This is a genomic window from Halarchaeum nitratireducens (assembly GCF_017874695.1).
Taxonomy (GTDB): Archaea; Halobacteriota; Halobacteria; order Halobacteriales; family Halobacteriaceae; genus Halarchaeum; species Halarchaeum nitratireducens.
This window is the reverse complement of sequence record NZ_JAGIKY010000018.1, coordinates 1-43,570: the sequence shown is the minus strand read 5'-3', so window position 1 is coordinate 43,570 and position 43,570 is coordinate 1. Positions and strand designations below refer to the sequence as shown.

The following is a 43,570-nucleotide window of genomic DNA, read 5'->3' as shown; positions in this document are numbered from 1 at the left end:
TGTCGTGCACAGACTGGACTTCCTCATTCCTTCCGAAAGGTGCCTCGATAAGCCGCCGCTATCACGCGGTTTCTCGCTTAACTAAAGACGGATGGTCGACTGTGTCCCCCCTAAACGAAAAGCAGCGTGAGTTCCCTCGTCTATCGGAACGCAACCCGATGCGCACGCTACAGTCGCGCGGCGTGACCGGCCGGTTAACCGACAGCTTATTACACGCAATCGCGTCACACGGTAGCAGTCATCAACGCGGTTCAGTCGTGCGATTAACTCGGATTAGATGGGATTAACACCGGGAGCGCACGCGAAAGTCACTCGAATTCGGCGATAGCGTCTGGACAGTTCATACGAGTGGCGGGGAATGTGGAGGTACGATGAACACCGAACGAATCGCCTTACTCGCAGTCACGGTCGCACTCCTCGTCGGTGGCGTGGCGACAGTGTTCGCACCGTCCATCGTCTCCGGGCCGGGAAGCGCCCCGAGTCAGGCCGCGGCGACGACCACCATCGTCGACAGCGGTGGGCTCGCGCCGCTACTCGGAATCGCGCTCTGGGGCGTGACGCTCCTCTTCGGGGCGACCGCGCTCAGCTGGCTCGTCCTCACGACCGTCATGGGGGCGGGCTACGAGACGCCGCCCACCGAGTACGGCCTCGACGAGATCCAGGTTCGCATCCTGACCGTCGACGCCGCCGACGTCGTCCAGGACACCGTCGACTCCCTCCCGGAGGGGCTCGACGACGTGCACGTGATCGCGGAGTCGCCCATCGACGTCTCCGAGGCCAGCGTTCACGTCGTCCCGGAGGAGTTCTCCTGTCGTGCCGTCCGGAAGGGACGCGCTCAGGAGTGGGCGCGCCAGGCGCTGACCTGTGAGAGGGAGTTCGTGCTCTACCTCGACGAGGACAGCGTCGTTGAGTCATTCGAGGGGCTTCCGGACGCCGATATCGTCCAGCTCCGTGAGAAGCCGCGCCGCACGGGGTCGAATCTGAGCTATCTGGCGGACATCTACCGGATGGGCGTCCAGTTCGAGCAGCGCGCGTTCGCGCGACTCTCGATTCCCCTCTTCGCGTGGGGTGGCGGCATCGCGGTTCGAACGGAGGTCGAGGAGCAGACGACGTGGGATCGGGAGACGCTCGTCGAGGACACTGCGTTCGTCTGGGCGGCCTTCCAAGAGTTCGACGTGACATTCGCGCTCTCGGACGCGGTCTGCCGGAACGAAGCCCCGCCGTCGCTGTACGAGATCCTCCAGCAGCGCCGTCGCTGGGCGGCCGGGAACGTCCAGGCGTCGACGATGCTCCCCCGGCGGTACGAACTCCTCACTCGCGTGAGAAACTACGCGTGGGCGCTCTCGCCGATTGTCACCCTGCTCGTCGTCCCGCTGTCGCTGTTGAGCGTGACGATCGTCTATCCCGGCCTGTTCTTCGTGGCGTCGATGGGACTGGGGCTGTGTACGCTCGGCTGGTTCCTCCTCGGCGTCTTCTACTACGGAGACGACTACCGGTATTGGGTGCTCGCACTCCCGCTGGCGCCGGTTATCACCGTCATCCACTCGATGGGAACGGTCATGGGGATCCTCAAGCCGCCGGAGACGTTCCGAGTGACGACGAAGGTCGGGGGCAAGTAACTCCTAGAGGACGTCATAGAACCAGTCTCACACCGTCACAGTAGGTGGTCGAGTCGTTAACGGGAGACTCTCAGTTACGCGCCGACTTCGTGGCGGGCACGCGTTGCAAAGAGGATGAACACTACAGCACCGATGTACCACACAATTAGGGCGGCGGTCACCCCAGAGGGCACGTCGAGGTAGGCGATAAACGAGAGAAGCCCGAGGTTGACGCCCATGATACCGATGAATTCGCCGACCGTGTCCGTGCGCTCGTTGAACTTCGTGCGATACCGGAAGACAGCGACGGGATACGCCTGCGCGAAGTACGCGACGCCCGCATACGTCCCGCCAATACAGGCGGCAACGTACCAGTACGGGACGAGGAGCGCGTAGACGGCGGCAGCGGCAAGCACGCCGACACCGAGCGCGACGGGGAGACTACGATTCATACGTGTCGTCACTCATACTTGTTGATAGTCTTTCCGTGCGCACAGCTACTAAACGGGTGTTCCGGGAGAACACCCGCATAATTAAGTCACGCAACAATTCCACCTCCGAGATTGTACACGGCTAGCCGAGGAATTCCCAAGGAAGCTATTGAGCAAGGTGTTCTCCGGGAATCACCCGCTGGCGAGAGGAGTACCCTCGGGATAAATACATACTCAAGTCTTAGCCTACTATGATTGGATTCAAAACAGATGCTTTTTGACTAACCGTAGTAATGTTAACAGCATGCCATCACCGAGACGCGAGCTTCTTAGCGTCAAATTGGAACTGTGGCATCCAGGCTGTTGGTCTTCCGAGGTTATGGACGAGACAGGTGCCGGCGTTCTCGGATATGGGTGCGTGATGGACGGCCGGCGGGCTTACGAGCGGTGTACTATCTATGGAGATACGCCGGATCACGTGGACGAAGCCGTCCAGACCGCGAAGGAATCCACTCGGATAAGCCACGTTCGAGAAGTGCAACCAACACCAACAGAGAGCATCGCCCCAGAGTCAGCTATTGGAACGTTTTCACAGGACGTATTTATCGAGTATGAGTTTACTGAGGGCATCGGTCCGGCCTTCTTTTCCCGGGGGTTCGTACTCAATGGAACGTCCCAGATGGAAGGCGGACAGGAGACTTGGCCGCTCTTGGTCCAGATGGATCGCTGCAGCCTCGGCCGTCGAATGGACGAAATCCAGACGGAGTACGATGCGAAAATTACTATGGAGCACGTTACACCGGCTGACCAAGACCGATTCCAGTCCTCCTTCGAAGACCGGCTAAACGAACTTACACCACGTCAGCATCAAGCCTACGAGCTGGCACGGCAGAACGGATACTATGAGTGGCCGCGAGAAACGAGTGTTCAGGAGCTCGCTGACGATCTCGGTGTCTCGAAAACGACATTCCTCGAACATCTACGCTCGGCTGAGAACCATCTTCTTGACCCACCTGAAGCGCAAGACTCGGTCGGATAGACGGCTCACCCGAGTATAGTAGGGTGAAACTCTTCGTAGTTCTTCCGTTGTCTGCTACTACGGTCTGGAGCATTTCGCTCACTGAACTAACTAACAGACCGAGATCGTACTCATGACAGAAGATATCGGGAAGCAGTGGACTGAGTTGTATCAGAAGAACACGAACCAGGAAAAGCCCCCGATGCCGTCGGAACCACTTCCGTTTGTGGACGAGAGAGACCATGAACTATGCTAGAGTACAACGAGCCAGAGAGGACAGAGTTTAGTAAAACGGGATTGGTCGCAGGAGTCCGACAAAGCATCCCAATTGCGCTCGGTGTATTCACCTACGGTATCGTCTTCGGGATTCTCGCACGGCAGTCGTCACTTGGACCGCTCGAAACAGTGTTGATGAGCATCTCGGTCTTTGGCGCGTCTGCGCAGTTCGTCGTCCTCGACCTCTGGACGTCACCCCTCCCAGTCATCGCTATCGTAGTCACAACAGTCGCGGTAAATCTTCGCCTCCTTTTGATGGGTGCGTCGATTCAGCCATGGCTCAAACGGCTCACCCCCCGCAAAACCTACGGGATACTCTATTTCTTGAACGACGAGTCGTGGGGACTGACGATGCGTGCCCGGTCGAATGGCGAGAACGACGCCGCATTTCTTCTCGGAAGTGGCCTCATCGTATTCGCTGCATGGATCAGTGCAACTGCCCTCGGCGTCTCAATCGGCGGTCTCATCCAGAACCCTGCCAAATACGGCCTAGACATGGCGTTCATCGCTATCTACCTCACCCTCTTGGCCGGTGTGTGGAATGGACGCGAAGACGCCATTCCCGTCGGTATCGCAGCGTTGGCTGCGCTCGCTACGTCTGTCGTGATTGCGGGGAACTGGTATATCATCATCGGCGGACTAACAGGAAGCATCGCTGGCGTCGTCCGAGATGAATATGTCTAAGATACAGATGAGTACAGTCTCACTCGCCGCTATCGCCGGGATGGCAGTCGGAACGTATCTTACTCGGGTCGGCGGGTATTGGTTAGTAAGCCAGTTTGAGCTGACTCCCCGGTTCCAAGCGTGGTTGAGCTACGTTCCGGGTGCAATCTTCGTGTCGCTCATCGTGCCTAAACTTGCACACGGAGGCCCCGCCAAGTGGATTGCTGGCCTCGCTGCGCTCATCGTCGCGTGGCGTTCCGGAAACATCCTCTACTCAATGCTTGCGGGAATCGGAGTCGTACTACTCCTCCGCCATCTGCCAGTGGTCGCGTGACGGTGGCTTCCCCGACTCTGACATCGGATGCTCCGCGAACGTAACGTATAGTCTCCCGGTCGGTATCGGCGTGATCACGCCTACATTAACGCGACACGCCCAATATTTACGTATTCCTGTGTCTACATAGTATTATATGAGATTTCGGACATTGCCGTCGCCGTCGACAACAACCTGAAGGCCCAGATGGACGACCACCCGGACGGTTTAGGGGCCTACCACCCGATCTCGACGTATGGAGTGTCCGGACTGCGGCGGATCACAGATCTCCCGAGAGGTTGGCCCAGGGTGGTCGCCGTCAACACGGCTGGTCGACGTATTCGTCGATCTAGAGGAGGGCGACGGCATCACGCTCCACCGGCAGTGTTGGACGTGTGGGTGGCACGAAGACCGAGAGATTGCCGTGACGGAAATCGAGGCGGAACACGGCGACCCGGAAACGGTCGCCCACCAGCAACGACTCACCGAACTCGTCGACGAACTTGAAGCGATCGAGGATACCGAGACACTCAAAGCGATTCACCGAGACGTCCGCCACCGGCAATCGACGGACATCGCGGCGACAGATGCAGGAGACGGGGAATGACCGAAGCGAACACCACCTACCCGGTGGAAGACGCGACGGGGAATCCGGACGATCCGTCGTTCGAGGCGGTGTGGACGCTCCTGTGTGAGCGCGGGCAGCATCCCCGCGTCGACCATCCGGATGCGCATTTCGACGAGATCATGGCTGACGTCCTCGAGCGCTACGGCGAGGAGACTGTTCGCACGGTCACGCATCGTGTCCTCGTCGAGTTCCAGCCGTTTCGCACGGCAACCGCTGACCTGGGTGTTCGACCCGTCGACGGCGTCCGGATCGGAACGACAGCCGTCGCGACGCTCCGTGAGCTACGTCAGGAGTCGTAGGATGAGTGGTGCTCTGGTCGGTGCACGCCGATGCATCTCTCCTGACAGTGATCGTTGTTGTATTCAATCGGGGGCGGCATCCATACAGCGACCCTGAATCGTGTCGCGAGAGGGTGAAGGCATCCCAACTGGGGTCTCAGTCAGCGTTAGCCGGAGAGCGGTCGGACTCGCTCGTCCGAATGAGTGGATAGTCGATATGCATCTCAATCCGGTCAAACGGAACGATCGGCCGCATCGCCCCACCGGGGCCGCCCTCTTCGAGCTCAAGGATGCCGAGTACTTCGAGGTGCTTGAGGTCGGCGTGCACGTCGGAGACATCGCGCTCGACGAGCCCAGCGGCCTCACGCATGCTCTCGGGGTGGTGTTCAGCGATCGTCTGTGCGAGTTCCAGTCGAAGCGGTGTGAGACTATCGACCAAGTCGTCGTAGCTCCCGAACTGGAGGACCGCCCGGTCGTCGCCGTCCTCGAGGTCGCCAGCGTCCGCGTCCTCGACGAACGCGAGCACGTCCTCGCGAAACTGTTCTCTGTCGCCGACAGTGGCATGGAGTGTGGTCATGATACTGGCCACGTAGGGAGCGAGGGCGTCCCATCCTCCCAACGAATAGCCCCTAGCGCTGGCGGGAACTGCTGGAGTCGCTCATCAAGGACGGCGAGTGGGTGCGCATCGAGAAACATTGCGCTATACCTGCCTACTGGCTCATCTTCGTAATTGAGCTGGATGTGGCAGGGCCCAAGATCCGGGTGATCGGCGTCTTGGTGGAAGCCGAGCATTAGGTTCCGGTCCGGTTCGACCCAGTTGATGCGGTAGTATTCGTGGTCGACGCCGGTGGGGTACCAGAAGCGAATCTCCAGTCGTGCGGTCTCCGCATCGTAGGAGTTACCCAAGAACGCTGTCGGATCGACATCCGCGATGACGTACCGCGATCGGCGTCGAGACGGGCGATAACGCACGTCCTCACAACCCGCTTGATTCGTCAATCGGTCGTGAACATCTCGGTGGAGGGTCCGCTGTGTATAGCGGTCGCGACCGGCGAGGAAGATCATGCTGTATGAGAAGAGAATTAGCTCGTGGCGCGGTCGGCCACGTCAGTCATCTGTTCACGAGCGGCTTCGACGTCCGAGTAGAGTTCCAGTGCGTGCTTGATGAGGCGGCGGTCTTCCTCGTTCTCTTGCCAAAACGCGATGACGTCGCGGCGGTCGCGGAGCTCGGCACTTGTGAGGTCGCCGTCGGCGAGCGACTGTTCGAGCTCCTCCCACGTCTCGACACCGTAGGTCGCCTGCCACTCCTCGATTTCCTCGGTGATCGCGGCCAATTCGCTCCGTAGCTCCTCGCGCGTGTTTGCCTCGATGAGCGTGCGGATCTCCTCGAAGAGCAGTCGCGTGTAGTCCGGCTGGTAGCGCGTTGTCTCGCCGGCCTCAACGCGGCGCAGCTGGCCCTGGTCGACGAGCGCCTGTAGTTCCTCGTTAGTCGTGCTCCAGGCGGCGTCAGCCTGTTCACTGATCCAGTTGACCGACTGGGGCTCGTGGAGCGTCTCGGCGACCGCCCGAATGCGGTCGCGGGCACTCATCGACTCAGCCCACGGCTGGACACCGTCTCGCGAGGATTCAGACATACGTGGCACCTCTTGCAACAGCGTTCGCGCTGCACTCTCATATATGTTCGTGCCTTCGAGTATAGTCAAGACTCTTCGCAAAGGAGAGATCTGTTCACGCAGCTTCGAGGTCACGAGCGTCAAGTTCGCCAGCGAGATACTGCTCTCCCTGCCGAGTAATATCGTAGACACCGTTGCCGAGGTGGACGAGGAGACCGTATGTGACCAGCGTCTTGCAGCGGGCGTTGATGTGTTGGCGAGAAAACCGGACCTGATCGCTGTCAGTCATTTTCTTCGGGGTATCGGAGCCAGCTTCAGAAAGATGCTCCAGAATGCGGTCGTCGGCGCGAGACATCCAGTCGGCGTCGAAGCGCATAATCGCCTCTGGTTGCGCTGACGCCATCTCGAACGCGCTAAGTCAAGTGAAGTTACTTCTCGACAACAACTGTTCTGGGAGAAACCCCATGTCGAAAAACACCGATAGAAAAGCTAAGACGGATCAAGATGAACCTACTGACAGGGACAGGCAGACCGGTTCCACTCGGCGTGGTACCCTCAAGGCACTTGGCGCAGCTGCCGCTGGAAGCACACTGCTTGCCGACCTTGTAACCGGTGACGTCGCTGCACAATCAAGTACGAACTCAAACGGAACCAAGGCAGATTGTGAGTATTTCTCTAACTCACAGAGCATGGTCATCACCAAAGACAATGCGTTAACCATGTCTGAATACTCGGATAGGGTTAGAGAAGTTCGAGAGCAATATGGAGATTCGGCGGCGAACATGCTTCCCCACCCAAATGAGGATGGGTCAGTCTCCATTATGGCGACTACCCCCAACGGATTCAGGAAAAACAACGTTACTCTGGTGCATCCCTGGGAGCAGCATTATAAAGTCAAAAATGACGTAAACCAAACGGTCGCACAGACAGACCACTTTCTGAATCTCTACGATACCAATATGACGGATCCGAATGACCGAGAGGTTAAGTTCTATAGTATGCTATCCCTCTCAAAGGTAAACAGCTCAGCAGCATACCGCGCGCGTACGACGCATATGAGCAATTATCTCAATATCAAGGGTGGTCTCCGTGTTAACTCCGTCAACCCAACAGGGACACTAGATCTGTCCGGAAACACAGGCTACCAAATTGGGGTATCTGTCGGTCCCAAGGCAGTCGCAGGCTCAGCAAGCATCAGTACAACTGTTGGAGGTGGAGGAGGAGAGATCCATCCTGACGGAGATCGGCTTACTCACGGGGATAATGGAGAATTTGCTGTTGAATTTGGTGGGTCACGAGACGGAACAACATCGCTACCCGGTGCTGTCGATATCAGAGGAAGTGGCCATTCACACACCTGGTCAACCCATGTTGGGGGCACAACCTTAGACGTATAGGCCTAGTACTATGGTTCAGGAATTCGATTACTAACTATGGATGAGCAGATACCGCACACTGTTGGGAGATGGTTCGGGTACATTGCAACTATATGTACCCTAATCCTTGGAGCATATATGTTCGTTTTCGGTACGTTCGTCGAAGACGGATATGACTTCAAGATCGCTGCCGGCTACCAATATCTCCAAGGAAATAGCGCAGCAACTGGTGTCTTCATTGTTTCTATCGTGTCCGCTGTTATCGCCCTCGCAGTCGGGTACAGTGTTTGGACGGAGCGCCTCCCCCATCTCTGGGTTGAAACTTTTGCCTTAGCCGTTATAGCTGCACTAGGCTTCGGTAACGCGTTGTTCACCCTTGTTGCCGTCGTACCTCTGCTCCTGTCAGTCATTCTACTCACGGCTCACAGGTATCTCGATCTCTCTGACCCAACCTCAGCGGCAATCTGATCACCTCCTTCTTCTATTTGAGTGTTTGTCCCGGATGCATAAAGTATCAATATTAAACAATACTAGTGACGAGAACGTGTTTATCTACCACTGAAGGCACTCTCTAGTTCTGCACCTCCTCGGCTGGCGTTTTTCCACCGAGAGATTGATGCGGCCTCTGTCGGTTATAGTAGTGCATAAACTGTTCAAGCTATTCGCGGACGCTTGACCGACTGTCTACCCACGAATTCTGGAAACAGTCAATGCGCATTGTGAGAGTATGGAGCTACTTTTCGATGAGGTTACGGTTGGTATATCCATCCGACGGTTCACCCCTAATCGAGAAAGGGCAGTCCGATAGCCGAACTGATCGACGAGAAACACCGTGTCGAAGAGATCGTGTTTCTCGCGGAGACCATGCAGAAGCGTAATCGTCGGATCGGTGCCTTGCCGCCCAACAAGGCGATGCCGAAAATCAGCTTCGTGTCAAGATTGATCGCGGCGTACAATCAAGACCACTCGCGGTTGATCCTGATAGCGATTTCGTCAACCGCGACCCGCTTCGGTTGCGCCTCAGACGGGTCGTCAACGCTATCAGAGACTCAAGGTACCCACTGAATGATCACATGATGAGAACGTTCTACGCCGAATAGCCGAAGAATCTCTTTCATCTCCCTAAGTGAACAACTGGTCGCGTAGAGCCGGACGGTGAACGCTCCCAACCTCTTTCTAAATCACCGTCATAGACCTCCCTAATCAGGTATGCGAGTATCTGAGCTAATTACTCAACGGCTTGCTCGTTCCTCAAACTGGCTTAACTAGACAGTGGTTTGGAGAGGAAAATAGACAACGGGAGAATACGTAGCAGATCTATAGCCCATTCCCCCCAGTATAATGTTTCACTATTTATTCGGCCTAGCACTTGTGTTCCTCGGCGTCCTCAGAGTCGGAGCTATTCTTGCGTTTGTACTTACTCAGACGCTAACTATCATCGTTCTCTACGCTCTCATATACGCGGTTTTCACCTTCGCGTCTGACGTATACATCGTCACCGGCACAGGGTAGTTATTAAACGAAAACCAGCGAGTTGCAGGAGTTCTCGGTCTTCGGTAAGGTAGTCGTTATCTGAAATGAACGACGCTAGTGCCGCTTCAACTGTGGCTCTGTAGAATTATGCAATACAGGACCTCTTGATTGGTTATAGCAGTTTAGATCTGAAGCCACACTAATCAAGATATACAGACACGGTAGTATCCTTCCCAACCCACGCTCAGAACCCACAGTAAGAGGAGGGTGTCGGAGCGTTTGGGGTGCGGCGGCGCCGACGGTGTTCGTGGAGCGTCTCGCGTTCGCCGACGGTGACTTTGCGCGTTGGCATGGTGGTTCCCCTTGGGTGGCGTCCTACTCAAGCGACCAGTCCCACGACGTCGACGACCGTTCGTCGACTTCGCGCGCGAAGCGCTCGTAGAGTTCGAGCATCCCGGGGAAGTCGATGTATTCGACGTCGTCGCGGATGTGACGCTCGTGGCCCTTCGTGCGTTCGTGGGCGTTGTCGTAGCGGAGGATGGTGTCGCCTCCGACCTCGCCGAAGTGGAGGCTGTAGTCCCGTCTACTTGGGTATTCGTCGTGCTCGGTCTGCTGGGTGGTGATGGACACCACATCACCGTTTCTGACGTCGCGTCAATCTGCGACCGTGGTGTCGGACGCCATCCGTCACCCTATGGACCCCCCTCCCTAGTCAAAAGCCTATGGATAAAACCACATAGCCTAGAGGGCGCACATCGGTTAACCAACACTACACACTGGGGACGCCAAACGTTGGTCAATACTCGAGATCACTCTGGACGACGGGTTTGCCTCCCCCAGAGGGGTGAGGGGGTTGGTAGAACGGCTTCGATGAAGGTGTACAGACTGACGAGACAACGTCCAGATGCCCGGAGTACGGCGGCCGTGTCACGATGAGCATAATGAAGACGATCTGCGAGGACAGTACTTTGACATCCTCCCACCCTGAGGGAGTGGGATTCCTCCGGAGGGGATGTTGGCTATGCCGTACCCATGGAGACAAGTTTCCCGTCGCCGGTACTCCAGTTTGTGCGCTCCTCATTGGGACTGGCCCTCTCGGGAGAGCTTGGTAACTCCGACCAATTGTGGTCGTCCCACTTGAGGCGCACGGGCCGTGCCATCGACCCGACTTCCAGATTCGTGCCGGCCTGTCGTTCGAGGAACGTCCGCGAAGCGTCGAGGTCGGCATGGCCTTCGTAGCCACACGAACACCGGAACACATCGCCGTCTCGCTCTGTATCGTCTCGCTCACCGCATACAGGGCACTCCGCGGTCGTGTACGCTTCTGACTCGACTTCGACTGCAATGCCGTATTCCTTGGCCGTCGTCGCGAGACGGTCGATGAACGATCGATACGCCCAGAACTGGTGCGTCTTCTCGTTCACTCGCGCCGACCAGTGTACCGACAGCACGTCGGTGAGGTCGCCTACGTACACCGTCGCTACGCCCTCCTCGTACAACCGTTCGATTAAGTCGTGGACGAGCGCGTCTTGTGCGTGGTCGCGTCGCCGTGTTCGCTTGCGGTACAGGCGCTGAATCCGTTGGCTACTGTACCGTCCCTCGCGGAGTTTAGACTGCAAGCGGGCGATTTCCTCGGTGGTTTCGCGGAAGCGGGCGAACAGGTCACGACCTTCGTAGAGGCACTGCTGGCCGGTCGTGGTGGTACAGGCGACGAGGTTGTTCGCGCCGACGTCCAAGGCAGCTGATTCCTCGTGAATCCCGTCGAGAATCAGGCACGGTAACGGGTTGAATGGCCCTGAACGTGTCGTCCACCTCGTCGTAGTACAGTTCCAACCGGCCCTGTTCGCCCTCCCATTTGGGGTCGCCAGCGACTTCGAGGCGCAGGCGGTCGTGGTAGCCAAGTCCGTACTCGTCTTTGAGGTCTTAGCCGACAGGGATTTCGAGGCGACTCCGTTCGCCGGTTTCGAGGGTGTACTGGTCGTTCCGGATATACGTCCGCAATTCCCTGCCGTCGTCCTCGTTGCCCCAGTAGCCGGGTGGGGCGGTGTCCCCGCCGTCCTCTCGGGCAGCGAAGAACGATCGCCACGCTTCGCTGTTCTTGCGGATGACCTGTTGGGCGGTGGCGGAGCCGAGGACGCCGACGTACTGCTTGCGGTAGTCAGCGGTCTCCCACACCGACTCGCCGTCGAAGAAGTTCTGGCGACGTTAACGAGACCTACGGTTTCGTTCGCACACAAAATCGCTACGCGATTTTGGGACGTTCGTAGGTGAGTTCGTTCCACAGGCTGGCGGAGGTGTCCAACAGCTCACGGAGCAGTTGCTCGTCCTGCGTGGAGAACGGCCTGACCGCGAACGTATTGGTTCGCCTCACGACAACAGACATTTGTAGATCTACGTCTAAATGTCTTTTGGACACAGACGATGCGACCGAATATCGACATTTCGCACACGGTGAATGGGCGCGTGAAAGACTACGCTGAACGGGAAGGCAAGAGTCTCGAAGAAGCCTATCAGGAGATTATTGAGGCGGGTCTTGAGGCGGTAGAACATCCAGACAAGTCGTAGCGAGTGGACTGCTGGGCTGTATTGTCGTTTACACCCCACCTAAAGGGTGGACTTCCGCTCGGCACGTGTCAACCCACAACTATGGGGGAGATATTCCACTTTAAGGAAGATTTATTCCGTCTGCGTGCGTGAAATCGTGTATGAAGGAGCCACGTGACGAGTTGAAAGCCGACTCGGAGGAGCGGCGGGACGCTCCTGATTTCGACGCGCTCACCCCTCCCGAAGACGTGGTTCGTGGGGGGCGAACGCGAGACAACTTCTTCGACGCGATCCTGACGCTCGGGAGTCCGACGACCGTCGAGGAGGTTGCGGAGCGCGCCGGGCATGGCGTGGATGCCGCGCGTGAGTATCTCAAGTGGTTCGAGCGAATGGGTGTCGTTACGCGGGTGACGGAGTCGCCGGCGACGTACGAGCGCAACGAGGCATATCTCCAGTGGCGGCGCGTGCAGCGCCTCCAAGCGGAGTACTCGCAGGACGAACTGCTCGAATTCCTCCAGGCTGCGGCGGAACGCGACGACGCATACACAACCACGTTCGACGTTGAGGCACCCGAGGACGTCTCGATCGCGGCGTATGCACGCGAGCACGACGAACCCGTGGAAGACGTCTGGGAGGACGTCTCACGCTGGATGACGACGCAACGTCGGATTACGCTCCTCGAACGAGCGCTCACCGGCGCGGACGACGGTCTCGCTGGCCAGCAGTCCCCGGCATGAGCAGCGGTGACGAGACGCCCGACCTCGACGTGGGTGATGGCGCACCAGTCGACTTCGAACGGCTCTCGCTCATCGCCGAGCGTCTCGGCAACGACACTCGCTTCCTTCGAATTAAGGAGTCGCCGCCCACTCCACCAGACCGACTCGTCTGTGTGTTCGACCCTGCGCTCTATCCGGCGAGCGTCGAAGAAGCACGCCTCGACGTCGTCTGGTTCGAGAATGAGACGTTCTCGATCCACTACCACGAGAGCCATGCCGAGAGCGAGTTCGACTATCGCTGGGACCGGCATCCCTCGACACACAACGCGCTCGATCACATTCATCCAGGGCCGGACGCGCCGACGCCCGGGGAGGATGCGCACCATCCCACTGACTGGCGAGACGTCCTCTCAACGGTGTTGAACGAAATCGAGGACCGCCAGTGCGGCTTCTGGACCGACTAGCACCTCCACACTCACAGTTCGTTTTTCACCCCCAGATGGGTGAGGGGTCCAGTGAGACGGCGCATTCGATGGACGCCTCGTGATTCAGATGGCAACCAGAGACATCTACAAGAGCGGTTTCGACGAAGTCGTACAGACCGACGAGACCACGTCCGGATGCCCGGAGTGCGGGGGTCGAGTCGAGATGAACGCAGTGGAGACGGTCTGCGAGGAGTGTGGGCTCGTGATCGACGAACACGCGATCGACCACGGCGGCGAGCCCGTCTACGACGACGAAGACGAACGGACGGGCGCACCGCTCACGGCGTCGCGGCACGACCGGAGGCTCTCGACGACGATTGGACGGAAGACAGACGCAAAGGGAAACACACTCTCGACGGCGAAGCGTCGGCAGCTCGGTCGGCTTCGGCGTGAACAGCGCCGCGGGCGGTTCCGCTCGAAAGCGGAGCGTAACCTCGGACATGGTCTCGGCGAGGTCCAGCGAGTGGTGAGTGTGCTCGAGCTCTCGGAGACACATCGGGAGCGAGCATGTCGGCTGTTCCGGAGCGCGCAAAACGAAGGCCCGCTGCGCGGGCGGTCGATCGAGTCGATGGCGGCAGCGAGCGTCTACGCGGCCTGTCGCTGTACCGGTCACCTGCTCCCCCAAGGGGACATCGTCGACGCCGCCCGCGTCGAGAAGAGTCGCGTGATGAACGCCTACTCGGTCCTGAACGAGGAACTCGGGTTGCCGGCGCAGCCGATGCGGCCGCGGGCGTTCCTCGCGCGCTTCAGTTCCAACCTCGATTTGCCTGGACGAATCCGGCGTCGTGCTGAGAGTCCCGCAGAGCGCGCTCAAGAGCGTGGCGTCATTGGTGGGGTCACCACAGGATTCGCCGCCGCGTGCCTGTACGTCGCCGCAGGGGAAGCTGACTGGCCGCTCACCAAGTTGCAGGTCGCTGAAACTGCTGGCGTCTCGGCGAACACGGTTCGAACTCATCGGGACACTCTCAGTGAGATGGTGGACAACCGAAGCGCAATCCCGAGCGGTCGCTAGTCGAAGGCCTTAACGAGGTATTCGCCGCTCTGCGTGAGCCGGTAAATCTTCTTCCCGTCTTGCCGGTCTGCGATTTCGATCATACCTGCGTCTTCGAGTTCTCCGAGATGTGTGTAGATGTATCCGTGGCTCAAACCGAGTTCAGCGGCGAGCGCGTAGCCGTGGAGGGGTTCTTCGCGGAGTTCTCGGAGAATTCGGAGTTTCGTATCGCTGATGAGGCCACCCATTAGCACTGGGACTTCTGACCGGTCGGATGAAACGTATATAATAGAATATCCAGACCGGTCAGGGAAAACAGACAAGTCAAAAAGGCTATCAGAGTGTCGGGAGTAGCACTGCTATCGAACCAGTATCCGGCCCTCCTAACGGACACCTCACAGACAACTCACCAGCCACTACCCATGAATATCGAACCCGAATCGAGAGTACAGTTCGTCACCTACGATAAACAGCCGAGTATTCGCGTCGTGGAAGCAGTTGCAGCACTCGAAGGCGTCGAGCAAGAAGAATTGCCCCCACTACAGGAGACGGTAGATGTCGATGCACTCGATACGGTATACAGTACGGAAACAGAAGCACCGCTCTCAACGAGCGTTCTCTACAACGGATACCAGATCCTGATTCGGAGTACCGGTACGATATGGCTCCAGAAGATCACCGCGTCACGGCCGGAACGGACGCCATCACCGAGGAGCACACTCGTCCTGGCACCAACTGGAAGCACAGCGGACACAACGACCTGTCGAGATCTTTCAGTGACAGCCCACCACGAGCATGCACCGCTGCTCAGAGTACTGCTCTCAACTGGTGACGACCGGACTCATAGCTGTGAAACCGCCGATGCACACCATCCATCTCGGATCGACATCATCAGTTGTGTCGACGACTTTACGGTAGAAACCCCAAGCACCGATGTTAGAGGTCCCCTCAAGAGGAGGTTCATATCGAATCGATCACTGGGAAGCCTGATCTCAGCACGCTCGGAATTCGAATCAGCGAACGACTATCGGTACTCTGCTCTGTAGAGTCTCCTCCAATAGTGTGCTTCCAGTCGCTCACTGATCTTCTAGACCTCGCCAATTGTGAACGCGTATTTCGGTTTCTTCACCTCCTCATGCACCAGCTCTCGGAGGCCGGAGCATACGCGCACGTTCATTTCGATCCGCGTGACTACGATGAGCGGACGATCAGGACGCTGAGTCCACTCTTCGATGTAACCCTCGATACCCGGACTACGAGCGCAGAGGCATACGCTGAGAGCAATTAGGACCCAAAGAAGTACGGACCGATCGACGTGATTGCACTTGCTCGCCGGCCAAATCCTCAAAGTAAACACCGCCCGTGGCTGCGTGGCGCGGAACCGTTAATCGGCAGTAGACTCAATGTCGCGTATGCGCCTCTACTTCGCCGCGCCGCTGTTCAACCCGATGGAGCGCTCGTTCAACGCCGACCTCACCGCGCGCCTTGAGGACGCCGGCCACGACGTCTTCCTCCCACAACGCAACGGGATCGAGACGCTCGAGGACCCCGACTTCGACTCGGAGGCCGAACGCATGGAGATGATCTTCGAGCTCGACCGCGACGGCGTCGTCGAGTCGGACGCCGTCGTCGCTGTCCTCGACGGTCGCGTTCCCGACGAGGGGGTGATGATCGAGATCGGTATCGCGCACGAGAACGACATTCCCGTCCTCGGGCTGAAGACGGACGACCGCGTCTTCGCGTCCGGCGAGTCGCTCAACGCGATGATTCACGGCGCGCTCACGACGCTCGATGACTCCGTCGAGGCCCTCCTCGACACCGTCGACGTGCACGCGGAGTGACGGCGAGCCGCCACCGCTAAGCCGCCCCTCAAGACGTCTCCTCACACGAGCCTACTTGATGTACCTGACGCACCGTGAGGTGGCCCTACAGTAAATACAACATCATCGGGAAGGAAGATCGATGATAAGAGCTAGCAGAACCGAACCCAGAGTTTTATTCGCTCATCCAGCACATGGTTTGTTCACAAGTGACTCTCCAGAGGCGTATCAGAACAGAGTTTATGCGTCTCCCGGTAGCGGCTTTCGCTGTCGTTTCAACGGCGTATATGTTCGTGGTCTCGCAGACACGAGGACCAGCCGTACCAGACCAGGTGGTGGGGGTTGTCGGTTCGGATATCGCCGTACTGTACGCGGTAAAGGATCTCGCACTGGTGATTTTCATCGGCGGATTTTTGCTCGGCTGGTGGCGGACAACTACAGCCCAAGACGACGCCACAGCACAGACTACTCGCGAGATGTATGCCGACGTAGCCCTTGCAGTGATCGTAATCTCTGGCTGGCTTACTGCGCTAGCGATAGGGACACAAGTACCCGCACGCGGTGTTCCGTCGCTACTACCCACAATCGCGTTCCTGCTCGTGACACCAGTCTACGCCGCCACCAGCGTCGGAGTTGGCGTAGTCACAGGAATCGTTACCTCTCGATCGATGCGGGGGAGAGTCGGGGCACTGCTCGTTCTGGGCTCAATACTGTTCTTTCAGGCAATCATAGATATCGGATACGGTACTGTCACCGGAACACCAGTAAATACGTTCCAACCGCCATCGGATCCGTTGTACTTTTTGTTACATCGGCTGAGTCCCTTTCGACTGTTTATCGCCGGTGTGAACTGGATTTACGGGATCGGTAGCTCAAGCAGTGGAGTAGTTATCACAACTCAACAGCTTGAGCCTGCTACAGAACTGAATGCATTCATCACAAATGCTTTCGTCGCCGAACACACCTTCGAGACCGTGCCCTGGTTCCTCACGGGCTGGGCTGCACTACTTGGTCTGTGTCTTTGGTTCGGTACCACCTTGATCGTGATCGCATCAGAGGCCGATAGATGACCTGTCACCCTCGGATCTGATCTCCAAGTTCGCCCTGGACGCCGCTTCAGTCACCCGCGCGGCCTCGGATTCATGGGTGAACCGCAGTTCATCGCGGCCCAAGATGTGGGGGAACGCTCCGACGCAGGAAAAATTCCTCAAATCACCGGCATCACCAACTGGTCTGGCCTTTTTGCAACCAGCGGTCGCTCCCACCATGTTAGGTGACTGCGACTAGTTCGGTGGGAACCGCATCACCGTGGCTCGCCTGGCACTGGACAGCGGCATCTGTGGAGTCAGTATCGGCACTTTCTGCGCCGGGACGAACTGGACGGTTTACACGCTTCTCTAGCCCGATGTAGGGGTGGGACGTCGATGCTCGGGAATCTCGACGACGATGGGCGCCGGCACAACTGGAGCAAGCAATGACACCCTGCGTCAGCGTTTCGGGGTGTTCGCGATGCGAACCACTCACCGACTCTGACACAGATCTTTATTTATCCAACATCACCGTGGAAGTATGAGCAACCAACTCAAGTGGGGGCTAGGGACTCTCATTCTTGGCGCGATCGGTCTTGCCCTTCTCGGAATGGCTGGTGCATTTCAGAACCCACTCGCGACAGAGACACAACGTAGACCAGTTAATTTGATCGCGATTGGTGGTAGTCTCCTGCTCGTTATCGCTGGAATAGCAACAGTTGTACAATCTCGACGGCCTGATTAGCGTGCCAGTTGTGCTGAACGAATCCGACGAGGAGTAGACACCCCGTGTGCAAAGTGAGGACCTTAACCAACAGTAAAGGGTGCAGGGATTTTGTTGGTTAATACGGGCAGCGGAACCGATGTAGTTTCTCACCCCGGAAGGAGTGCGAGGGGATGATCCCGCATTCTGATCACGGACCAAGACTCAGCGAGACGGACGGAGCAACGCGAGAACCAATCGAAGGAAACGGAGTACGCGGGGCTGCGCGTCGACGGCCGCGCGGTCGTCCTGAATCTCACGGAGCATCGCCACTTCAATCCCGACCGAAGTCTCGACGTCGTCCGGCACAGTCCGTCGGGATTCAAGTGGGGGTATGGGGGAAGCGGGCCTGCACAGCTCGCGTGTGCGCTCCTGCTCGACTACTATGACGATGCGACGTTCGCCCGCGAGCACGATCAGGCGTTCAAGAGCACGGTCGTGAGCGGGCTCACGTGTGACGGCCCGGACGACGTCTGGCATCTCACCGGAACGGAGATCGAGGCCGCGCTCGAAAACGATTGCGACCAGTACATCGTTGTCGGCGACGGTCGCGACGAACAGACGGTCGTGCTCTGTAGTCAGGGTGACCGGGCCTATCCGGCCCCACTCGCCGTTCGTGTCGTCAGCGAAGAAGAGAATCTTACGGCGGCCGTCGAGGCGCTCATTCAGGAAGGAAACGACCTCGTCGAACCTGCCACCCCGAATCGTGACGGCGCAGACCGAGGCGCACAGTAGATCGATGGATAGCGACGATAAACGGTGTCCAGAGTGTGGACAGCGCGTCGTGTTCGTGACCGTCGTCGGGCCAGATGAAGCGCTTCTCTCTCCGTGTGGACACCGTGTTCCACCCAAGTCAGTTGACTAAAGAGACATCAGAGAATCTTTCGAGAACAATTGGTTCACCAGATAGATTTGCGAATCAGCCGTTACGTCCAGGTGCATACGTATCGCTTGAAGAGCTAGACGAAGCGATACAGAGCCCCGGAATCTCGCGTACGCGACCGGTTTCTGTACACGGGTCAGCGACTGACAGCTCCTGGCAGATTTCCATTGACGTTCTTGGCCAGCCAACTGCCGACGATACCGCCGAGGAGACCGGCCACCGCTGATATGCCGACCATCAGCACAGATCCGAGTAGTACCAGTACAGTCGCTGCGAGCGGTGACGACCACGCGGTCGCAAAGCTCGTCCACATCTGGCCCATCGCAGGTAGTATCCAGAGGTATCCCGGTAGTCCACCGATGATTCCTGCACCGGTGGCGGCTTGCCTCGTATTGGCCGACCCTCGCTGTGCGAGAAACCCCGCGAGAAGCCCGCCGAAGAACACCATGTTGATCGAAAAGTAGCTCCCCATCCCAGAGAGCCAGTAGTCGGCGAGCACTAGTGGAATCGAGACAATCCCACCGAGCAGGGCGTACGGCCACGTCTGATTCCCACGGAGGGAGTGGAGGGCACCGACAGCCATGGTCGTTCGATTAACAATGTGACTGGAGGTACTGTAATTGTTGTCGTGGCTCAGGAGCTCCACCCTATCTAACGTTCAGTTGCGCTTCTCAGTGGAACGAGATACTCTCTCTGCCCTTCGTTTATACCAGCACATAGTCCGAAAAGGGTGGCTGTATACTGAAGCGGAAATTTAACTACATTCACATTAAATATCAGGTGTGGCGAGTTTGATTCACCTGTTCGGCGCGGCCCACTCAGACCGGTATTCAAACATCCGAACGGAGATCGAAGAGCGAGTCACGGCAACCGATGCAGAGGCGATTTGTATCGAAGCGCCAGAGGAACGGATTCGGGTCAGATACTGGTTACTCGCATTTCCCCGACTCCCACTAGTTGTTACGGGATTCGCTATGGTTGGGTTTCCTCAACTTGCACTGCTTGCTCTTCGCGCTCGGAGCATATTTCCGGGAGAAGTCCGCGCTGCACAAGAAGTTCATGCCGAGCACGGGATTTCACTTCACAAGGTTGATCCCCATTTCCAGCGCTACTTCTCAGTAGGCGGTCTCTGGTTCAGTATCGCCAACTGGGCTGTTCTGATCGGTCTCGCTGTCGTCTTCTCACCGATCCCAGTAGCGATTATCTGCGTCCTCGGAAACGTCGGGTTTTGGTGTCTTCGGTGGCTCGGCCAAGCATCAGAGCGTCTCGCCGTGATTAGTGCCCTCCCTGCTTGCGTCCTCTTTTATTATGCACTCTTCCAAATCACTTCGATCCCGCTCATTCTCGTCGTGTTCAGTCTCGGAGTTGCTGGCCTTGTTATTGGTGCCAAGCTGACGGAAGAGGAACGCACCGATGAAATGGTTTCGCGGACACAGACTGCCATCGCCGAGCATGAGTACGAGAACGTACTCTATGTCTCGGGGAAAGGGCGCATCTCAACCCTCCGAGATCGTCTCACTGACTTGGATGATGTTGAGCTTGGATCGGTGTGGCTCAAAGATCGTTCCGAGAGTGGCGAACTCAAATATCCCACTCCTGACGAATGACAGTTCGCCGTGCTATCCACAGTAGGCCCCCCGCTGTGCAGTTTAGCGAAATTGGGGATTGGAGTTCGTTATGTAAGCATACATACCAAACTCCTACCCCGAGAGGAGTACAATTATCCAATATGTCTTCCCCAAGGCAAACAACTCAGGGGTCAGCACGACGGAATGGAACACTGGCACTCCTTGTGGGAACAATTGTTCTTGTCATCGGCATTTTTCAGGCATCTCGTGGGGGTGTGATTTCACCTGCGATTACTGTCGTTGGTTATCTCTTTGCCGCACTGTGCCTGCCCATATACGCAGTATCCAGATTGCGCTAATTGCACGTCTCTATCGAACGTGTAGTAGTTCATCTGTATCGAACGTTCAGTAGTCACTCCTATCGTATCGTTCCTCCAGATCATCAAGTGCCCACAAGAACTGGTCGTTGTTGATCAGCGGATCTGTCGATGTCCGCGCTTCCAGGACGCTGGCGAACGTGTCGAACTCATCGGGATTCGGGTCGGTCGCAAGAATACAATCAACGTATCCATCAAGCGCTTTCTGGAGGATTCGTGCGTAGTGGTCGTAGGCGCCATCGATCCAGTTAGATTGCTCGTCAACCTCCTCGAACACCGCCCGATAGACCGTCGCCGCGGTGAGATACCGGTCGCGGTCACGGTACTCCTCGGCAATCCCGAAGAATCGGGAGAAGTCGATCGCCTCGTACACGACCGGATCGGCGTGTTTCTCGAACAACGGGGCGATCCCCTCGCGATATTCCTCGACTGATTTGTGGTCGTCGCCGAACCGAGCGAGAAACGCCTCGCGTAACTCTGCATTCTCGGCTAATGCGTCATACACGAAGTCACGCAAGTCGTCGGCCGACACGTCATCGAGAACCGACTCGACGCGCTCGCATTCGTCCTCTGGTTGATTTTCGACGAGCTCCAAGAGGACTGCGACAACGTGCTTGCAGTCGTCGCCGCCGTCGTACGGACAGGTACACCGCGTGTCAAGACTTCTGCCGCCTCCTTCAACAGTCACGTCGTATCGATTCGATCCGCGAACGGTCGCGGTGACGAGGTCACCGAACCGATCGAGACGCTGAATCCGCCCCTCATCGCGATAGTTCCTCCCACGCTCAAATACTGCTTCTGTGCTCCGATTCCGGATCGTCTCCTCGTCAACCTCCATGCCGTATCCTACGATAGAGGAGTACTATGGGTCTGGGACAAACTGTTTCGGTTAGTGTCTGAGCAGTGAATAGGTCTCGGCGGGTCCGGTCCACGTGGCTTGAGGTGATCCCTGCTGTGCTGATCGCTTCTTCGAGAAGGTCGCGTGGAAGGGGAAAGTGACATCCTCTCCCGCCCTAAAGGGCAGGGCTTCCTACAAGGGAAGGCTCGTCGTCGGAGGTTTCAGAACTGAAGTCCGCGAGCGTCGTCTGTCGGGATTGCCGACTCTGCTTGCGGTGTCCTGTGGTGCTGTCACACACACTCCCATCCTGAGGCGAGTCATCGCCCGTCGGTTTCAGTGACAGGCTTTCTCCCCACGGGTCGAGGCGGCGGGCGATGTTGGCCGCCGCGTTGATGTCCGCTTGGTACTCCGAGACCCAACACTCGTCGTTCGTGCATCTGAACTCGGCCTGCGAACGTCGAGAACCGAGGTGGCCGCAGGCGTGGCACGTCTTCGACGTGTACGCCGGGTTCACTTTCTGTACCGGGATACCCGCGTCGAGGGCTTTGTCCTCGATGCGGCCAGTGAGACGTGCGAACGCCCAGTTGTGGAGCCGGCGATTCATCCACCTCCCGTAATCAAGATGCTCGCGGATGTGCGACAGGTCTTCGAGCACGATAACCGGATCCTCGAACTGCCAGGCGTACTCGACAGCCTGTCGAGACGTCTTCTCCACGATATCCGTCAACGCGTTCTGGTAGTGGTCGAAGCGTTCGTCCACGCGCCACCCGGCGGCGTCTCGCTCTTGGAGACGACGGAGCGTCGTGAACATCTCTTTCCGGAGGTGTCGAGCGCGTCCGCCGTCGTAGATGTATGGTTGGGTTGGGGTGCCTTCCTGAAGGGCACAGCCCGTCAGGAGTTTGGATTCACCGATATCGAAGCCAACCGGCGTCGGGTCGTCCGGCTCCTCGGGTTCCGCGACCGTGTATTCAACGGTGACGTGAAGCACCCAGTTGGTCCGATGCTCTTGCAGCCGGAACTCTCCGACCGTCACATCACCGTCGAGGAGGTGGCCCCACAATTCCCGCTGAGCGGGATTGATGCGGAGCGGAATCCAGAAGGCGTTGCCTCGCCCGGCTTGGGGAACGCGCCAACAGAACTCGTGCGTTCGTTCCGCAGAGTGGTCGATTCGGAACCCCCGATTCGTGAACCGAACCGGATGGTCGTCGTCCAACTCCTTGGCGTTGTACGTCCGGCGGAGTTGCGGGACGTAGTTCTTGAGCGCGTCCTTCGCGTAGGACGTGAGCGTGTAGCCGGTGACGACATCGTTGACCGCCGACTGCGTATCTGCGCCACTCTCGAACGACTCGGTGAGGGCGCGTCGGTACGTTGCCACGGTACGCTGAAGCCGGCACTCTTTGTGCGCCGTCGGGGGCGCGAGCGTGGCTTCGAGCGTTTTTGTGGCGGTGGCAGTCACAGAAGTACCGACGAATCTATGCAAGTTAAGACTATCGAAAAACTAAGTCCTGGCAGAGATGCCGAACTTGAACATCGAAGTGAGCGACGAAGAGTACGAACGGCTGAGCGAAGTGAAAGACGCACACGGCCTGACGTGGCGAGGGCTCGTCATTCAGGGTGCGAAGGCGTTGGACACCGAGGGGCCACTGTAGGACGAGGGGTAGCCTGTACGAACGCGATTCCTCCCCGCCGTGAACGACGGGGTTTCCTCGCTACAGCAAGATGAACGAGGTTCGCGAATATCTGCACGGACTCGCCGAGGAGACGCGTCGCATCCAGCCAGACGGCGACGGCACCTAACGATTCCGAGGCGGTTGCTCCTCGATAGCGAGACAGGAGTGGGAATGGATAGACAGCTTTGACGCACACCAGACTGGCGAACTCGCGCGTTTTAAGAGCTACGTTGGACACCGCAAACGGACGTACAAGCCGGATTGGAGCTGAGAGCGCGCTCCGCCACTCGTCTATCTCGAATGGCAAAACCCGTTCGTTGGTGTCGAGCGTGCTGAGACGTATCCATACCCCGGTAAGGTTAGAATACCATCCCGAAGAGTGATATACTCACGTATCGTACGTTGCTTCGATGCCAGACGCCGCCCCGACGTTTGAGGACGTGAACGAGCGCGCCAAAGAGGACTGGAAACGTGATACCACGCCCTTCGACCGCGTACGGTCCGTGATGCGCACGGCGTACGAACCCATGAGCGCGGCGACCGTCGCCGAGCACGCTCTCACATCGGAGCAGACAGCCCGCAAGCACCTCCGCTCGCTGGTCGACCACGGCTACGTGGCAGAGACCGCCTCCCCAGACTCGAAGGGAACCCTCTATCAGCGAGCCAACGACTCGCTCGCCCTCGAACAGGCACGGCGGATCCTCGACGAGACGGACACTGAGACCCTCTCGACGCGCGTCCTAGAGATGCGCGAGGAGCTTCGAGAGTACGCCGACCGATTCGGCGCGAACTCACCCGACGAAGCTGTTCGAGCCCATGCAGATATCGACACTGAGACGCTCCTGGAGTGGCGAACGACGCGGCGGAACCTCGCCTTCGCCGAAGTCGCGCTCGCCCTCAGTGGGGTCGACGACGCCACTGGGGCCGCAGAAGCACTCTGATGCACGCCGACGACGGAAGCCGGGAGTCACACACGCTTCGAGGCGCTATCGACGTGACGAAGCTCGACGCGTTTCGAGACGCGTTCGTTGCCATCGAGCCCGCGGCGTCGGGCGAAATCGATGACCGGCTCGATCCCCGAGAGCTCCGGCTCACGATCCCGTACGGCGTCGCCGAGGCAGAGAAAACCAGATTCACGGTTCGATGGACGACGGTGGACGACTACAACGTCCACTACTCGGATACGTCCGAACGAAACCTCCGGTGGGATCTTCACCCTCACGACTTCCCAGCACCGCCCGACGAACGACACTTCCACCCACCGCCGGATGCGTCGAGTACGGATACCGATGTCGAGGCGTCATGCCTCGGAGATCCCTCAGTTGATCTCGTTGCCCGGGCAGTTCACCTCTTGTGGCGACAGGCACTCGGCGAGGCGTCGATGACCGACATCAACGCCGGAACGAACCAGACTTAACCGTACTCAGTACAGGATGTCGTACATCTATCTCGAGTTCAGCCCGTGTCCAGTGACTCAGCGGTACGAAAATCGGCCTGATTGCCGAGGTGGTTTATCGTCGCCGCTGAGTGGCGAGGCGACTGATCGTGACCGAGCACGCCGAACCTACCAAGTCAAGCGAACTTACTCCTGAACAACGTCTCTTGCCGACGAACACCCACGTACTCAGATCGAGTATCGTGACGATCGACGACACGGAGACGCTTCGGGAGTACGTCGCCTACGAGAATACACACCAGAATCGTGAACCGGTGCTTCGCTGGATCTCACAGCAGGCGGCGGAACTTCGATCGAAATGAACGAACGTCGTTGGAGGATACATGCGTCGAAATCGGGAGGGGGGACCTCCGAATTTATACGGATGGCTCGCCAAGGGAGCGTACGGAGTGTTCACGCTATGATCGACGTTGAAGACAACATTGAACTCCTCCAGCAGTCGGGGCGATTTTCCTCCGAGGAGGAGTTCCTCGAGGAAGCGTTCCGCGCCCTTCTGGAGAAGCGCCCTGAGCTACGCGTCGATCTCGCCGTCGAGCAGTACAAAACCGGAAGCGTATCGCTCAACCGCGCTGCCGAGCTCGCCGGCTACAGTCCAGAAGAATTCAAAGAGATTCTCCGCGACCGAGGCGTTAGCCGCGATATCGCAATTCTTAGCGATGAGGAGCGGTCCGCCCGCCTCGAAAACCTATAGCGGGGAGGGAGTGTGTTCGTCGACAACAATATCTTGAGTTCGCTCACGAAAATCGAGCGGCTTGAGCTCCTGCCTGCGCTTTTCGATCAGGTCGGGACGGTTCCCTCTGTTCTGGATGAACTCCATCGCGACGAAGTAGCCGGCTACCAGTTCGTCGAGCGGATAGATGCGGTCAAATCCTATCGTGGCGGCTGGTTGCAGGTCTACTCGCTGAGGGAGGCTGAAGTGCAATTCGCCGACGAAATCGTCGATGCTTCTCTCTCGTTCACTGACGCGGAGTGTATCGCCGTCGCGACAACCCGCGAGGAGCGACTGCTTACCGACGACGGCCATGCTGCCGAGATGGCGTCCCAACGAGATGTCGAAGTCTGGGACCTAAAGCTGTTACTTGAGGCAGCCCTTGTCAAAGGACACATCGAGACCGAGAGCGAACTCAAAACCGTAATCGATGCACTTCGAGAACGGGACGGATGTCGGTTCTCCAACCAAGACCGGACCGACCTATTCGACCACCTCTGATTCAGCATCGAATATGAGCGACTCAAACGTGCGTAAGGCTCTCGACGAGAAGCACGAGCGGAACCGTGAGCAACGCATCGAGGCCGTCAAGCGCTGGGTGGCGTACATCAAATCCGAGCCACCCGAAGTCTGGGGACCCCAGCAGAACGCGGTCGTCGACGACCAACTTGAGGCGGCGCAGAGTGTTGGCACATCAGCGCAGCACCAACAGCACGTCAAGGACGTCGCGGCGGACATCGCAGCCGTGAAAGACGACGACGCGGCCGAGAACGAGTGGCTGGTCGGTCATCGTCCGACGCTACAGGGACGAGTTCACCGCCGGAGCGTCCAGACGATTTCCTCGATGATCTGGTCAAGGAGTGAATCGGTGAGCCGACCCTGCCACGGGTCGCCAATCACGTCGTAGTCGGGTGGTGGTTGGATGTTCGCAGCACGTGGTGTATGGAGTGAGAGCGAGAGGATGTAGGATTGCTCAGGTGTGCCACCCAGCTCTCAGTAGTGGTCGTAGAGTGGATGCGCGACGGCGTGATCCGTCGTCGTGAGCGTACACCTGACGAACTGTTCATCTTCGAACGGATGTGTTCGGGTACTAACGATGCAGAATATCCGGGCGACGTTCACCCCGCTCTTGAACGGATCAACTGTCCAGACGACATCCCCCGGCTGGTAGTCGCGGCCAGCGACCTGCATCAGTGATCCGACGACTGGTGGGCAGCGCGGCCCCCCCTGGACTGCTCCTCGTTGTCCGTCTCAGAGGGGTGTGGCTGGTTCGGTTGCGCATCCGCCCACGCCTGCGCTTCCTCCTCGCTCGTGATGAATGGGCCGTGTTCGAGCGTGAGTTTCGAGAAGACATCGGAAAATCGGATCGCCTCCGCGACGCGGCTCAGGTCGCGAGTGAGCGCCCAATGGTGCTTCCGATGCCGAACGAGCCCCCTGTCCTTGAGTCGTGAGAGGTTCGACCCGACCGTGTTCGGACTGCGGTCGATCGCGTTCGCGATTTCACCCCGAGTGAATGCGGCATCACGGTTCTCGAGGAGAAACTCGATGACGAGCTCGGAGGTCGTCCGCTCCGTCTCCTCACCGTCTTCGAACTCGTCGATGTCGATCGGCATACGCGGTGATATGGTGTGCGGGTGAATAAGTGTGCGGGTACATGGGTGTGCTGTCTGCTCGGATTGGTTTGTCGAGCCTCCGGGGGGGCGGAGACTCTCACCGATGAGCGACCCACCAAACATAGATGTCCACCATCAAGCAGCGTTCAGTGACGACGGCGAGCTCGAAGTAACGGAATCGAGCGTCGAGACGTCCCTCGAGGACTTCGGCGACGACATCGACTACCGCGACCGTGAAACGCGACGTGATCAACTCGCAGCGAGTGAGTTCGGCGTCGACGATCGCCCCGAACTGTAGGACGCGTCGATGACGACGAGCAGGTCGCGTTCTTCCCCGATACCGACGAGGACCAGCACATACTCCCTGGCGAGCGCGCGGCGACACGCTATCTCTTCGAGGACTAACCGTACAATAGAGAAACAGCAGCTATCAGGATGTTAACCAACGTTGGCGGCGCGGATGAGAGAGTGTTGGTTAATTCGCGATTCTAGCCATCTTCCTCGACACTCTCCAGAACGTCCCAGATAGTGAGGACCGAGAGATAGTTCTCGTAGTAGGTGTTGGAGAGTACGGCCCGGATCGTTGCTTCCGCGTTCCGGTCGTCCATGGCGATCCCGATGGAGTCGTGGTCAGTCGAGGCGAGGAGCATGATCGCAGTGCCAGCGAGACCAGCGTCGGTCTTTCGGAGTTCGTCTGGCGGAACATGCTCGATGTCCGCGAGGCGCTGCTGGATCCGGTCCATCACGATTGCCGCCGTGGGACCGTTGTAGACACTCACACCCTCTTGGACAGGCTGAGAAACACTAATCCACGACTCAGTCCGTGCTTTGTGCAGCCAGTCAGTACTGATCCATCCCTGCTGTTCCTCGATTTCTTCGCGACCACGCTGACTCAGGTACAGCTGAATGCCTTCGTGTTTCACGTAGTCGACGAACGCTTGATAGCGGTCGTGTCTTGGACCGCCGAGAGTCCGCAGGAAACTCGTGTCCAGAACGAGCGCGCTTGGCAACGGAGACACCTCCGGACTCACGCGTCGACGGTGTAGGGAGCGTCGTCAATGGCTCGCACGTGGACGTCTCCAGAGTAATCAGGAAATGCGGGGTCGACCGGACTGACACGACCGATGATCGCTTCGATGGCCTGTGAGACTGCGATGCCCGCAGCGGACGGAACATCGAGCGCAGTCGCGAGACCACGGCGAGTCTGCTCGCCCTGTAGGTATGCGTCCGTTTCGACGATTGCGTGGAGTAGCGTCGCTTCCCCATAGCGCTCGAGGAAATACTCGAGATCATCGTCGACGGTGCTCGCGCCATAAACTGCGATAACGACCGGTGAGACGACGAGTTCGGCGGCCTCCGTCTCCCAGGTCCCAACAACTGGCTCGGCCGTCCAGAGCGCGGCGCCGTCTTCGTACTCATCGAGCTCTTCGGCGACGCCAAGTTCAGCCAGTTCGTTCGCATACTTGTACGCAGTACTCTTCACGATGCCTTGACGGTCCATCGCTCGTTTAACCGTCGTTGGCGAGTTGAGGAGGAGGTCGGTATAGAAGTAAGCGAGATCGGCGTCCGTCAGGAGTCGCTGAACGGCGAAGAACATAGAGACACCCGACTCCTCACACCCACGTTTTCCGATTGGTGCCCCAGCCATGATAGTTCATAGTACGCGAACTATAGACTAAAAGATTGTGCTGTCACGAGGCCGTTTGTCGGCCCCGGGAGGGGGTGCGGTGCGCGCCCGAGTGGCGCGTCGTCGTGAGAGAGTCCATGAACGACACAGAAATGGAGTCAGCGGTCGCGTTCGAGGAATCGGAGTCGCGAAACGAGGCGATGACCGAGACGATGGAGACATGGATTGACGACCTCATCGCCCACGTCGAGGACGCACGCGGGAGTGAGGCGTAGTGGGGTAACGGCGCTCGAAGAAGAGGAGAAAGACCCGACGAGCGACCGCGAGCGCGTCCTCCTCGACGGCGAGCCACCGGATCCGGTCGATATCCCGAGCGGCTGCGCGTTCGCCCCGCGCTGTCCGAAGGCGACCGCGGAGTGCCGAGAGGTAGAGCCGGGTCTCGACGAAGCCGGCGACGGCGCGCACAGCGCCGCCTGCTACTTCCCAGTCGACGGTGAGTCGCACGACGGTGACCGAACAGAGAGCAACTCGATGTCGAGTACGACGGCCGACGACTGAGACACACGCTCGCCACCACCCACTCCCGATGTGCCCGCCCGCTCACTCCGACCCACTGCCGTCCGCTTCCACGCCCAGCAGCGGCGCGATAGTCGCCATCGATACCGCCCTATCCCCCGGAGGGCCCGGAGCACCGGACGATGAGTGACGGGAACACATCGGCACGTCCGTCACGTGCCGCCATTCAACGGACCGTCGGAATCTGCGTCGCGGCCGCGGCCGCTGCGTGGGGGGCGTTCGTTCCCGCCGTCGCCGTCCCGCCACCCATGCAGGACGCCGTCGCCGTCTTCGCGTTCGCGCTCGCACTCTGGCTCACCGACGCGCTCCCGTACGTCGTCACGAGCGTCCTCACGATCGTCCTTCTCGTCGAGACCGGCGTTGCGCCGACGTTCCGTATCGCCGCCACCGGGTTCTCGTCCTCGCTCGTCTTCTTCTTGCTCCTCGTCTTCCTTCTCGGAGCCGCGGTCGCGAACGCTCGGCTGGACGAGTGGGTGGCCTCCCGAATCGTGGCTCGTGGTGAGACGGCGCACCCGTTCCACGCGTTCGTGCTTCACTTGCTCGCCCTTGCGTTCGTGATGCCCTCAGCGGTCGCACGTGCCGCGGCGTTCGCGCCGGTCGTCCACGAACTCGCCGACGCCCACGGACTCGAACGCGACGGCCCGTTCAGCACGTCGGCGTTCCTCGTCCTCGGCCACGCCAACCCGATCGGGTCGCTGGCGCTCATGACCGGCGGCGGTATGGCGCTCGTCGCCGCTGGCGTCGTCCGGTCGGCCGGATACCCGCTCACGTGGCTCGACTGGGCGGTCCTGATGGTGCCGCCCGTCCTCGTCCTCTATGGACTCTCGGCGGCGTTCGCATCGCGGCTCTACGACCATCCGACGACCGCCGCCCGAGACACCGCTACGCCGGATCGCGACTCGAATCGCGGACTCGGACGGGAGCAACGTCTAGTCACAGTCGTTCTGATCGGTGCTGTCTGCCTTTGGCTCGTGGGTTCCGTCGCTTCGCTCCCCGCGATCGTCCCCGCCGCCGTCGCCGTCGCCGCGCTCGCGTGTCCGGGTGTCGGTGTCCTCTCGAGCGCCGATCTCGCAGAAGTGAACTGGGGGATCCTCTTCCTCGTCGGAACGATGTTCTCTCTCCTCGATCGGCTGGAAGCGACCGGTGCGTTCGGCTACGCGGTCGATACACTCACCGCGATCGTCCCCTTTCACGCGCTCTCGCAGTGGGAGGGAGTCGTCGTTTTGCTCGCGTTCGCGGTCGGCGTGCGCGTCGTCTTCTCGACCGGCTCGGCCGCGCTGCTAGTCGTGCTCCCGGTCGTCCTCCGCGTCGGCACGAGCGTCGGTATCGCCCCCGTTCCGCTCGCACTCGCCACCGTCCTCGTGGTCGGAGCGACGACCGTTTTCCCGTTTAACACGACTGCAGTACTCGTCGCGATGACGCACGGCCCCATCGATTCGATGGACGTCCTCCGATTCGGGCTCGTCACCGCGATTTCGGCGCTCGTCGTCGTCGCTCTCTCTTGGCTCCTCTACTGGCCGTTCGCTCTCGGCGTGATCCGGTAACGGACTACCTCCGGCACAGCGGCACCGAACTCGGTACCGGTCGGGAGGGACGTGTGGTGGCGTACTATCCTTACGCGAGTCGCGCTTCTCACACCGAGCGTGCTCTTCGCCGTCGCGTATCGACGCGGCAGCCGCCACGACGCCGCCCTCGAGACCGCGACTGACCTCTCCCAGCTCGCATAGCTATGGAAGCCACCTACGTCCGCTTCGATGATCTTGAGGAGTGGGCCGCGTTCTACAAGGCGGGGATTGCGCCCGCGCTCCGCGACGTCGTGGCAGGTTTAACCAACGGGATGTGATAGTTCGATGCGGGTGTTGATTAAATAGTTTTCCAGTGCCGACGAAGAGTGGGGTAACGGCGCTCGAAGAAGAGGAGAAAGACCGACATGTTTGTCGTCTGCGATGAGACCGCGACCGCCACATTGGTTCGTCGGGCTGCGGGTCACGCCTCGCGGGGGTCGAAGACGTCACGGCGGAGGCCCTCACGAACCGGTTCGTGCTCGGCGTCTGAAGGCGGTGGCGCGGTCACGAGCGTCGCTTCCAGACGTGTCTCCTCGTCCGCGCGTACCCCGCGCGCTGCGCCGGCCTCGACGACGACCACGTCACCGGGTTCAACCCGACGCGTCTCCCCGGCGTCGCGGACGATGCCGCGTCCGGACTGCACCGTAATCGCGACGTCGCTCGCAGGGGCGTGCACCGGGATGAACTGTCCGGGGTCGAAGAACCCGAGGACGACCTTCTGTCGCTCGCTCTCGAAGACTGTCTCCGCGTTGAACGCCTCGTCGTCGTACGCCCGCTCTGCGTCAAAGCTTGTCGCGACCATCACGTGGAAACTCGCACGTCCCGATCGTCACATTTCTCCCGAATCTGTTCGGCCACTCTCAGGCCGAAGCGGTCGGGCACGCCGGCGACGCTAGCTCTGGGAGCCAGCCCGGACTGCAGCGGTCGTCGGGGCATCGCCATACATCCGGCAGAGCATGTTGGAAACGGACGCAATCGACGAGCCCTCGAACTGCGACACGTTCACACGAGGGGGCGGCGTGAACTCGAGCCTCGACGCGAGTGGGAGCCCCGATGTGTCGATGATTAACTAACGGTCTGGAAAGAGAGCGAGTATGTTGGTTAGGGTTTGTCGGCGCCCACGAAGGGCGGGGCGCACAGACCCCGTTTTCGAACGATGACCGAACACGACCTCGAAAGAGTCCTCGGCGAAGCGGTGCACGTCGCGAACGAATTTCCAGCGATCACGAACGACGTCGACGACGCGCTCCACGAATACCTGCGGTACGCCGTTCTCCGACTCCTTGAAGGAGACACCACCAGTCGCCTTGAACCGGCGGTCGATGTGACTGTCGGATACGGGATGGACGCAGCGATGGCGGACAGCTGGCGCTCAACGGTCTCTTGGTGGCACGAGTTGCCCGTTCAGGACGACTGCACGCGCTTCCGTGTCTTCTACCCCGACGACATCGCACGTGTCCCGCGAGCGGTCAGTGACGTGATGAATGTGCGCGGTGCGTGGCGCGTCTGGTCGGGTGATGCCCGCGACGTCGGCGCCTACAACAGCCAGGGTCGACACGAAGTCCATTACTGCTGGCCGATCGGCCACCCCATCGAGAGTCAACTCGACGCCCGTCTCGACCGCGACGACCAGCGGGCCACGCCCGACGGGGGTTGTACGGGCGACCTCCGAGTGCGCGAGATCGTGAGTGACCAAACACATTCGGCAGGTCTCGAAGCGCGGACGCAGCGCGCACTCAACGAAGAGATGGTTGTCTCTCTCCTCGCAAAAGGTGGTCAGTACGAGGTCCGCTCATTCGGACGCGTCTACGACGTCGACATCATCACCGAGACGTGCACCTGTTCCGACTGGCAGCAGCGCAAACCTGATGGCGGCTGCAAGCACCTCCGTCGCGTCGACCACGAGATCAAACAGGGGCATGTCCCCCGTCCAGATGGCCGCCTTCCGATGTAGACGTAGGTAAGTGATACTCGCTTCCCACCCCCCCATTTGCAAAGTGAGCTAGCGGGAGGGAACCCACCCCGAATCCCCACAGCATCGCTTGATTCTGGAGAATTAGACCATCAATTAAGGATCGTCAGCGAAACCAACACTAGAACATTGTGTTCATTGGTTGTGTTCACTACATTCATTATGTGTGTTCATGGAGTTCAAAAATGAATGTGTGTGACGTAGATTGATAATGAATGAACTCCATGTCGAGAGTATGTTAGCGTACTCGACGTACAGTGAGGCTGGCGGTGTCGGTAAGACCACGACTGCCGCAAACCTCGCTGTCGCGCACGCCCGCGCTGGCCTGAAACCACTCGTCGTCCCCCTCGACCCTCAAGACGGCGATCTCTCGCGGCTCTTCGGCGTCGACGACCAGCGCACCGAGTCCGTCGATAACCTCGTCCGGCACATGATTCGCCGCCCAAAGGGCGAGTTCGACGACCTCGTTCGTACCGTTGAAGGAGTCGACATTATCCCCGAGCACAACATGCTCTCGGACCTCTCCGAATACCTCCAACGCGAGAAGGACCAAGCCGAAGCGATGGGCGAAGCATTCGGGATGCACGCCCAACTCCTCCGCGTCCTCCAAGAAGCCAACGTCCCTGAGGACTACGATGTCCTCATCTGCGACCCCCCTGCAACTGAAGGACCCCATCTCTACAATGCCATTCACGCTACTCGCTCTCTTGTTATCCCTGTCGAACCCAGTGCGAAAGGCCGTGCCGCCGTCGAGGGGCTTGAATCCCTCGTCGCCGGCTTTGAAGACCAACTCGATATCGAAGTTGGTGTCCTTGCTGCGCTTCCAATTGGTTTCAAAGATACGCGCGATCAGCGCGCCATCATGAACGAAATCGACTACCCGATTCCCGAAGTCATCGGCGAGCGTGCCTCCCTCATGGAGGGGTGCTGGATGGAACAATGCTCGGCGTTCACCTACGTTCGGAAGCACCGTGACCGGCGACGTGACTACGAACTTGAGACGCTCGCCCAGTTCGACCGGGTTGCCCGGCATCTCGAGGAACAGGTTGGCTTGGAAGCACCGAACCCACCGCAGCCCGGTGACGTCGAGCACGAGGTGCTACAAGCATGACCGGGATGAAAGAAGGTGCTGGGGATGATCCGTTCGCCGATGATCCTACACCCGACACCGATTCTAACTCCGACGCAGCCGAACCCGTAGAGGCCGATAACGCGAGCGCCGAAAGTGCGGCGTCTTCAGCGAGTGAGTCAGGACAGCCGATGCAGATTCCATACAAGTTCCGGCGAGACGGGGTGCAAGACGGCCGTGACCGTGTGCCGCTCTTCCTCCAGCCAGAAACCAAGAACGCTGAACGGGATGCCCTCCGAGAACTCGAAGGCCGTTTCAATGGTAATGTCTCACTCACAGACCTCCGGGAAGCGCTCATGATTGTCGGCCTCGACCATCTCAACGAAGTCGAAACCGAACTCGAGGAGTGGGGCTATGGGATGACCTTCGATTGAACTCATTAGTAAGACGAACTTCCGCTCTTAGAAGGGTCGCCGCGCTCGCAAGTGAACGGTGGGTCACGACTGGAGCTGAGATTGGAGAGAAGACCAACCACCTCTGACAATCCGACCGGTAGTGAAGCCGATGAAGCCGAACATGATTCCTCCTACGATAGAACCGAGGACTAGGTAGCCGACCCAGACGGCAAACCCGGACGGATTTGCGTATCCCAGTGGCAAGAGACTCAACTCGTGACCGAGAGTTCCAGCGAATCCGGCTGTGGAGATAAACCAACACATCTGAAGACGAGCACGGCGGTATGAAACAGCTGCCGTGATCACTATTGAGATCGTGAATAGATACGGCAACAAATCGAACAAGAAGAGAGATTGAGTGAGTCCGAGTGCCTGCCGTGCAAACCAGAAAATGAGCGAGACGGTGAAGAACGTACTTCCTATTATGAGTGCTTTCTCGTCAGACATTCCTTGTCTCTCCGAGAACCATCCCTGAGTTGTCCAACTGTCAGAACGCGGTCGCCCCTGACGTATTAGATACCTCACAGCCGAGTACACGAAGAGTGAGAGGAGACTGCCGATAAAAGCAGCAGATACGTACTCTGGTGCTGCTTCTCCGCCACCCCCAGCGTAGTCTAAGAAAGGAAGGGAGTCTGTGAGAGCAGCATGGACGAGGACGCTCACTCCACTTGCAACACTGATTGCGCCAACAGCCTGCTTGAACACACGGAGCAACCCTGGCTTCCTGGATTCTTGCCCAATGAAGAAGACGAACGGGTTCTCTTCTGGGGCGTAGATCTTCATCTCCCTCCCTCGATTTGAGTACTGTGTTCCAGCGACTCGGATTAATTCTGCCTCCTGCAGTTTATCCAGATGGTATGATGTGTTTTGTATCGAGGTTTCGGCGCGTTCTGCAAGATCAGATGCCGTCCCCGGTTCTCTGTATACCTCTTCTAATAGCAACCGAGCTTTCTCCGCAGTTAGTGCCTTAAATACGTCTCCCGCTTTCTCGTCGGTGAACTCTCGAATCTCGATTGCTCCTTCTTGTGATCCCGTAATATCGGGGCGAGGTGATGGGAGGAGCGACATTACAGGAGATTCAGAGTTTTACCACTTACAAGTTCGGTCATTATCTGAAATCCTACCAACCGTATCCATACTGGTTGTGAATATAGTAGGCACTCGTGCCGAAAACATATCCGCCAGATAGACCGAATGAACTGGATGAGTAACATGCGAGGGTACGGAAAACATCCGTCGGGAATTAGACCACGCAGAAAAGGAACTTTAAGTCCCTTTGTGGATCATAGTATCAGGTATGTGTCACGTACGGTAGTCGACCTGTTCTGCCGTGGAGAGTACGACTCGAGCTGTGGGCAGGGGCTGTTCGCTCAGCCGACCATCTGCAAACCATAACTTCCCAACCCGGAACGGGCGGCCTCTCCGTGAGCGGCGGGGAGGGTACCACTGAGCCGTGTAGGAGGCGTATTCGGTCGTTGCGGTGGTCTCGGTGTTGTCGGGGCGATCTATGCTGTGACGAGCGCTGTGCGTTCAGTCGTCTCGGAGGCTCGGATGTGTCTCCTGTGCGTCCGGGTGCGGGTCGGCGAAGCGCTCGCGCATCGTCTCGCGCGAGTGCGCTTCGCGGCGCTCTCGCTCGGCCGCGTCGATCTCCTCACAGCCGGGCGGGAGGTCGCGGCCGCGATCGGTGAAGTAGCCGTCGGGCGTGACCCAGTCGTGGTAGAACGGCCGATCGTCGTCCTCGAGGATCGTCGCGCCCACCTCCGCACCGTGGCCGGCGCAGACGACCGCCTGATGGGGCTTCCCGGCGAGGCGGCCGGCCGCGTAGAGGCCCGGGACGCCCGTGCGGCCGCGCTCGTCGACGTCGACGTACGTCTTCCCGCGCTCGACGAGCGAGACGCCGTCGACCGCATCGAGGTAGCCCGTCTCGCCCTTCGTCGCGGCGACGACGTAGTCGGCCGCGTAGGCGTCGCCGTTCGTTCGGACCGTGAAGCCGTCGTCGTCGCGCTCTGCGTCGGTGACGTGCGCCGTGCGGCGGGTACAGCCGGCGGTGTCCGCCTGTTCGCCGAGGAGGCCGAGAAGCCGTCGGGGATTCACGCCGGCGGGGAAGCCGGGGAAGTTCTCGAGGTGGGCGTTCCGGCGGAGGATGGAGTCGCCCGCGTCGAGGACGAGTGTCGTGAGATCGTTCCGGCCGGTGAACGTCGCGGCGGAGAGTCCCGCGACGCCGCCGCCGACCACGACAACATCATATCGTTCCTGCGTCGAACCGTCCTGATCCGCTGTCCCGTCCATTCTTTTAGGCTAGCCTAAATAGTAATAGTGGTGTCGGTTCCAACGCCAAGCGTACCGCAAGTACCTATCGAGGCGTTTGATGCAGCTATTGTGTCTATTCGAATCGAGTACGGCTACTCACCGGGGTACGACTAGCGGGCACGCTCTCTCACGTTATTAGGCTCGCCTAAAGTTCGAAGAGGTTATGTGTTTTTAGGCGAGCCTAACATTTATGGCACGAAGACGCCAGGTACTCGCAGGTAGCGCCGGACTCATCGCAACCGCCCTCGCCGGCTGTAGCAGCAGCGGCGGCGACGAGACGAACGCGGCCACCACGTCGAGCGCCGACTCGACCACGTCGACGACCGAGAGCGGGCCGACACCGTACACGGTCGAAATCGAGCCGAACGATCCCTACACGTTCGAGGCGGTGCCCGAGACGTACGGGGTCGGCACCAGCCCCTTCATCGACATGGGGATGGCGCTCGGCATCCACCCGAGCGCGACGACCGGCCTCGAACGTGCCCCGCTGAAGTTCTACGACCTCCTCGATCTCGGGTTCGACGAGAGCGAGGTCGTCAAGCTCGCCAGCGGCGCCGAGTCCGGCTACGACAAGGAGAACTTCTACGCCGCCGACGCCGACGTCTGGCTCATCTCCCGAGAGAGCATCAGTAGCTTCGTCGACTGGGACGACTCCGACTTCGAGGAGATCGAGTCCCAGACCGGTCCCTTCCTCGGCACGACACTCCGATTCGCCCCCCAGATCGCGTTCAAGGACGAACCGAACCCGTACACGATGTACGAGGCCTTCGAGAAGGTCGCGAAGATCTTCCAGCGCCAAGAGCGGTTTGCGGCGTGGCAGTCGATGCACGACGACCTCATGAGCACCATCGAGGAGGGCCTCCCGCCGGAAGACGAGCGACCGACCGTCGCCGCCATCTGGCGCGGCGTCAGCCCCGACTCCGGACAGTTCCGCATCGCTCCCCTCCACCGGCTCGCGAACAACACGAAGTCCTACTACCGCCTCGGCATGCAGGACGCCTTCGAGGGCCACTACCCCGACGGCCCCATCGGCTACGAGGAACTCCTCGACGTCGATCCCGACTACATCGGTGCCGTCGGCGCGCTCACCTCCTCCACGCACGAGGAGTTCGTGAACACCGTCGTCGAGCCCTTCGAGAACAACGGGAACGGACAGCAGCTCAGCGCCGTCCAGAACGGCAACGTCATCCGGAGCGCCGGCCAGTACATGGGCCCGATCGTCGATATGTTCTCGACGGAAGCCGTCGCGAAGCAGGTCTACCCCGAGACCTTCGGCGAGTGGCCTGGCCCCGTCGGCGAGCTCGCCGAGGACGAACGGCTCTTCGACCGCCAGCGCCTCCTCGACATCGTCAACCGAGACTTCTAACCCTCGATGAGCAAGGTCTCTGACATCCTCGCACAGCGCCGCTCGGAGTGGGGCGAGTGGTACGCGAACTCGAAACTCGCCGGCGTCGCGCTCGGGAGCCTCGGGATCCTCCTCGGCGCGACCCTGTTACAGGTGAGCTTCGGCGCCTATCCGCTCACGCTCGCCGAGGCGTGGCACACCGTCTTCGACCCCGAGATCGTCCTCAGCCTCAGCGCGTGGCGCGCGTTCCTCCTCGGCGGCGGCATCCCCGAGTGGTTCACGCGCCAACAGCTCATCGTCTGGAACATCCGCCTGCCGCGCATCCTCGTCGGCGTCCTCGTCGGCGCGAACCTCGCGGTCTCCGGCGCGATCTTCCAAGTCGTCACGCGGAACGAGCTCGCGAGCCCGTACGTGCTCGGCATCAGCGACGGCGCCGGCCTCGTCGTCCTCGTCACGCTCACCTTCATGTCGAGCTACCTGCCGCTGCTACCGATGCTCGCCGCCATCGGCGGGACGATCGCGTTCCTCATCGTCTACCTGATCGCGTGGAAGAACGGCACGTCGCCCGTTCGACTCGTCCTCGCGGGCGTCGTCGTCGGGACCGTGTTCAGCTCCGTCCAGCGTGCGCTGTTCTTCTTCATCGACGACCTCAGCGTCGTCATGTCCGCCCAAGCGTGGCTCTCCGGGTCGCTCCTCGGGACGGACTGGGGGCAGGTGCGCATCGCGCTCCCGTTCACCGTCCTCTCGATGGCGCTTGCGCTCGCCGTCACCCGCGAACTCGACGTCCTCCTCCTCGGCGAGGAGACAGCCTCCTCGCTCGGGATGCCGGTCGAGAAGATCCGCTTCGCCGTCGCGGGCATCGCCATCCTCTCGACGGCCGCCGCCATCGCCGTCGCGGGACTGGTGGGGTTCGTCGGCCTCATCGTCCCGCACATGGTGCGCAACATCGTCGGCAGCGACTCCAAGCGCCTCTTACTGGGGTGTCTCTTCCTCGGGCCGGCGCTCCTCGTCGGCGCCGACGTCGGCGCGCGCCTCGCGCTCAGCCCCATCCAACTCCCGGTCGGCATCATCACGGGCCTCGTCGGCGGCCCCTACTTCCTCTACCTCATGCGCAAAAAGGAGGACTTGGGGTCGGTCTGACGGGGGACACGTTCCAGACATCATTCATACGATACATGCACACCAAGGTTGACGAACGCACTCGACCGTCCGAAACGACACCAGACCCAGCTTTCAGCGTTACCGACCTCGACATCGGCTGTCTTGGGCTGACCGATCCGGTCATCGACGGCGAACCCGTCCGGGTTCCACCGACTGTTCTCACCACGTTCATCGGACCGAACAAGCTCAGGAAGCGCACGCTCCTGCGGGGGATCGCCCACCAGCTCACGTCCGAGGGAGCGATCGGCTCGCTCCACTTGATCGAGGACGACGAGACCACCGGTTCCGAAACACTGGTGGACCGCGACCGCTCGGCCGACGACTCGGGTGTGGGTGCGTGACCACGATGGCCCGCTCCGATGACGCGTCCGATCGCCCGCCCGTCCTCGAGACGGACGCTCTCACGTATCGGCTCGGGGACCGGACCGTGCTCGACGCCGTCTCCGTCGCGGTGGCGGACGGCGAAACGCTCGCGGTCGTCGGACCGTCCGGCGCCGGGAAGTCGACGTTGCTCCGCTTGCTCGTCCGACTGGACGAACCGGACGCCGGCACCGTTCGCTTCGAGGGCCGCGACTATCGGACGCTCGACCCGCGGACGCTCCGCGAGCGGGTGGGACTCGTCCCGCAGCAGTCAGCACTCGTTGACGGCACCGTCCGCGAGAACATCACGCTCGGCCCGCGGCTCCGCGATGAGCCCGTCGACGACGCGGCGGCGGAGCGACTGCTCGTGCGGCTCGGCCTCTCGGGCACGATGGAGCGCGACGTCAATGCGCTCTCCGGTGGCGAAGCACAGCGGGTGGCGCTCGCGCGAACGCTCGTGAACGACCCGGACGTGCTCCTCCTCGACGAACCGACCGCGAGCCTTGATGCAGACACCGAGGCGACCGTCGAGACCGTTCTGTCCGACCTCGTGGACGAGTATTCGCTTACGGCTGTCGTCGTGACGCACGATATCGCGCAGGCGGCGCGGCTTGCTTCGGACGCGCTCGTCTTCGACGGTGATGGCGGCGTTGAGCGCGAATCGACCGCTCGTCTCGCGGAGGTCGACGAGTGATCGACTCCCCACTCTTTGATCCGGCACTTATGCGTGGACTGGAGCAGGTCGCCGCGGCGCTCGTGCTCGCGGCCGTCGTCGTCGGGATCGTCTCGCTGCGCGGTCTCGCGCTCGAACGCGAGTGGGGACTCGCGATTGGGCGCGGCTTCGTCCAGATCATGCTCATGGGCTCGGTGATCGCGCTTCTCCTCTCGGTTCCGGTCGCCGCGAGTGCGTTCATTCTCCTCGGGATGATGCTCGGTGGCGCATGGATCGCTCACTCTCGCGCGGGTGAAATCCCGGGTGCGTTCCGAATCGCGACGGCCGGCATTGTTCTCGGCGCCGGCGTGGTGATCGTCGTGATGACGGCTGTCGGCGCCATCGAAGCGAGAGTCCGCGACCTCGTGCCCGTCGGGAGCATGATCGTCGCGAACGGGATGAAGGCGAGTTCGCTCGCGCTCGATCGCTTCGGCGACGAGGTTGAGACCCACCGTGAGGAGATTGAGGCGACGCTCGCGCTCGGCGTCACGCCCTCGCGGGCGATCGCTCGGCACGTCGAGCGTGGCGTTCGGGCAGCGCTTATCCCGACGGTTGATTCGATGCGCAGCCTCGGCTGGGTGTGGATCCCCGGACTGATGACCGGGATGATCCTCTCCGGCGAAGACCCGATCTACGCGGCCGAGTACCAGTTCGTCGTGATGGCGATGATCTTCGCCGCTGCCGGCCTCGCCAGTCTTACCTGTGGTGCCCTCGTCGAGCGCTACGCGTTCACCGACGCCCACCAGCTCCGCTCGTTCAATGGTGAGTCGTGAGGCACGCCGAACGCTCGTGGCGATCGGGACGCGGTCCGACGTGGCTTTGACGCGTGACGCGACCGCAGGTGTGAACGGTGCTGAGGTCATCTGTCAGAACGTATCTCCCAGCCCTTCCGAGGATAGGAGCAACGGCTGGTTGGCACAACCATTGACGGACCTGTTTGTTGACATCCCACCTGCGCTGAAGCGCGGAGAGAATGTCAATCGCTAGTCGGTCGCCACCGACTCGGGCTCCGTCGACCCGCCCGCGCCGGACGTGACGGTCTCGTCGACCTGCGTGTAGACGAGGACGAACCCGACGACGGCGAGCGCCGCTCCGAGCGCGAACGGCGCGGCGTACGTCGTGCCGAACGGCACGTGGATCTCGACGAGGTAGCCGGCCGAGAGCGGGCCGACCGCGGTTCCGAGACCGAACGCCATCGTGAGCACGGAGAGCGTCGTCCCCGAGTTCCGGCCGCGGGCCAGGTCGCCCGCCAGCGCCATCGCTGGCGCGAACACCGCCGCCGCGGCGATTCCCTGTACGAAGCGCGCGAGGGCGAGGCCGAGCGGCGTCGTGACGATTCCCTGCGCGAGCACCGACGGGACGAGCACGACGAGCGCCCCGAGGATGAACGGCTTGCGGCCGTACCGGTCGCTCATCGATCCGATGACGGCCTGGAAGAGGACTTGGGCGAGAACGAACGCGGAGAACTCGATACCGAACAGGAACGCCGTCTGGTCGAGCGTCGCGTTGATCTGCGTCTCCAGCGGTTCGATCATCGCCATCCCGATGGACTTCGCGACGGCGGTCCCTCTTCCCATGGGGGACTTCTCGACGATCCCCTCACTGATGTAGCCGTAGACGCTGCTATCTGGACCTCTGACGTAGAGTAGGCGACACGGTCATCTTCAGCGAGTTCAGAGGCCACCACACCGGGTTCGGTATACTTCGACGAGGGCGTACTCGGAGCCCCTGACTCACCTAGTTCCGAATCTGTCTCGACGAGTCCTCCTCGTCGACAGTCGATTTGCTCAAGGACCTCGTAGGATTCGAGCACGACACTCTCAGATCTGTGGTTGAACCACTCACGGAGAGCAGTTTCAATTCGATCCTGGGTCGCGTCCTGTCGCCGCTCGATATCGAGTTAGTGGCGTTTGGTTTCTCGTTACTTCGATGGAGAGGGGCGGAACTCAATTTCGAGCAGGTATCGATGTTGTGCGTCAGATTGAGCAATCTGCTCATAAGAGAGTGTCTGGTCTCCAATTGCGAACTCGCCCATATACGTACTTATCTGAACAGACAACGTTGATTAACGTTACTAATACCTGATAAAATTATGGATTTAACCGAATATCGGATACTGGGTCGGGATGTCTCTTCGGCGCTCTATACGTTGGAATTTGGCTCCTCAGAGGCTCTAGTCGGCTCTTTTGGCCCACTACGGTAATTCTCTGACACACTCGATCAGCTCTTCTTCGGTAGTCCAGCTGTAGAGCGGTCCACGTCCCAGAGCATGTCGAAAATCGCAGTTTGCATTCCGCTGTATAGTTTTTCGAGATTGACGCCGGTGTCGACCTCGTCGGAGCTGACGGACTCATACTCACGCTTGAGGACGTACGTTTTCGCGAAGTACTCCTTGAGCACCGTGAAGTAGCCCTGTTCGATCAGGAACCCACCTTGGTCGTGTTCGGTGACGCCTACGATGTAGTCGGTGTAGTCCGCTAAGATTCGGAACTTGAGGTAGGTATTCACCCATTCGCTTCGGATATCGACCATCAGGAAGGCGTAGGTGTCTGCGCGGCGATTGAGGCGGTCCTTGACGAGTTGGAGTCGGTGAATCTCTGGTCGACCGTAGCTTCCGAGGACGAAGTAGGCGCGTTCAGTCGTGAAGATCGGGGTGAGTTCTGCGATACTCTGTTTGAGGGCCTCGTATTCGCTGGGAGTGGGGGATGTTTCGTGGAGATACTCCTCGGCTTTCTCCGCGAGTTCCTCGGCGAGGTAGTCAACCGTCTCTTCGAGACTCCTACTGGAAAGAAGTCCGTCTAGCGGGATGAATCTAGTGCTGGCGCAGCACTGTAGCCTATCAGCGGAAAAGCCCATGTAGCGGACAGTCTCAATCTCGTCTAGTGCGTCAGTTGCGACGTGACCAGTTCACTAGACATCTCGCCCATCCCGCGCCGTCCGTCGTAATCGACGGCGGCCGAATATCCTCATTGAGTGCCACCAGTAGATCGCGAGCGTATTCTCACTACGCGCACCGCAGTAGTTGAGGCTGGGCCACTCAATGCATATGATCCCAATCCTTGAGTACCTCAAGTTTAGTTGTATTACATCAATCGAGTTGGGAAGGATTTATGTGGCAGCTCCTACCACCAGATATTGCGGTCAAAATCGAGAGACACCACATATGGGGTTAAGACCCTGGAGGATTAAGCAGTGGGTACGTGTTTAGCCCCAGATCGGTTTCGGTAGTCTCTCGTAGGGGCCGTGAAACAAATAACGTAGATCGATGCAACAGGCGAGTGAGTGCACCC

At 59.6% G+C, this 43,570-nt stretch carries 51 protein-coding genes and 7 pseudogenes; 37 read left to right on the top strand and 21 right to left on the bottom strand.

The genetic code is table 11. The features are described from left to right. Window positions 1–371 precede the first annotated feature (371 nt). Complete coding sequence (locus J2754_RS14885) at window positions 372–1,619, top strand: glycosyltransferase family 2 protein (RefSeq protein WP_188879643.1); 1,248 nt, start codon at window positions 372–374, stop codon at window positions 1,617–1,619. Between the two features lie 74 nt (window positions 1,620–1,693). Here the strand turns inward: J2754_RS14885 and J2754_RS14880 are convergent, their stop codons facing one another. After that, window positions 1,694–2,050 carry a hypothetical protein gene (locus tag J2754_RS14880; protein WP_188879645.1) on the bottom strand — a complete coding sequence of 119 codons (357 nt, stop codon included), beginning with the start codon at window positions 2,048–2,050 and terminating at the stop codon, window positions 1,694–1,696. Window positions 2,051–2,408: 358 nt separating this feature from the next. On the opposite strand from J2754_RS14880, the gene J2754_RS14875 reads away from it, so the two are divergent. The 5 genes from J2754_RS14875 (at window position 2,409) to J2754_RS14855 (ending at window position 5,226) form a co-directional block, all read left to right on the top strand. Beyond that, window positions 2,409–3,068 (top strand): helix-turn-helix domain-containing protein, encoded by a 660-nt coding sequence (locus J2754_RS14875; protein WP_188879646.1) that lies wholly within the window; start codon window positions 2,409–2,411, stop codon window positions 3,066–3,068. 228 nt (window positions 3,069–3,296) lie between these two features. Next, the gene (locus tag J2754_RS14870) at window positions 3,297–4,007 is read left to right on the top strand and encodes an AzlC family ABC transporter permease (protein ID WP_188879647.1); all 711 of its coding nucleotides are present in this window, start codon (window positions 3,297–3,299) and stop codon (window positions 4,005–4,007) included. After that, window positions 4,000–4,320 (top strand): AzlD family protein, encoded by a 321-nt coding sequence (locus J2754_RS14865; protein ID WP_188879648.1) that lies wholly within the window; start codon window positions 4,000–4,002, stop codon window positions 4,318–4,320. The genes J2754_RS14870 and J2754_RS14865 overlap by 8 nt, the downstream gene beginning before the upstream one ends. Before the next feature lie 235 nt (window positions 4,321–4,555). Beyond that, on the top strand, window positions 4,556–4,906 hold the full coding sequence (locus J2754_RS14860) for a DUF8105 family protein (RefSeq protein ID WP_211087902.1): 351 nt from the start codon (window positions 4,556–4,558) through the stop codon (window positions 4,904–4,906). Then, window positions 4,903–5,226: a DUF8158 family protein gene (locus tag J2754_RS14855; RefSeq protein WP_211087901.1), complete on the top strand. Its 324-nt coding sequence runs from the start codon at window positions 4,903–4,905 to the stop codon at window positions 5,224–5,226. Before J2754_RS14860 ends, J2754_RS14855 begins: the two co-directional genes overlap by 4 nt. A gap of 136 nt (window positions 5,227–5,362) precedes the next feature. On the opposite strand, the gene J2754_RS14850 is transcribed toward J2754_RS14855, so the two are convergent. From J2754_RS14850 to J2754_RS16785, 4 genes are all read right to left on the bottom strand, one after another. Continuing rightward, complete coding sequence (locus tag J2754_RS14850; RefSeq protein ID WP_211087900.1) at window positions 5,363–5,782, bottom strand: HVO_A0114 family putative DNA-binding protein; 420 nt, start codon at window positions 5,780–5,782, stop codon at window positions 5,363–5,365. Continuing rightward, window positions 5,779–6,270, bottom strand: a complete 492-nt coding sequence (locus J2754_RS14845; protein ID WP_211087899.1) for a hypothetical protein — start codon at window positions 6,268–6,270, stop codon at window positions 5,779–5,781. Before J2754_RS14845 ends, J2754_RS14850 begins: the two co-directional genes overlap by 4 nt. A gap of 17 nt (window positions 6,271–6,287) precedes the next feature. Further along, window positions 6,288–6,839, bottom strand: coding sequence for a DUF7342 family protein (locus J2754_RS14840; protein WP_211087898.1), 552 nt, complete (start codon window positions 6,837–6,839; stop codon window positions 6,288–6,290). A gap of 94 nt (window positions 6,840–6,933) precedes the next feature. Continuing rightward, window positions 6,934–7,194 (bottom strand): MarR family transcriptional regulator, encoded by a 261-nt coding sequence (locus tag J2754_RS16785; protein WP_425351001.1) that lies wholly within the window; start codon window positions 7,192–7,194, stop codon window positions 6,934–6,936. A gap of 88 nt (window positions 7,195–7,282) precedes the next feature. On the opposite strand from J2754_RS16785, the gene J2754_RS14830 reads away from it, so the two are divergent. Next, window positions 7,283–8,215: a hypothetical protein gene (locus tag J2754_RS14830; protein WP_211087896.1), complete on the top strand. Its 933-nt coding sequence runs from the start codon at window positions 7,283–7,285 to the stop codon at window positions 8,213–8,215. 36 nt (window positions 8,216–8,251) lie between these two features. After that, window positions 8,252–8,662, top strand: coding sequence for a hypothetical protein (locus J2754_RS14825; RefSeq protein ID WP_211087895.1), 411 nt, complete (start codon window positions 8,252–8,254; stop codon window positions 8,660–8,662). 103 nt (window positions 8,663–8,765) lie between these two features. Here J2754_RS14825 and J2754_RS14820 read toward each other — a convergent pair. The 3 genes and pseudogenes from J2754_RS14820 to J2754_RS14810 form a co-directional block, all read right to left on the bottom strand. Beyond that, window positions 8,766–9,357: pseudogene (locus J2754_RS14820) on the bottom strand (IS6 family transposase); the annotation flags it as partial. A gap of 685 nt (window positions 9,358–10,042) precedes the next feature. Then, entirely contained in the window at window positions 10,043–10,300 is a 258-nt protein-coding gene (locus J2754_RS14815; RefSeq protein WP_483420148.1) for a toxin-antitoxin system TumE family protein, read from the bottom strand. A 386-nt stretch (window positions 10,301–10,686) separates the two neighbouring features. Then, window positions 10,687–12,050 (bottom strand): annotated as a pseudogene (locus tag J2754_RS14810) (RNA-guided endonuclease InsQ/TnpB family protein). Window positions 12,051–12,088: 38 nt separating this feature from the next. Here J2754_RS14810 and J2754_RS14805 point away from each other — a divergent pair. From J2754_RS14805 to J2754_RS14790, 4 genes are all read left to right on the top strand, one after another. Next, entirely contained in the window at window positions 12,089–12,232 is a 144-nt protein-coding gene (locus J2754_RS14805; RefSeq protein WP_211087894.1) for a hypothetical protein, read from the top strand. 140 nt (window positions 12,233–12,372) lie between these two features. Continuing rightward, window positions 12,373–12,948, top strand: a complete 576-nt coding sequence (locus J2754_RS14800; protein ID WP_211087893.1) for a DUF7342 family protein — start codon at window positions 12,373–12,375, stop codon at window positions 12,946–12,948. Continuing rightward, window positions 12,945–13,391, top strand: a complete 447-nt coding sequence (locus J2754_RS14795) for a toxin-antitoxin system TumE family protein (RefSeq protein WP_211087892.1) — start codon at window positions 12,945–12,947, stop codon at window positions 13,389–13,391. The genes J2754_RS14800 and J2754_RS14795 overlap by 4 nt, the downstream gene beginning before the upstream one ends. An 88-nt stretch (window positions 13,392–13,479) precedes the next feature. After that, window positions 13,480–14,424: a transcription initiation factor IIB gene (locus J2754_RS14790; RefSeq protein WP_211087891.1), complete on the top strand. Its 945-nt coding sequence runs from the start codon at window positions 13,480–13,482 to the stop codon at window positions 14,422–14,424. Here the strand turns inward: J2754_RS14790 and J2754_RS14785 are convergent. Beyond that, complete coding sequence (locus tag J2754_RS14785) at window positions 14,421–14,651, bottom strand: winged helix-turn-helix domain-containing protein (protein ID WP_188879668.1); 231 nt, start codon at window positions 14,649–14,651, stop codon at window positions 14,421–14,423. The two genes, J2754_RS14790 and J2754_RS14785, sit on opposite strands and share 4 nt — an antisense overlap. 174 nt (window positions 14,652–14,825) lie before the next feature. Between J2754_RS14785 and J2754_RS14780 the strand changes: the two genes are divergently transcribed. The 5 genes from J2754_RS14780 to J2754_RS16340 all read left to right on the top strand — a co-directional run bounded on the left by J2754_RS14780 (window position 14,826) and on the right by J2754_RS16340 (window position 18,749). Further along, window positions 14,826–15,449 (top strand): HalOD1 output domain-containing protein, encoded by a 624-nt coding sequence (locus tag J2754_RS14780; protein WP_211087890.1) that lies wholly within the window; start codon window positions 14,826–14,828, stop codon window positions 15,447–15,449. Then, window positions 15,368–15,691 (top strand): DUF7504 family protein, encoded by a 324-nt coding sequence (locus J2754_RS16780; protein WP_425351002.1) that lies wholly within the window; start codon window positions 15,368–15,370, stop codon window positions 15,689–15,691. The genes J2754_RS14780 and J2754_RS16780 overlap by 82 nt, the downstream gene beginning before the upstream one ends. A gap of 124 nt (window positions 15,692–15,815) precedes the next feature. Beyond that, window positions 15,816–16,244 carry a nucleoside 2-deoxyribosyltransferase gene (locus J2754_RS14775; protein ID WP_188879670.1) on the top strand — a complete coding sequence of 143 codons (429 nt, stop codon included), beginning with the start codon at window positions 15,816–15,818 and terminating at the stop codon, window positions 16,242–16,244. Between the two features lie 188 nt (window positions 16,245–16,432). Continuing rightward, window positions 16,433–17,293 (top strand): hypothetical protein, encoded by an 861-nt coding sequence (locus J2754_RS14770; protein ID WP_211087889.1) that lies wholly within the window; start codon window positions 16,433–16,435, stop codon window positions 17,291–17,293. An 865-nt stretch (window positions 17,294–18,158) separates the two neighbouring features. Then, on the top strand, window positions 18,159–18,749 hold the full coding sequence (locus tag J2754_RS16340; RefSeq protein WP_342590136.1) for a DUF6166 domain-containing protein: 591 nt from the start codon (window positions 18,159–18,161) through the stop codon (window positions 18,747–18,749). Between the two features lie 284 nt (window positions 18,750–19,033). Here the strand turns inward: J2754_RS16340 and J2754_RS14760 are convergent, their stop codons facing one another. Then, window positions 19,034–19,480, bottom strand: a complete 447-nt coding sequence (locus tag J2754_RS14760; protein WP_211087887.1) for a DUF5518 domain-containing protein — start codon at window positions 19,478–19,480, stop codon at window positions 19,034–19,036. A gap of 199 nt (window positions 19,481–19,679) precedes the next feature. On the opposite strand from J2754_RS14760, the gene J2754_RS14755 reads away from it, so the two are divergent. Then, complete coding sequence (locus J2754_RS14755; RefSeq protein ID WP_211087886.1) at window positions 19,680–20,504, top strand: hypothetical protein; 825 nt, start codon at window positions 19,680–19,682, stop codon at window positions 20,502–20,504. A gap of 366 nt (window positions 20,505–20,870) precedes the next feature. Here the strand turns inward: J2754_RS14755 and J2754_RS14750 are convergent, their stop codons facing one another. After that, the gene (locus tag J2754_RS14750; protein ID WP_211087885.1) at window positions 20,871–21,680 is read right to left on the bottom strand and encodes an SWIM zinc finger family protein; all 810 of its coding nucleotides are present in this window, start codon (window positions 21,678–21,680) and stop codon (window positions 20,871–20,873) included. A gap of 175 nt (window positions 21,681–21,855) precedes the next feature. Beyond that, entirely contained in the window at window positions 21,856–23,136 is a 1,281-nt protein-coding gene (locus J2754_RS14745; RefSeq protein WP_211087884.1) for an RNA-guided endonuclease TnpB family protein, read from the bottom strand. Between the two features lie 58 nt (window positions 23,137–23,194). On the opposite strand from J2754_RS14745, the gene J2754_RS16525 reads away from it, so the two are divergent. The 7 genes and pseudogenes from J2754_RS16525 to J2754_RS16775 form a co-directional block, all read left to right on the top strand. After that, the gene (locus J2754_RS16525; protein WP_281063881.1) at window positions 23,195–23,329 is read left to right on the top strand and encodes a hypothetical protein; all 135 of its coding nucleotides are present in this window, start codon (window positions 23,195–23,197) and stop codon (window positions 23,327–23,329) included. 431 nt (window positions 23,330–23,760) lie between these two features. Beyond that, window positions 23,761–24,291, top strand: a complete 531-nt coding sequence (locus J2754_RS14740) for a DUF7342 family protein (RefSeq protein ID WP_245333080.1) — start codon at window positions 23,761–23,763, stop codon at window positions 24,289–24,291. A gap of 53 nt (window positions 24,292–24,344) precedes the next feature. Next, window positions 24,345–24,767, top strand: a complete 423-nt coding sequence (locus tag J2754_RS14735; RefSeq protein ID WP_342590135.1) for a toxin-antitoxin system TumE family protein — start codon at window positions 24,345–24,347, stop codon at window positions 24,765–24,767. 128 nt (window positions 24,768–24,895) lie between these two features. After that, complete coding sequence (locus tag J2754_RS14730; RefSeq protein ID WP_245333083.1) at window positions 24,896–25,108, top strand: DUF8129 domain-containing protein; 213 nt, start codon at window positions 24,896–24,898, stop codon at window positions 25,106–25,108. Between the two features lie 98 nt (window positions 25,109–25,206). Further along, window positions 25,207–25,497, top strand: a complete 291-nt coding sequence (locus J2754_RS14725) for a UPF0175 family protein (protein ID WP_188879691.1) — start codon at window positions 25,207–25,209, stop codon at window positions 25,495–25,497. A 12-nt stretch (window positions 25,498–25,509) separates the two neighbouring features. Then, window positions 25,510–26,016 (top strand): PIN domain-containing protein, encoded by a 507-nt coding sequence (locus tag J2754_RS14720; protein WP_211087882.1) that lies wholly within the window; start codon window positions 25,510–25,512, stop codon window positions 26,014–26,016. 13 nt (window positions 26,017–26,029) lie between these two features. Next, a pseudogene (locus tag J2754_RS16775) lies at window positions 26,030–26,281 on the top strand (DUF8150 family protein); the annotation flags it as partial. Between the two features lie 227 nt (window positions 26,282–26,508). Here the strand turns inward: J2754_RS16775 and J2754_RS14710 are convergent. Together J2754_RS14710 and J2754_RS14705 are read right to left on the bottom strand one after the other, a co-directional pair. Next, on the bottom strand, window positions 26,509–26,706 hold the full coding sequence (locus tag J2754_RS14710) for a hypothetical protein (RefSeq protein ID WP_211087881.1): 198 nt from the start codon (window positions 26,704–26,706) through the stop codon (window positions 26,509–26,511). Then, window positions 26,706–27,128, bottom strand: coding sequence for a helix-turn-helix domain-containing protein (locus J2754_RS14705; RefSeq protein ID WP_211087880.1), 423 nt, complete (start codon window positions 27,126–27,128; stop codon window positions 26,706–26,708). Before J2754_RS14705 ends, J2754_RS14710 begins: the two co-directional genes overlap by 1 nt. Before the next feature lie 103 nt (window positions 27,129–27,231). Here J2754_RS14705 and J2754_RS16770 point away from each other — a divergent pair. Further along, window positions 27,232–27,533: pseudogene (locus tag J2754_RS16770) on the top strand (hypothetical protein). 83 nt (window positions 27,534–27,616) lie between these two features. Here the strand turns inward: J2754_RS16770 and J2754_RS16860 are convergent. Beyond that, window positions 27,617–28,147, bottom strand: a complete 531-nt coding sequence (locus J2754_RS16860) for a PIN domain-containing protein (protein ID WP_483420149.1) — start codon at window positions 28,145–28,147, stop codon at window positions 27,617–27,619. Between the two features lie 8 nt (window positions 28,148–28,155). Beyond that, window positions 28,156–28,776, bottom strand: coding sequence for a DUF7437 domain-containing protein (locus J2754_RS14690; protein WP_245333077.1), 621 nt, complete (start codon window positions 28,774–28,776; stop codon window positions 28,156–28,158). 116 nt (window positions 28,777–28,892) lie between these two features. Here J2754_RS14690 and J2754_RS14685 point away from each other — a divergent pair, with 116 nt between their 5' ends. The 3 genes and pseudogenes from J2754_RS14685 (at window position 28,893) to J2754_RS14675 (ending at window position 30,875) form a co-directional block, all read left to right on the top strand. After that, entirely contained in the window at window positions 28,893–29,030 is a 138-nt protein-coding gene (locus J2754_RS14685; RefSeq protein WP_211087878.1) for a hypothetical protein, read from the top strand. 25 nt (window positions 29,031–29,055) lie between these two features. Continuing rightward, a pseudogene (locus tag J2754_RS14680) lies at window positions 29,056–29,313 on the top strand (oligopeptide/dipeptide ABC transporter ATP-binding protein); the annotation flags it as partial. 140 nt (window positions 29,314–29,453) lie between these two features. Further along, complete coding sequence (locus J2754_RS14675) at window positions 29,454–30,875, top strand: SLC13 family permease (RefSeq protein WP_211087876.1); 1,422 nt, start codon at window positions 29,454–29,456, stop codon at window positions 30,873–30,875. Between the two features lie 442 nt (window positions 30,876–31,317). On the opposite strand, the gene J2754_RS14670 is transcribed toward J2754_RS14675, so the two are convergent. Further along, window positions 31,318–31,698 (bottom strand): cupin domain-containing protein, encoded by a 381-nt coding sequence (locus J2754_RS14670; RefSeq protein ID WP_188879707.1) that lies wholly within the window; start codon window positions 31,696–31,698, stop codon window positions 31,318–31,320. A 354-nt stretch (window positions 31,699–32,052) separates the two neighbouring features. On the opposite strand from J2754_RS14670, the gene J2754_RS14665 reads away from it, so the two are divergent. The 3 genes from J2754_RS14665 (at window position 32,053) to J2754_RS14655 (ending at window position 34,371) form a co-directional block, all read left to right on the top strand. Then, entirely contained in the window at window positions 32,053–32,850 is a 798-nt protein-coding gene (locus tag J2754_RS14665; RefSeq protein ID WP_211087875.1) for a hypothetical protein, read from the top strand. A 253-nt stretch (window positions 32,851–33,103) separates the two neighbouring features. Beyond that, window positions 33,104–33,979 carry a ParA family protein gene (locus tag J2754_RS14660; RefSeq protein ID WP_188879708.1) on the top strand — a complete coding sequence of 292 codons (876 nt, stop codon included), beginning with the start codon at window positions 33,104–33,106 and terminating at the stop codon, window positions 33,977–33,979. Further along, window positions 33,976–34,371, top strand: a complete 396-nt coding sequence (locus tag J2754_RS14655; RefSeq protein ID WP_188879710.1) for a DUF7970 domain-containing protein — start codon at window positions 33,976–33,978, stop codon at window positions 34,369–34,371. The genes J2754_RS14660 and J2754_RS14655 overlap by 4 nt, the downstream gene beginning before the upstream one ends. A gap of 63 nt (window positions 34,372–34,434) precedes the next feature. Here J2754_RS14655 and J2754_RS14650 read toward each other — a convergent pair whose 3' ends face one another. Together J2754_RS14650 and J2754_RS14645 are read right to left on the bottom strand one after the other, a co-directional pair. Beyond that, a complete protein-coding gene (locus tag J2754_RS14650; protein WP_188879712.1) occupies window positions 34,435–35,460 on the bottom strand; it encodes an ArsR/SmtB family transcription factor in 1,026 nt (341 codons plus the stop codon). Window positions 35,461–35,922: 462 nt separating this feature from the next. Then, window positions 35,923–36,681 (bottom strand): FAD-dependent oxidoreductase, encoded by a 759-nt coding sequence (locus J2754_RS14645; RefSeq protein ID WP_211087874.1) that lies wholly within the window; start codon window positions 36,679–36,681, stop codon window positions 35,923–35,925. A gap of 211 nt (window positions 36,682–36,892) precedes the next feature. Between J2754_RS14645 and J2754_RS14640 the strand changes: the two genes are divergently transcribed. Genes J2754_RS14640 through J2754_RS14620 form a run of 5 tightly spaced genes read left to right on the top strand, consistent with a single transcriptional unit; the run spans window position 36,893 to window position 41,053 of the window. Beyond that, the gene (locus tag J2754_RS14640; RefSeq protein ID WP_188879715.1) at window positions 36,893–38,068 is read left to right on the top strand and encodes an ABC transporter substrate-binding protein; all 1,176 of its coding nucleotides are present in this window, start codon (window positions 36,893–36,895) and stop codon (window positions 38,066–38,068) included. 6 nt (window positions 38,069–38,074) lie between these two features. After that, window positions 38,075–39,187: a FecCD family ABC transporter permease gene (locus J2754_RS14635; RefSeq protein WP_188879717.1), complete on the top strand. Its 1,113-nt coding sequence runs from the start codon at window positions 38,075–38,077 to the stop codon at window positions 39,185–39,187. A gap of 35 nt (window positions 39,188–39,222) precedes the next feature. Further along, window positions 39,223–39,549 carry a hypothetical protein gene (locus J2754_RS14630; RefSeq protein ID WP_188879719.1) on the top strand — a complete coding sequence of 109 codons (327 nt, stop codon included), beginning with the start codon at window positions 39,223–39,225 and terminating at the stop codon, window positions 39,547–39,549. A gap of 5 nt (window positions 39,550–39,554) precedes the next feature. Continuing rightward, a complete protein-coding gene (locus J2754_RS14625) occupies window positions 39,555–40,262 on the top strand; it encodes an ABC transporter ATP-binding protein (RefSeq protein ID WP_211087873.1) in 708 nt (235 codons plus the stop codon). After that, window positions 40,259–41,053: an ABC transporter permease gene (locus J2754_RS14620; RefSeq protein WP_342590133.1), complete on the top strand. Its 795-nt coding sequence runs from the start codon at window positions 40,259–40,261 to the stop codon at window positions 41,051–41,053. Before J2754_RS14625 ends, J2754_RS14620 begins: the two co-directional genes overlap by 4 nt. Window positions 41,054–41,263: 210 nt before the next feature. Here J2754_RS14620 and J2754_RS14615 read toward each other — a convergent pair. Together J2754_RS14615 and J2754_RS14610 are read right to left on the bottom strand one after the other, a co-directional pair. Next, window positions 41,264–41,830, bottom strand: a pseudogene (locus J2754_RS14615) (MFS transporter); the annotation flags it as partial. Between the two features lie 644 nt (window positions 41,831–42,474). Beyond that, window positions 42,475–43,088 (bottom strand): annotated as a pseudogene (locus J2754_RS14610) (DUF8170 family protein). Between the last annotated feature and the right edge of the window lie 482 nt (window positions 43,089–43,570).

Coding starts and splice junctions, on each gene's coding strand:
- J2754_RS14860 (WP_211087902.1), top strand. CDS start 4,556: ATGGAGTGTCCGGACTGCGGCGGATCACAGATCTCCCGAGAGGTTGGC.
- J2754_RS14795 (WP_211087892.1), top strand. CDS start 12,945: ATGAGCAGCGGTGACGAGACGCCCGACCTCGACGTGGGTGATGGCGCA.
- J2754_RS16785 (WP_425351001.1), bottom strand. CDS start 7,194: ATGCGCTTCGACGCCGACTGGATGTCTCGCGCCGACGACCGCATTCTG.
- J2754_RS14750 (WP_211087885.1), bottom strand. CDS start 21,680: ATGGAGGTTGACGAGGAGACGATCCGGAATCGGAGCACAGAAGCAGTA.
- J2754_RS14645 (WP_211087874.1), bottom strand. CDS start 36,681: ATGGACGGGACAGCGGATCAGGACGGTTCGACGCAGGAACGATATGAT.
- J2754_RS14880 (WP_188879645.1), bottom strand. CDS start 2,050: ATGAATCGTAGTCTCCCCGTCGCGCTCGGTGTCGGCGTGCTTGCCGCT.
- J2754_RS14785 (WP_188879668.1), bottom strand. CDS start 14,651: ATGGGTGGCCTCATCAGCGATACGAAACTCCGAATTCTCCGAGAACTC.
- J2754_RS14625 (WP_211087873.1), top strand. CDS start 39,555: ATGGCCCGCTCCGATGACGCGTCCGATCGCCCGCCCGTCCTCGAGACG.
- J2754_RS14840 (WP_211087898.1), bottom strand. CDS start 6,839: ATGTCTGAATCCTCGCGAGACGGTGTCCAGCCGTGGGCTGAGTCGATG.
- J2754_RS14740 (WP_245333080.1), top strand. CDS start 23,761: ATGCCAGACGCCGCCCCGACGTTTGAGGACGTGAACGAGCGCGCCAAA.
- J2754_RS14655 (WP_188879710.1), top strand. CDS start 33,976: ATGACCGGGATGAAAGAAGGTGCTGGGGATGATCCGTTCGCCGATGAT.
- J2754_RS14775 (WP_188879670.1), top strand. CDS start 15,816: ATGCGCCTCTACTTCGCCGCGCCGCTGTTCAACCCGATGGAGCGCTCG.
- J2754_RS14800 (WP_211087893.1), top strand. CDS start 12,373: ATGAAGGAGCCACGTGACGAGTTGAAAGCCGACTCGGAGGAGCGGCGG.
- J2754_RS14675 (WP_211087876.1), top strand. CDS start 29,454: ATGAGTGACGGGAACACATCGGCACGTCCGTCACGTGCCGCCATTCAA.
- J2754_RS14705 (WP_211087880.1), bottom strand. CDS start 27,128: ATGCCGATCGACATCGACGAGTTCGAAGACGGTGAGGAGACGGAGCGG.
- J2754_RS14850 (WP_211087900.1), bottom strand. CDS start 5,782: ATGACCACACTCCATGCCACTGTCGGCGACAGAGAACAGTTTCGCGAG.
- J2754_RS14855 (WP_211087901.1), top strand. CDS start 4,903: ATGACCGAAGCGAACACCACCTACCCGGTGGAAGACGCGACGGGGAAT.
- J2754_RS16525 (WP_281063881.1), top strand. CDS start 23,195: ATGCCGAACTTGAACATCGAAGTGAGCGACGAAGAGTACGAACGGCTG.
- J2754_RS14825 (WP_211087895.1), top strand. CDS start 8,252: ATGGATGAGCAGATACCGCACACTGTTGGGAGATGGTTCGGGTACATT.
- J2754_RS14875 (WP_188879646.1), top strand. CDS start 2,409: ATGGACGAGACAGGTGCCGGCGTTCTCGGATATGGGTGCGTGATGGAC.
- J2754_RS14885 (WP_188879643.1), top strand. CDS start 372: ATGAACACCGAACGAATCGCCTTACTCGCAGTCACGGTCGCACTCCTC.
- J2754_RS14830 (WP_211087896.1), top strand. CDS start 7,283: ATGTCGAAAAACACCGATAGAAAAGCTAAGACGGATCAAGATGAACCT.
- J2754_RS14640 (WP_188879715.1), top strand. CDS start 36,893: ATGGCACGAAGACGCCAGGTACTCGCAGGTAGCGCCGGACTCATCGCA.
- J2754_RS14790 (WP_211087891.1), top strand. CDS start 13,480: ATGGCAACCAGAGACATCTACAAGAGCGGTTTCGACGAAGTCGTACAG.
- J2754_RS14760 (WP_211087887.1), bottom strand. CDS start 19,480: ATGGCTGTCGGTGCCCTCCACTCCCTCCGTGGGAATCAGACGTGGCCG.
- J2754_RS14710 (WP_211087881.1), bottom strand. CDS start 26,706: ATGCAGGTCGCTGGCCGCGACTACCAGCCGGGGGATGTCGTCTGGACA.
- J2754_RS14690 (WP_245333077.1), bottom strand. CDS start 28,776: ATGGCTGGGGCACCAATCGGAAAACGTGGGTGTGAGGAGTCGGGTGTC.
- J2754_RS14780 (WP_211087890.1), top strand. CDS start 14,826: ATGAATATCGAACCCGAATCGAGAGTACAGTTCGTCACCTACGATAAA.
- J2754_RS14630 (WP_188879719.1), top strand. CDS start 39,223: ATGCACACCAAGGTTGACGAACGCACTCGACCGTCCGAAACGACACCA.
- J2754_RS14725 (WP_188879691.1), top strand. CDS start 25,207: ATGATCGACGTTGAAGACAACATTGAACTCCTCCAGCAGTCGGGGCGA.
- J2754_RS14865 (WP_188879648.1), top strand. CDS start 4,000: ATGTCTAAGATACAGATGAGTACAGTCTCACTCGCCGCTATCGCCGGG.
- J2754_RS14805 (WP_211087894.1), top strand. CDS start 12,089: ATGCGACCGAATATCGACATTTCGCACACGGTGAATGGGCGCGTGAAA.
- J2754_RS14660 (WP_188879708.1), top strand. CDS start 33,104: ATGTTAGCGTACTCGACGTACAGTGAGGCTGGCGGTGTCGGTAAGACC.
- J2754_RS14870 (WP_188879647.1), top strand. CDS start 3,297: ATGCTAGAGTACAACGAGCCAGAGAGGACAGAGTTTAGTAAAACGGGA.
- J2754_RS14665 (WP_211087875.1), top strand. CDS start 32,053: ATGACCGAACACGACCTCGAAAGAGTCCTCGGCGAAGCGGTGCACGTC.
- J2754_RS14845 (WP_211087899.1), bottom strand. CDS start 6,270: ATGATCTTCCTCGCCGGTCGCGACCGCTATACACAGCGGACCCTCCAC.
- J2754_RS14650 (WP_188879712.1), bottom strand. CDS start 35,460: ATGTCGCTCCTCCCATCACCTCGCCCCGATATTACGGGATCACAAGAA.
- J2754_RS14670 (WP_188879707.1), bottom strand. CDS start 31,698: ATGGTCGCGACAAGCTTTGACGCAGAGCGGGCGTACGACGACGAGGCG.
- J2754_RS14685 (WP_211087878.1), top strand. CDS start 28,893: ATGAACGACACAGAAATGGAGTCAGCGGTCGCGTTCGAGGAATCGGAG.
- J2754_RS14635 (WP_188879717.1), top strand. CDS start 38,075: ATGAGCAAGGTCTCTGACATCCTCGCACAGCGCCGCTCGGAGTGGGGC.